Consider the following 57671-nt stretch of genomic DNA (forward strand, 5'->3'; position numbering starts at 1 on the left):
GGGACTCACCCGCCCTTCGCCGGTCCGTACCCGCCGCCGGCGGCCGTTCGTAGAAGCGCGCGAGTGCGGCACCGTCGCGGATCTCGAGATCCGCGACGGTGCCCTCCCTTGTCAGGGCAGTACACCCCTGTGGGGACTCGAACACCCGCGGATTGGGTGGCCCGGGCCGCCACCCTTCCGCCGAACCCGGCGCAAACACCTGAATATCTGAACAAATGTGCACATGTTGGGTGGCGGTGCCGCGCTCATGCGAAAAGGAGAGACTGACTGTGACCGGTCACCGACGTCGACCGCTGATCATCACCACGACGGTGGCCGCCGCCTTGGCTATCGGCGGCTGCTCAGTTCCCGGGGAATGGGTCCCGTCCGACTCGGATGCCCTGGTGTTGGCCGATGGTTACGAACTCGGGGGCTACAACCCCGCCAATGGTCACGGGGAGGCGGGAGAGTCGAAGATCTACGACGGCCTGCTTCGCCTCGTCGGAGGCGAGGGCATGCCGACTTTCGAACCGGCGCTTGCCGCGGACATGCCCACTGTCGGCGAGGACGGACTGCTCGTGACCGTCAAGATTCGTGAGGGGGTCCGTTTCACCGACGGCACCGGGCTCGACGCGTACGACGTCGCGGCGACTTACGACGCCATCTTGGATCCACGGTCCGCGTCACCGCTGCTGAGCAGCCTCGACATGATCGATGCGGTGACCGCCGTGGATCCGTCGACGGTACAGTTCCGCCTCGAGTACCCGTACGCGGCGTGGCCGACGAAGATGCTCCTGGGAATCGCTCCGGCCGAGCGACTGTCCGGCGGGCGCGCCGAAGAGTCCACCCTCAATACCGCCCCCGTCGGAACCGGCCCGTACAAGCTCATTTCCTCGAGGCCGGACCAGGCGGTGTACGAGGCCAACGCGGACTACTGGGACGGCGCACCGCAGGTGAAGAAGCTGACGGTGATCTACGCGCCGGACGACAACGCCCGGGCGCAGCGGATGGCGGCCGGGGAGCTCGACGGCACAAACGTCCCACCGTTGCTGGCCAACACCTTTCGGAACAATCCGGGGTACCAGGTAAGGGTGAACGCGTCCGCTGACTGGCGCGGGGTCACACTACCCGCCGACAACCCTGTCACCGCAGACCCCGCCATGCGAATGGCTCTGAACCTGGCGGTGGACCGGCAGGGCATGGTCGACCACATCCTCGGTGGGTATGGCCGGCCCGCCTCGACACCGATCCCCGAGGTGTACGGCGCCGCCTACGAACCGACCGCAACCTTCCCGTACGACCCGGCCCGCGCTGCCGCACTACTCGACGAGGCCGGCTGGGTGCGTGGCAGCGACGGTATCCGCGCGAAGAGCGGTGTGTGTGCGGAGTTCACGATCATGTACTTCCCCGAGGACACCCTGCGCCGGGACCTCGCTCAGGCGTTCGTCTCCGACGCGGAAAGGCTCGGTGTCCGGGTCGACGTCGAAGCCGTCGACCGTTCCGCCTTCCCGGATCAGCTGCCGAGCAAGGCTGGATTGCTCGGTGGTGGTGACCTGCCGTTCGACCCGGATCCGCAGGTGTACTCGACGCTGCACTCACGGTTCGCGGTGCCTGGTGCCGGATCCCCCTACGACAACGCCTCCGACTATGCGAACCCTGCTGTCGACCGTGCACTCGACGATGCCCGCCGGGTCCTGGACCCGCAGGCACGTGCCGCCGACTACCGGACTGCACAGACCGCATACGTCGCCGATCCGGGCTACGTGATGCTGGTGTTCCTCGACCACACCTACATCGAACGCGGAAACGTCTGGACCGGATCGACCCCCGTTCTGGAACCGCACAGTCATGGCGTGAACTGGGGGCCGTGGTGGAATCTGCGCGTCTGGACACGCCGGTGAGTGTCACCGTGAACGCCCGCACCGCGGCACCGCCCACCGGCAGCGGTGCGCCAGTTCCTGCGCCGATCAATCGGCGGGCGAAGGTCAGGCGAATGGTGCTGCGACGACTAGCCTTCGCTGTCCCGCTGCTCGGCATTGTGTCTGCCGTGCTGTTCGCGGTCGCGTCCCGGTCCCCGTTCGATCCATTGGCGAGCTACCTCGGCGACCGCTATCTGACGACCTCGAGCGCCGACCAGGCCCGGATCGCGGCCGAGCTGGGCATGAACGAACCGTGGTGGAAGGTGTACGGGCAGTGGCTGTCCGACCTGGTTACCGGTGATCTCGGTGTGTCGCGGAGCTTTTCCCAGCCGGTCGCTGGGGTGATCGGTGAACGACTGCCGTGGACACTGCTGCTTACCGGTGTCGGCCTGACCTCCGCGATCGGCGCGGCACTACTGCTCGGAGTGTGTGCTGGTGCCCGCCCTGGCGGGCTGGTCGACCGGTTGATCACGGGATCGGCGACCATGGTGCAGGCGGTGCCCCCGTTCGTGCTGTCCCTCACCGCTGTTGCCGTGTTCGCACTGACTCTGGGGTGGTTACCGGTGGCGGGGCTGACCGACGCCGGTGTCGCACCGACGGTGGGACAGGTTGTTCGTCATCTCGTTCTGCCCTCAGCGGTGTTGGCGCTCTCACAGATGCCGTGGCTGCTGTTGTCGGTGCGTGAGTCCGTGCGCGCTGCCGCCGCCTCCGATGCGGTGCTCGGCGCCCGGGCCCGTGGTCTGCCGAGTGCGGTGATTTTGTGGCGGCACATCGTTCCGGTGGCGCTCGCCCCGTTCGCCACCGTGATCGGCTTGCGCTTGCCGGAACTGATCGTCGGCGCCGTGATCATCGAGGAGGTTTTCTCCTGGCCTGGGCTGGCCGGAGCCGTCGTCACGTCCGCCCGTGAGCTGGATTTCCCGCTTCTGGCGGCACTGACGCTGGGAACGACACTGGTCGTACTGGTCGGGTCACTGCTCGCCGACATCGCGTACACCCTTTTGGATCCGAGGGTGAACCCTGATGCCTGATCGACCCTTCCTCCGATCAGGGGGACTGACACTGTGGCTGGGGGTGGCGTTCCTGGCGGTGATCGGCGGGTATGCGCTGCTGGTCCCATGGCTCGCCGGGGTGGACGACCGGCTCACCGACTTCTCCGCGGCCAGGCAGGCTCCGTCCTGGTCGCACCCGTTCGGCACCGACATCGCGGGCCGGGACCTCTTCGTCCGCGTCGCCGCCGGCCTGCGGATCTCGCTCCTGATCGCCGCTGTCTGCGCCCTTGCCTCCGCGGCACTCGGGGCTACGGTCGGGGTCGTGGCCGCCGCTGTGGGAGGGTGGGCGGATCGCCTCGCCATGCGTACGGTCGACGGGATCAACGCCATGCCGCACCTGCTCCTCGGAATCGTCATCGTCGCCCTCTACCCCGGCAACCTGGCCGCGATCATCGCGTCGATCGCGCTCACCCACTGGACCCAGGTCGCCCGCATCGCTCGCGCCGAGGTCCTCACCGTTCGCGGCAGCGCCTTCGTCGACGCCGCGTACCTCGCCGGCGCCACCCGCGCGCAGGTCATGCGAGCCCACCTCATGCCGGCCGCCGCAGGTCAAACCGTGATCGCGGTGGTATTACTCCTGCCGCACGCGATCTGGCACGAGAGCACACTGTCGTTCCTCGGCCTCGGACTGTCACCGGACCGCCCCTCACTCGGCACGCTGCTGCAGGAGGCCCGGTCCTCACTGCTCCTCGGCGGCTGGTGGACCCTCACCTTCCCGGCTCTGCTTCTCCTCCTCACCACCCTCGCCGTAGCCGGGATCGGGGCCGCGGTGCGCGACCGTGTCAACCCACCCATCATGGAAAGGAGTCCACGATGACGACCGCGCTTGTCGAGGCACGCGGGCTGACCGTACGGATCCCCACCCGCGCCGGAACTGTTCACGCTGTCAGCGATATCGACCTCCGCCTCGATGCCGGACAGGTACACGCCCTGGTGGGCGAATCCGGATGCGGCAAGTCGATCATCGCTGCGACGCTGTGCGGCTTGCTCCCGGCCACCGCGACGGCCACCGGAACCGTCACCCTCTCCGGCGGCGACGGGGCACCCACCGAACTCGTCGGTACCCGGGAGAAGCAGTGGCGGCGGCTTCGCGGCCGCCGCATCGCGCTGGTCCCGCAATCGGCCGCAACATTTCTCACTCCGGTGCGCACGGTCGGCGATCAACTCACCGAAACCCTCCATCACCTCCACTCCCGACACACCGTGACATCGCTGCTGATCCGGGTGGGCCTACCCGACGCCGTGGCGGCGTTGTACCCGCACCAGCTGTCCGGGGGGATGGCCCAACGCGCCGCGATCGCCTTCGCGCTCGCCGGGGACCCAGCGGTCATCGTCGCCGACGAGCCCACCTCGAACCTCGACCCCCAACTGACCTCACACGTCCTCGACCTCCTCGACGACTGCGCACACACCGGAGCCGCTGTCCTGCTCATCACCCACGACCTAGCGGCGCTGCCCACGCACGCCGACCGCCTGTCGGTGATGCACTCCGGCCGGATCGTCGAAACCGGCTCCACCACAGCAGTGCTCGACGATCCCGGGCACCCCTACACCCGCGCCCTGTTCGCCGCGTTGCCCGAGCACGGACTCACCCCGCCACCCGAGATGCCGCCAGAACTTACGAATCTCCCGCACTACCGTGTCACTCACCCGCACTACCCGGTTTCGTTATTGTCCGGTGCACCGACCTCCCTCGATTACCACGGCGACCATGCGATCCGCCGCCTGATCGGAGCCCCCCGGTGAGCCTGCGCGCCCACAACATCACCGTCGGCCACACCCCGGGAGATTCCCTGCTGACCGACATCGACCTGACGATCCCGGCCGGCAGCGTCGTCGGCCTGACCGGACCATCCGGGTCCGGCAAAACGACACTCGCCCGTGTCCTCGCAGGCCTGCACCCGCCCTCCGCGGGGACAGTCACCGTCGACGGACTTCCCCTTACCCCACCCAGTCGATGGCGTAGCAGGGGCCAGAGGAGCATCGCGATGCTGTTCCCATCACCTCGGCAGGCGACCTCACCGCGGTGGACACTCGAACGCATCATCGCAGAACCGCTTGCTGTCACGGGCACCCCGGCAGGCCAGCGGGCACGCACGGTTCATACCACGGCGCTGCGGGTTGGTCTCACGGCCGATCTACTGCAACGCCAACCCCATCAGGTCTCCGACGGACAACTGCAGCGAGCCTGCCTCGCCCGTGCCCTCATCCAACGACCCCGATACCTGATCTGCGACGAGATGACCGCCATGCTCGACCCCGCTACCACCGCCACGCTTGTCCACGTCCTCACAGAAGAAGCTGATGCGACTCTCGGGATCCTCGCCGTCAGCCACGACCACCGACTTCTCCACGCCTGGGCCGACACCGTCATCGATCTCCCCGAACTGGTATCGCAGGCACACAGCCGTAGTCGTGACGAACACCGCGCGCTCGCCACCGGGGCTACCCGCGCTGTCCCGGCTCGGCGATAACGCATGACACCCGGTGCAGGTTCCGGCACGATGTCGCACCAGATTCGACTCGCCGCTTTGTCACGACTCGGCTCTGGAATGCGACCGGAGAAGAGGCCGGCGCCGGTACACAGTCACCGACTGCGGACGGGCGCCGGCGTCGTGCCGTTCGTGCTCCCCGGGTCGCGGTGCTGCCGTTGACATCGACGATCAGCGACTCTCGGGCACCCCCACTTACCGAACCGGTGTGACACGTAAGTTCTTGCCTTACAAAGCCATGGTGGGTTGTGCCGAATCCGGGCTGTCCTGCTTCCCCGAGTTCTGTGGACGCGGACGTCGCGTGAAGAGTTGGAACAGCACTCCCAGCAACGCGCACGCCGACATGACGAAGAAGCAGACGGTGTACCCAGCGTGTGCGCTCCAACCACCGCTGAGAGAGATGAGCTTGCCCATGAGCAGCGGAGCGATCCCGCCGCCGATGAAGGTGGCGGTGGTGATGATGCCGTTCGCGGTGGAAACAGCACCCTCGGGTGCAGCGTCGGAGGCCGCCGCGTAATAGATGGGCCACACAGCGTTGGCGACCAACCCGAACGCCAGCTGGACGACAACGACCAGGAGGGAGGAGGTCGCGAGATAGAAACAGGCCACACTGACAGCCATCCAGATCCCGCAGATCACAATCGTGGTGCGGCGTCCGATGACGTCGGACAGAGTCGGCCACAGCACTTGCCCGAGGGTGCCGGTCAGGGCGAAGACGACGCTGAGTCCGGCTGATTCGGCGAGCGAGAGTCCGACGATGTTGTAGAGATACGCCGGAAGTACCACATTGATGCCCATGTAGACGATCTGGGTGAGCAGAGTGGTCAGCGCGGTCAGATTGATATTCCGCTCCCGAAAGCATGCTGCGATCGGCCCGCGATCGCCGTCGGCGCGTACGTGCACGTGGTCGCGATCAGGCGGGGTGAGTCCCTGCGCTCCGATGTGGTCATAGAGGGTATCCATCTTGTCTTTGGTGGAATACCTGCCCCAGAAGATCATCAGAGGTACCGCAATCAGCAGCCCCAGAAACAGTGTGTACGACCAGTTGTCCGGGCCGAACATGGAAAGTACCGCCGCTGCGGAGAAGCCGCTGAGAAGGGAACCTATGGGGTATCCGGTGTGGTGCACACCGAGGGCGAAACCTCGGCGTTCCTTGGGCCACCATTCGGCTGTGTTGCTGACACCGACAGGTTCGCCCCAGCCCGCGCCCAGGTTGACGCCGACGCGCAGGGCGATGAAGGCGACCAGGTGCGAGCTCGCGGCTTTGAATCCGGAGACGAACGAGAGCGCCGTGTACCCGATCACGAGTGGCACCTGGAACCGGGCGCGTTTCCAGCCGCCGCCGTACTTGTCGCTCAGCGTCGATCCGGGAATGGCGAGGATGGCGAGTGCGAGCATGATCAGCGAAGCGATCGCACCCCACGCTTCCGGGCTGAGACCGAACTGCTCGGAGATCGTGGGTCCCAGGCGGAGGATGATCTCGCGGTCGTACGCGTTGAGGACCCAGATCAGCCAGCACACGGCCAGTGATATCCAGGAGTACTTGTGGGTGCTGCGCAGCGATCCGCGCCGTGACGTGCGTGCCATGATGCTTCCTTGGTGGGGGTGCCGGGCGTTCAAGCGCCGAAACGATATTCGGGGACGCCGCGTACGCCGAGTCCGTGGATGGCGAACAGGGATCCGCGCAGTTGCCCGTCGTCGGGGAAGCGGGGAAGCGGCGGTTTGGCCATCGAGGTGACGAACAGGGTGTCGAGGTTCGGTCCGCCGAACATGACGCTGGTCGGCTTGAGCACCGGGAAGTCGATGATGCGATCGACCGTTCCGTCCGGTGCGTATCGGATGATCTTGCCGCCGTAGACCAGGGCTTGCCACAAGTAACCGTCCGCGTCGACGGTGGCCCCGTCCGCGGCACCTCCATCGCTCGTGTCGACCTGCGCGAAGGTGCGACGATTGGCGACCTTGCCGGTGTCGAGGTCGTAATCGTAGGCCCAGATTTCGCCGGACCAGGTGTCGGAGAAGTACAGCGTCCTGCCGTCCGGGCTCCAGCAGGGACCGTTGGAGACGGTGATGCCCTCATCCAGGACGGCGAGCGAGCCGTCGGGGCTGTAACTGTAGAGCTTGCCAGTGGGCGAATCCTCGAGGGGGTCCATCGACCCGAAAACGAAACGGCCGACCTGGTCGACCTTTCCGTCATTGAGCCGGTTGTTCGGAAGGTCTGGTTCGGGATCGACGAGGGCGGTGAGATGTCCCGTCGTCAGATCGAGGTTCCAGAGTCCGTTTTCGAGGGCGACGATCGCGCCGGCACCGTCACGCGTGAGTGCCATGGAGCCGATCTTCTGCCCCACTTCCCAGGCCCGGATGCCGGCTCCCTCTGCCGTCGAACGAAAGATTCGGCCCTCTGCGCTGTCGATCCAGTAGAGCAGTTGCTGCTCGCTATCCCATAGCGGTCCCTCCCCGAGGTTGGTCTTCACGTCCACAACGACGTCAATTGTGTAGTCGGAGCTCATGCTGGCACTCTTAGGTTTTGACGAAACTCTGGCCGAACTGATGTCGAGCATGGGTACTCCATTTCGCGGTCGGTGAAGGATCGAGGCGACGGAGGTCGCCGTCGCGATATCGGCAGAAACGCTAGAACCGCCCGGACACGATCAGCAACATTAAGTTGTGGCGCACATCATTTGCTCTCGCCGAAGTGGCTGCCATCACTGCGAATGGTGGACGGCCGTCCTGCTGGCGACCGGCCCGAACGGGCCACTTAACGTTGCTTAATGATCTGGCTCACACCTACCGTCGATGCATCAGATCGACGCTCGAGGAGGTGCACGGTGAGGACGGCCATCGCGCGGCGGTGGCAGTGGGTACGAGCGGGCAACGCCGCGCGGACGGGTCGGTGCCGGGTCGGCTTCGCCTCCCACGTAGCGCTGGGGGGGCTGCGATGCGCGTCGCCGGCAGAACTCGAATCCTCGAGGATTGACTAGCTGTTCGGGTGCCCCTTCCACGCAGCCGCAAGCGGCATCCATCTGGATCGCCGCGGTCAATAGTCGTTGGGCCGCTGGGGAACTTGTCGTCGTCGGATCTGCCCCCGGCGAACCTGATGCCATCACCGAGGTGGAGGCCGCAACGGTGGATAGTTCTCGACCCCGCAGCCGCCCGCATTCCGAGCTCGACGAAGCCCGCACCACCGCACACGTGGGATGACCGTGATCACGACGCCGCATACCGGGCCGCGATGGCGCCATCCAGGTCCTGCCTGCCAGCACGCCCACCAGACCGAGTCCCATAAAGGAGTAAAGACCATGAACGACAAAGCCATCATCGCCGTGCAGTCAGTGGCGTTCTGAGGCAACGATGACCCAGGCACAATCGAAGACCGAAGGTGAACTCGTGATTAGTCCGCCAGTACACAACAGCACCGGCCACATGGTGATCGCCCCGGACAAGTTCAAGGGGTCGGCATCTGCGTCGGACGCTGCGGCCGCCCTCGCACGCGGTGCGCGTTCCGCTGCACCACATCTGAAGGTGATCGAGTTCCCGGTCGCCGACGGTGGGGAGGGCACGGTCGAGATGATGATCCGACAAGGCTATGCACCGGTCACCTGCTCGGTCACCGGCCCACTGCAGCAGACGGTGACCGCCACCTACGCGCTGCGTGGCAACACCGCAGTCATCGAGATGGCCTCTGCCGCAGGGCTGGCCCACCTCGGCTCCGGCGGCCCGACGCGCACCACAGCGCGCACAGCATCCACCCGCGGTGTCGGGCAGTTGATGGTCGACGCCCTCGACCGCGGCGCACATCGGATTGTGCTCGGAGTCGGAGGCAGTGCGACCACCGATGGTGGTGCCGGGGCGTTGGCCGCGCTCGGGGCGCGTATCTTCAACGCCGACGGGGACCCCATCTACCCCTGCGCACAGGACCTGTCCGAGGCGCACGTCCTGTGCGTCGACGCACTCGATCCTCGTCTACGCGATGTCGAGTTGATCGTTGCGTGTGATGTCGACAATCCGCTCACGGGGCGGCACGGCGCGGCGTTCGTGTATGCGCCGCAGAAGGGCGCCAGTCTCCACACGGTGGCCCACCTCGATCACGCCCTCAGTCGCTGGGCGGACGTGGTCGCTACGGCAGTCGGCCGGGACATACGAGACTCACCCGGTGTCGGGGCGGCAGGCGGTTTGGCCTTCGGAATGGCCGCGGTACTCGGGGCGCGGCTGACCTCAGGCATCGAACTACTCCTCGAACTCACCTCCTTCTCGGACGTCGTGCGGGACGCGGCACTTGTCGTCGTCGGTGAGGGCTCCCTCGACGAGCAGAGTCTGCGCGGTAAGGGGCCAGTCGGCGTCGCTCGGGCCGCCCGGCAGGTCGGGGTACCCACCGTTGCCGTGGCAGGTCGCTCCCTCGTCACCGCCGACGACGCGCACGCGGTAGGACTCGGCGCCGTCTACACCCTCACCGATCTCGAACCCGATGAACGCAACAGCATGGCCAACGCGGAAAGCCTCCTCGAACAGATCGGTTCAGGCATTGCCCGTGACTACCTCTCGGTCCACGCACACCGCTGACTCGACAACGTGGCTGGATGCAATGCCATTTCGAAGGAGATCAATGGATACCACCCTCGACCCGACCATCGCGACAGATAACTCCGCGACCGACCTTGATGCGCCGGCCTCGACAGCCCTTCGCCGCGCGAAGATTGTCTGCACACTCGGGCCCGCGACCGCAACCGATGACCGCATCCGCGAGCTCGTCGACAGCGGGATGGATGTCGCCCGGCTCAATTTCAGTCACGGGGACCACTCCGATCACGAGGCGAACTACCGTCGAGTGCGGTCGGCATCCCGGGACTCCGGCAAGGCAGTCGGCATTCTCGCGGACCTGCAGGGCCCGAAGATTCGGCTCGGCCGCTTCGCCGACGGCGCGACACTATGGGCGCCAGGCGAAGAGGTCCGTATCACCGTCGAAGAGTGCGTGGGCTCTCATGACCGGGTATCGACGACCTACACACAACTCGCCCAAGACGCACGCCCCGGAGATCGACTCCTCGTCGATGACGGCAAAGTGTCGCTGACCGTCACCGCAGTCGACCGCAATGACGTGGTGTGCAGAGTCGTCGAGGGCGGCCCGGTCTCGAACAACAAGGGCGTGTCCTTGCCCGGGATGAACGTGTCAGTCCCCGCCCTGTCGGACAAGGACATCGACGACCTCGAGTTCGCACTTCGACTGGGGGTGGACATGATCGCACTCTCGTTCGTGCGATCGCCCGCCGACATCGACCGGGTCCACGAGGTGATGGACCGCGTCGGACGCCGGATTCCGGTCATCGCGAAGATCGAAAAGCCGGAAGCGGTAGACGCTCTCGAAAAGATTGTGATCGCATTCGACGCGATTATGGTCGCCCGAGGAGATCTCGGGGTCGAACTTCCCCTCGAACAAGTACCGCTCGTGCAAAAGCGTGCCGTGCAGATCGCCCGGGAGAACGCCCGCCCGGTCATCGTCGCCACGCAGATGCTCGAATCGATGATCGACAATGCCCGACCGACCCGAGCGGAAGCCTCGGACGTCGCGAACGCCGTGCTCGACGGTGCTGACGCGGTGATGCTCTCCGGAGAAACCTCCGTGGGCAGACATGCGATCGAGACGGTCCGCACGATGGCCCGGATACTCGACGCCGTCGAACGGCAGTCCACCCACGTCCCACCCCTGACCCACGTCCCCCGAACCCACGGCGGAGTGATCTCCTTCGCCGCCCGAGACATCGGCGAACGACTGCACGCGAAAGCACTCGTCGCATTCACACAGTCCGGCGACACCGTTCGGCGGCTGGCCCGCCTCCACACACACCTACCGTTGCTGGCGTTCACTCCTACGCCGCAGGTCCGCAATCAGTTGGCGCTGACATGGGGCACCGAAACCTTCGTCGTCGACCCAGTCGACTCCACCGACGAAATGGTCCGCCAAGTCGACCGCGCACTCCTCGCCCTGGACCGATACCAACCAGGCGACCTCGTCGTCATCGTCGCCGGATCACCGCCCCATACCGTCGGTTCCACCAATCTCGTCCACGTTCACCGGATCGGTGAGGACGACTTCACCACAGCCCGCCGGCCCACCGACAGACACCGGCTCGAGCCAGTAAGGACAACACCGTGAGAATTTCTCTGACCGCAGGCGATCAAAACATCGCGAAAGATGTGTGGATCGCACCGAATGCCACCGTCGTCGGGACTGTGCGCATCAGACCACAAGTGAGCATCTGGTATGGCGCAGTGGTCCGCGGCGATGCGGAAAGCATCGAGATCGGGGAGCGGACAAACATCCAAGACGGTTGCGTTCTTCACGCCGATCCTGGATTTCCGCTTGTCATCGGTACAGGGGTATCCGTGGGCCACAACGCGATCCTGCACGGCTGCACAGTCGGAAATGACGTTCTGGTCGGAATGGGCGCCACCGTTATGAACGGGGCACGCGTGGGGGCCGGAAGCTTGATCGCAGCCAATGCCCTGATCCCCGAAGGTGCGGACATCCCACCCGGATCGCTTGTCGCCGGCATACCCGGAAAAGTCCGCCGCACTCTTACCGCCCACGAGGAGACCGCAATCCGCACGAACGCGGACATCTACGACCACGCTCGTGTGCGGCACGCGGCAGCCACAGAAGTTACAGACCTGGTTTGATCGGGACACCGCGAGACCACGGTCAGGTCGGTGCGGGGCAGTCGGGTCAGCAGCACGATCCGGTAGACGGTGCCGTCGTCGCCAAGCTTGCCAGTGCGCCGAGGGCAGCGGTGACCGGCGCCCAGGCCGCGTCGATGGTCTGGGAGTGTGCCTGCGCCGACTGCTGCCCACTCCAGGACACGGCGGTAGCCCGGGAAGGAGCTGTAGGTTCCAACGTCCGGTGTCAGTCGTTCATGTCGGCGACCTGCTTTCCACCCATTTAGTCGGAACGGGCATCCCGGAATTTCGTCGGATTCCTCGGCGCCTGGGCAATAGCAGATCGGTCAGCCATCTCGTGACCTGTGGAAACGTGTCTTGTTAGTGACGGCGCTCGCTGAAAATGCTCAGTTCTGCTTACCGAAAGTGCTCACCCGTGTGGCTCCGCCGATGAGGGCGGGTCTCCCTCGATGCTGGTGGTCTCTGACCACACACCAGCGATTCGAAGGAGACCCGCAATCTCATGCTGACATGGGAGGAAGACGTGGAAGTACACGCACTGCACAAACAGGGTTGGACGATCTCGGCGATCGCCCGCCACACCGGCCGCAACCGCCGCACCATCCGCAACTACATCAACGGTGTCACCACCCCCGGTATCCGCAAACCCGCACGTGAGGACCCCTTCGAACCGTTCGTCGAGTACGTCACCTGCCGGCTGCGGGAGGACCCGCACCTGTGGGCCCGCACCCTGTGCGACGAGCTCGAGGATCTCGGCTACCGGTTGTCGTATCCGACGCTGACCCGACAGATCCGCGACCGCAAACTCCGCCCGGTGTGCGAGGCCTGCGCGAACGCCACCGACCGGGCGAACGCGATGATCGACCATCCGCCCGGCGAGGAAACTCAGTGGGACTGGGTCGATCTGCCGAATCCACCCGCCTCCTGGGGCTGGGGCGGGATGGCGCACCTGCTGGTCGGCTCCCTGGCGCATTCGGGGCGCTGGCGCGGGATCCTGGCACCGGCGATGACCCAACCGCACCTCGTCGACGGCCTCGACCGGGTCAGCCGCAAGCTCGACGGCGTGACGAGGGTGTGGCGGTTCGATCGGATGGCCACCGTCTGCCATCCCGAGTCGGGCCGGGTGACCGCGAGCTTCGCCGGCGTCGCGAAGCACTACGGCGTCTCGGTGGCGATCTGCCCACCCAAATCCGGGAACCGCAAAGGTGTGGTCGAGAAGGCCAATCATACTGCCGCGCAACGATGGTGGCGCACCCTTCCGGACGACGTCACCGTCGAACAGGCCCAACAACGCGTGGACGAATTCTGCCGGCTGCGGGGCGACACCCGGATGCGGGCCACCGCCAATGGCAAGGCATCGGTGGCGACGGTGGCGGCCGCCGAACCGTTGACCGTGCTGCCGGCCACGCCGTATCCGGCGATCCTCACCGAACCCCGGACCGCATCGCGGCAGGCGCTGGTGTCCTACCGCGGCAACCGGTACTCGGTGCCCCCGGAGCTGGCGTCGGCGCAGGTCACCGTCACCCAAGTCCTCGGATCGGAGGTGATCGACATCGTCACCACCGCGCAGATCACCATCGCCCGCCACCGCCTCGCCCCGGACGGCGCCGGGGTGATCGTCCGCGACCACGGCCATGTCTACGCGCTCGAGCAAGTGGCCATGGCCGCCGCCGGGTCCGCCGGGCGCCCGCACCGCCGGAAAGAACGGATCCCACCCGGACCCGCCGCGATCGAGGCCGCGGACGTGTTGCGCCGCACCACCACCACAACATCGAGTGCGGTCGAACCCTCGGCTGCAACGGCCTCGACGGTCATCGACCTGTCCACCTACGAGCGGGCCGCCCGCGGAAGGAACACCCTCGCATGACCACCACCCCGATCCCCGATGCGGTGCCGGCGCCGAACACCGCCGAGGCGGCCAGCCTCTACCAACGCCTGCGCGGCCATCTGGCGGTACTCAAACTCCACGACGCCGCCGAAGCCCTGCCCGCGGTCCTCGACCGCGCGCAACAAACCAACCTGTCGATGACCGCCACCCTGGAGGAGTTGCTCTCGATCGAGGTCGACGCTACCGAGGCCCGCCGACTCGCCGGACGATTGCGGTTTGCGTGCCTGCCGACACCAGCGTCGCTCGAGGACTTCGACTTCGACGCCGCCGCGGGCCTCGACCGGAAGCTGATCGCCGAGCTCGGGACCTGCCGCTACCTCGAAACCGCGACGAACCTCCTGCTCATCGGCCCGCCGGGGGTCGGCAAGACACACCTCGCGGTCGGGCTGGCGCGGGCCGCGGTGCACGCCGGCTACCGCACCTACTTCACCACCGCCGCGGACCTCGCCGCCCGCTGCCACCGGGCCGCGATCGAGGGCCGGTGGGCGACGACGATGCGGTTCTTCGCCGGCCCCACCCTGCTGGTCGTCGATGAACTGGGCTATCTCCCGTTGCCCGGCGAGGCGGCGTCGGCGCTGTTTCAGGTTGTCACGCAACGGTATTTGAAGACCTCGATCATCATGACGACAAACCGCAGTGTCGGCGAGTGGGGTCAGGTCCTCGGTGACACCACCGTCGCCGCGGCCATGCTCGACCGGCTCCTGCACCGGTCCGTGGTGCTCAACCTGGACGGGGACTCCTACCGCCTTCGGGATCATCACGCCCGCTCCGAAAACCTCCGCAAAGCCACCACCACACCCCGCCAACCGCTACAGTAATCACCGCTCACAGGTGGGCACATTCACCGAGCAAGTCTGAGCACTTTCGCCGAGCGTCGTCATTAGGGCTTCCTACCGACACGAAACTTGGACAACCGACACGCCACCGACACGAAATCTGGAAGACCGACACCGAAACGTGTGGAACCAACAGCAGGCTCTCCTTACCGCTGTTTCTGCGCCGCCCCGTGTCACTCATGGTTTGCGCGCACTCGACGACGATAGTTTCAGTTATACGCAGTTATCCCCCCGAAACTGCGTCGTCAGCGCGTTTTTGCTCTGCAACGTGTCGGTACGGCCAGTTACCCTGCGCCGGTGACCCTCGAACAGGTGATCGTCCTCCGGCGTAACAGCCGATCTCGACAACCTGGCCGGCGGGCCCCCGCAGATCGGAGAACGTGGCAGCTCAGATCGCCGCGACGGTGCAGCGGTCCCGCGGACTAACGACGCGCCTATTCCATCCCCAAAGTCCGCGCCTGGACCCGCGACCGCGGCGTCGACGCCCGCACCCGCGGATGCTGCGCTTCCACATCTGTGCGGAGTTGTCAGCGAGTCGCACCGACCTACTCCCGGCACGTACTGCCCGCGCACGCACTTGCCCGCGCGGGTCGGTGAAGCTGCCCCTACGCTCCCCTGTCGCTTCACCCCCGGAGGGTGCTTCAGTGGTGCCTTTTCGAGGTGGTTCGGCCCTGCGGCGTCGCAGTCACCGGATCAGGTGATGCCGGTACCATCACGGCCGTGATGCGGATGATACGAACCAGGACCGGCGTTCATGGCTGACCTGCACGAGGCGCAGCCGGGTGCTGAGGCCCCGCCGGAGACGACGCTTGCCGAGTTGATCGCCCGCAGCGGAGATCTGAAGAGTGAGTTGGTGGACTTCGTCCAGCACGCCCGTTTCGACCGGCAGTTGACTGCTCTGCTCCGGGAGGCGGCCGGCACCGGCCCGCTCGACGAGGCCGTCCTCGTCCGCACCATTGATCACTTCGCCCTCGAGTACCGCCTTCGAGACGGCGGCACCGTGGTGGAACAGTTCGTAGCACAACGCCGCCCACCGCTGACCGACGACGAGCGCGCGATGCTGCTGGGGTGGCGTGAGGTCGTCGAGGGCTACTTCGAGGTGCACCCGGCAGCCGACGACGACCTCGGCACCGTCGTCCTCCACAACCTCGTCGACGACCTGTATTACCCGGTGCACTCCAACACCGGCCCGGACGTGGTCGCCGCACTGCAGCCCGGGATGTTCGTCTACTGCCGCATCGTGCCCGTCCACCCCGTCACCGGACACTGGCTGATCAGCGGCCACCTGCTCCCCTTCCCCTCTTCCTCCGGCCCGGTCCTCGCGCAGGCCGCGCAGGAAGTGCTCACCGCCGATCCGAGTCTGCTGCGCCGCAACCGCGACCTGTACCAGCGGGCCTGGCAGCTGCAGGCCGACGCCCGTGCCTCATTCCTCGACTTCTTCGGAACCGATCTGGTGATCCTGCCGCCCGCCGCGGCCCAGGCGCGGCTGATCGAGTACTACCGGCACCACCTCGCCCGGGCCGATGCCGCCACAACGGCCCACGACCCACCCAGCAGCCCGGCGGCGCCGCACGCGCTGACCGCCGAGCAGATGGGCCGACTGCCCGAGGACTACCTCGACGCGGACAGCGTCGGTTTGATCTACGACGAGACCGAGGGCCTCAACTATTACCAGGATTTCGGCCGTCTGGACGCGATGTTCGCTGATCCCGCGCTGGCCGGCGACCACACCCACATCGCCCTTCTGCGCGCCTACCTCGACGACGACACAGTCTCCGCCCTGCCGCTCCGCAGACTGGCGCAACGCCATCCCGACGGCGTCGACCCCGTTTTCCGGACCCTGCTGCGAAGGCCCCGCTTCTGTTGGCACCGCGACGGTGAAGACCTCCTGCGCACCCGCAAGAAGGAATTCTTCCAAACAGAGACAGCGCCCAGCTTCACCGTCACCGGTCGACGCCTCGCCGAACTTCTCTACCCCCACGGCAATGAGGACGGCATCGTCATCGCTGGGTGTTGACGGCGAAGGCCCGCCGGATCTCGTGCCCGGCTTGCGGAGCGCTCACGCTTCACCGCCTGTTCGCCACCGACGGGAAGTAACCCATCCGCGACTACCGGATCCGGACGAATCCAGGACCGCCGGAGCGACCCTGGGCGAGACGTTCCGGCGCAATCTTTGAGTGCGCCAAATCTCGACGAGCCGCCGTAGCGAAAACGGTGAACCACCAACTTAAACACGTGCCGCCCGTGGGCTGATCAGGTGCCCAGCCAGAGTCGTCGACGGGCGACCGTGGTCATTCGCTCGACCGGCACCGGCCGCAGCGGGGCCGGCGCAGCGACGTCGAGATACGCGACCAGTGTCCGGAAGAACGCCGCGGTGTCCATCCCGAAATCCGCCCTGATGACCGCGGCCGGGCCGCCGCCGTGGGCGCACCACCGCAATGCGAAGGCCACCATCCGGCTCAGCTCGGTCACCTCCGTGGTGTCCGCGGTCACCGCCGCCCCTCGTGGTTCTGTGCACAGGTTGCCGCACAACAGGTCCGGACCCCGGGCTGGCGCGAACTCGGTTGCCCGGTGCCATCGTCACCATCGGCATCATCGGCACCGTCGGTGACGGCCACCGGGTCGAGGTGGGCCCTCCGGTGGGGCGGGCGGGGCTCGAACCCGCGACCAATGGATTATGAGTCCACGGCTCTCACCGACTGAGCTACCGCCCCATCACCGCACGCCCCCGCTCTGCGGGCGTAGCGATGGTATCTCCACACTGCTGCCCCGTCCCGCTCGCGGAGGGGTGTGCTCATACGCGGCCGAAGAGCTGCCGCACCCCACCGTCCTCATCGACCGCATACAACGCCATCCCCAACAGATCGAGAATCCGTTGCGGTGCCCGCACCGCAGCGTCCACCGATCGCGGCTCGTCCCGCACGACCAGCGCGAACGACACCGACTGATCCGGTTCGCTCGGCATCCGCCTCACCAGCTGCCCTATGGCGGTATCGACATCCAACCCCGGCGCGGTGGACGCACCCTTGACCTCGGCGTAGAGCAGGTGGCCGTCCTTCTCGGCAACGATGTCGACGAAATCCGTATCGGTACGGACCGTCCAGCCCTGAGACGACAACCACCCGCGAAGTCCCGGGCCCCCGATTACGACGCACCACGAATCACCGAATCCGACGAGACGGACACGTCCCTCGAATAGCTGACCGCCAGCCGGAAAGACGCCCAGTCCCCCGCCGTGGAGGTCGAGGACGCCGACACCGCCCGAATCCTTCGAACTGCCCGGCGGCGACCTGTCCGGTGAAGAATTCACCGTCCGCGTCGTCCCCAAGCAGGCCGACGAATTCACCTGCACCAGTTGCTTCCTGGTCCACCATCGCAGTCGCCTCGCCGAACCTCAGCAGCTGATCTGCCGGGACTGCACCTGAGAACGTCAATCAATCGGAGTGCCTCGCTTCCCCGGGATCCCGGCTTCCCGGATACGGTCGACCTCGTCCTCGCTGAGTAGCCTCTCACGTCGCCCTGGGCTGCTGCCGAGGCGTTGCGGATTCAGATTCTGGCGGGTGACACGTGGCATGGACGGAAAGGGTCAGGGCTCGGGTCGGTCGGCCGGAACCTGCGGGTAGACCACGACACCGTTCTCCTTCACCCACGTCTCGTCTCCACCGTCGGCGTGCTCAAGCAGGTTCAGGCGCTGCAATGGCCGAACACACCCCGCAGGTTCAGTCCGGGTCAAGAACAGCTCCATCCCGATGAAGAACCACGCCACCGACGCCGGCCAGGGGACGATGACGGACGCGATTCTGGACGCATCGAGCATCGACGGATCGAACCTGATCGGTGTTCACTCGAATCACAACAAGCAATGCGAAGGCTCGACCCCGGCGGGTCGACACCATGGCGGCAACCCTCGTCGACGCAGGGAAAGGACGACCGGGATGAAACCGGAAACAGCGGTAGCCCGCATGTTGCTGTCGGCGATCGAACATGCCCAGAACATGGTCGCACTCGCCGACTACGACACCGGACGCCTGCGCTACCTCAACCCCGCCGGAATGCAGCTGATGGGACTGACCGACGAGGCCGCCGTCGCCGCCCGCTGGGCACCGGAATTCTTCACCGACGTCGGATTCATCCAGGCCCCCGACATGGAATCAGCCCTGCTCGAACAGGGCCGGTGGGAGGGCCGGTCGGAGTTTCGGCATTTCCTGACCGGTGAACCGATCCCGGTGACCCTGTCGACCTACGTGATCGAGCACACGCAGGACCAGCGCCCTGCGGTGATCGCCTGCATCGCCCAGGACCTGCGCACCGCCCGGGAGCACGAACAGCGCCTGCACACCGCATTGGAGGCGGCCGCGTACCGGGTCCGCGAACAACGCGCCCTCGCCGACCTGAGTCAGCTCGCCGTCGACGGCGACCTCGATCACGTCCTCGTCGCCGCGGCGGACGCCGCCGCCGCGTTGGTCGGAGTCAACTGCGCCTCGGTAGCCCGGGCCGAGGAGCCGGGCGGGATGTTGCGGGTGCTCGCCTATCGTGGTCAACCGCCCGTTCCGGAAACCTTCGCCCCCGGTACCGATTCGCAGCCCGGATACGCGGCCGCCACCGATCAGATCATCATCTGCCCCGACCGGTACGGCGAGCACCGGTTCTCCACCGACGCCATGAATTCCCGGGGGCTACGGAGCGGGGTCTGCGTTCCCATCGGCGCCGACACGGTATGGGGAGTGCTCACCGCGCACAGCGCCCGCCCCCGCGACTACTCCGACCGGGAGGTGATGTTCCTGCGCTCGGTGGCCGCCGTACTGGCCGCGGCGATCCGGCGCATCGAGGCAGAAGACGCGCTGCGGCATCTGAGCCTGCACGATTCATTGACCGGGCTACCCAACCGGGCCCTGGCCCATCAGCAGATCGACACCGCCCTGGACGCCGCACGCGGCAGCGGGTTGCGCACGGTTGCGGCGTTGCTGATCGACCTCGACGAGTTCAAAACCCTCAACGACCGGCTCGGCCACGCCGTCGGCGACGACGCCCTCATCCGGCTGGCCGAACAACTGCAATCGGTCATACGCCCCACCGACACCGTGGCCCGGATCGGCGGCGACGAATTCCTCATCGTCTGCCCCGACACCACCACCACCGAGGCCATCACCCTCGCCACCCGCATCACCGAACTACACATCGGACCCGACACGGCCGGACGCGAACTTCGCTACACCGCCAGCGTCGGCATCGCCCTCGCCCGACCGGAAGACACCCGAGTAACGCTCATCCGACGCGCCGACGCCGCCATGTATGAAGCCAAAACCACCGGAAGCGGACACACCCTCGCCCCCTGACACGAACCCCACACGCCCGCACCCCAGCACACCGCCACCGACATTCATTGTGCCGCAAAATCTTCCTACCGAAGCACCAAACAGGCCAGCCGAGCGTCGCCGAACCTGACCTGCCCCCACCAGGCTCCGCGGAGCGGATGCTTGCGACCGGGGCTCGATCGGCACGAACACCTACGGTGCATCACCCCAGACGCGAACTCGCCCACAGGCCCACACCAGACCCCACCGCACCACATCGGCTCAGCGACGACGAATACACCCGCGCCCACTCTGCCGCCCGCACCGCCGGCCAGAACCTCGAAACCTCCGGTTCACGACCTCATCACCGCCGCCCTCGACACCGAACAACCCGAACAGCAGGTTCAGTCGGGGGTGAAGAACAGCTCCATCGACATGAAGAACCACGCCACCAACGCCGCCATCGGCCGCGGCGATGCGGCCCGTGACGGCGACGACCTACGGGGTCATCTGTTCCCCGGTGACGAGGAAAATCACCCGGCGCCCGACCACCACGGCATGGTCCCCGAAGCGCTCGTAGAAACGCCCCAACAAGGTGACATCGACCGCGGCCGGGATGGTGCCGGTCCAGGCCGGATCCTCGATCAGGGTGAGCAGCCGGCGATGCAGATCGTCGAGCTCGTCATCGCGGCTGCCGATCTCGGCGGCCAGTTCCGGATCATGCGTGCGCAGAACCCGCTCGGCGAGGCCGGCCAACTCGGCCGCCACCCGCCCCATATCGGAGAGCAACTCCTCCGCCTCACCCGAGGCGACGTGCTCGGGATGACGCCGGCGGACGCTTTCGGCCACATGCTGCACCAGCCCGCCCATCCGGCTCAGATCCGCCACCAGGTGCACACCGGTGACCACCTGACGCAGATCACGCGCCACCGGGCCCTGCAACGCCAACAGCGCCATCGCCAGGTCCTCGCACGGACCGCGCAACTCCTCGATCTGTTCGTTGAGGTCGAACACCCGCTCCGCCAGAGGCAGGTCAGCGAGCACCAGGGCCTCGGTCGCCGCCTGGACCGCATCCCCGGCCAGCCGGCACATCGACGCCAGACGGTCCGTCAGCTCGTCGAGCTGCTCGTGAAACTTCATCCGCATACCCATCATCCTCGTGCACCAGTCGAAGACCCCACCGGGACGTGTCATCTTTCCTGGTCAGAAGGCTCTCCCAGGCCGCGGTTCTTGCCGTCCATCCACGCGATCACATCAAACACACGGAGCGCGGAGATCTCCTCGGGAAGGCCGGCCTCCTCCCGGATCGACAGCAACCGGTGATGCAACGCTGCGTCGTCGGCGCGGAGGGCCTCCCGGACCGGGTTCAGATGTGCCCGCTCGGTGCCCAGGACCTGACTGACCACCGAATCCCAGATCGGGTACAGCCGGGGGCGTTTGCGGGCGATCAGCTTCGTTGCCTTCGTCTGGGCGATGCCCGGCAACGCCCACAGGGCCGTTTCCAGGTCCCAGGCGGGCCACCCCGGGGCGAGCGGTTCCGGTTCGCCGACCAGGTCCCGATCCGGGCCTATCGCCGTCAGAAGGGCATTCAGCGCCTCGGACTGGGTGTCGAGGATCGTCCGCGCCGCTTTCGGGGGGACCTGCACGGACAGGAACGTCACCGCGACCAGGTCGTCCGCGGTGAACCGGTCCGCCTCCCCCGCCCGATTACCGGTGCTGGACCAGGAGTCGAAGTGCGCGCCGACGTAGGCGTCGTCGCCCAGGTACGGGCGGCCGTAATACTTCGTCAGCGCCGCGTTCGCCGCAGCGTCCGAGTCAGTGGCGAGGGTGGTCGGCAGCCGCAATGTCATACCCCGCACCCTCTCACCCTCAGGTGCCGGCAGCCGGGAACCGAGCCGGGGTGGTCGCTACGCGCCGGGCCCGGAATCAGGGGCGGTGTCGGCCGCGGCGCGGCCGCCGGCGGTCTCGGGCAGAAGCGTGCGCGCCTTCTCCGCCAGGTCCGGCAGGCCGAGCGCCTCGAGCCAATCACCGTAGGACCGCGCCAGGGCGGTCCGGGCGAGTTCCTCGTCCACCAGCACCACCGGGCCGGTGGGGTACGCGACCCGGGCCACGAACCGGGTGATCTCGTCGGCGGTCAGGATCTTCCCGAGCGGCGGCGTGGTTGCTGCATCGGTCATGGCGTCTCCCCCATTGTCTGAGCTGACTGGACGTGGTGTGGACAGTATCGCGTTGTGGGCGTGGCCCTTCGGCCGTCACAGGGACGTGTCATCTGCCCAGTTCAGTGATAGGAATGCGCGGTGATCACTGCGCACAAAGGATGGCCTGAAGGCGAGTGCACCACCACTCGCTTCTTCGACCATTATGACGTCATCGAGCGTGACGGTGATGAGTGCCGCCGCGAATACTGCGGCGAGGAGCATCGTCAGTGCCAGGGCATCCCACCAGCGAGCCTGGTGCGGGCGCCTGAAGCAATCAAAGCGTGGTGGCCGGATCCGAACCAGGAATGGCCAACCTCGACTTCAACCTCGGCGTCAACGCGCCGCCGCCGTGCACCACGGGCTTCCTCCCGCCCGGCGAACGGCGCGCACCAACCGATTCCGAACCGACCCCGCAGCAAGTACCCGCATACTGCGCGGTCCCACAGGACGATCCAACCGTGGTCCGCGGTGCCGCAACCTGCCCTGCATGCAAACCCCGGGTAGTCGCGCACCCACCGTCGAGCAGTGCAAGGACCCCGCCGGCTACGCCCCGCTCGGCGAGAACACCCCCTCGAGACGGGAGAAAAGACGATGTCCGTCTTGGGGATGTCGACGGCGCCGTCGAGGAACATCGTGGCGACGACGGAATCGCCGTCGACGCGCAGGTTGTCGACGACACCGACCTGTATGCCGCGATAGGTGACATTCGATTTCGCGCACAGCCTGCCTTTGCGGTTACCGGCGCATACAGGCGTGGTCGGGTCAGGTGCCGAGCGCAGTCAGCATGAGGGGCAGAGTCGCGAGCGCAAGGATCGTCTGCACAGCGGTGATCGAACCCATCAGTTGAGCATTGCCGCCCATCCGTGTAGCGAGGATGTACGCGGACGGCGAGGTGGGTACCGCGCAGATGATGATGATGCTGTCGAGCGCGACGCCGCGGACACCGAGCAGAGCAGCGATGCCGACCGCAGCGAGCGGGAGGGTCCCGAGCTTGAGGATCGACGCGAGTGCTACGTGCGGGAGGTCCGTGCGTCGCAGGCCAGCCATTACGGACGCGCCAGCAACCAAGGTTCCGCAGGCCAGGGCCGGTGCCGCAAGCGTCGAGATCGTCGATGCAGCGTACCCGGGAAGTCTCATAGCGAGCAGATTGAGCAGCAATCCCGCGAGGCATCCCAAGACCAGAGGGTTGGTGCACAATGCCCGTACCAGAGGGACACGGCTCGCTTGACGGTCCTGGTCACCGAAGACCGACAGCGCGGTCACACACACGATGTTGACCGTCGGCACCATCACCGCGGCGGCGAGTGCGAATGTCGCCACCCCGTCCTGGCCGTGCAGCGCGAACACGAGACTCAAGCCGATATAGGTGTTGAGGCGTGTGCTTCCCTGGATCATCGACGTCAGTGCCGGGCCGTCGAGGCGAAGCGGGCGCCGGCACACGATCAGGATACCGGTCATGACTGTGACCGGAACGATTACCGCGGCGGCGATCGGCAGGACCGGCACCGTGCTGAGGTCGACGTCGGCGAGCGAGTGCACGAATAGTGCCGGTGTGAACACGAAGTAGGTCAGGGACTCGAGTCCGCGCCAGAACGCCGCGTCGGTCAACACGTGCCGTCGCAGGGCGAGACCGAGTACGAGAAGCAGGACTATCGGGACGATGGCGGTACTGACTGCTGACACATCTACACCCTCCTGACGGGCGGGACGTACAGACCGTCCGACCAGGTGATGAGATCGTCGAATGTTTGCGCGGCCAGTAGCTTTCTGCTCGCATCTCCTCGATTGACACCGATGTCCTCAGGGGCTGCGATAAGACCGTCCCGCCGCATCTGCTCATCTCGCGACCGATCTCGGGACAACGCAAGCGGCGTCCCTCCAGCTGCCCAGGACACGGCAGCTTTCCGCTCTTCGAGATCTCTGGCCTTGTGCAGGTAGGCGACACCCTGTTCAGTGACAATATGAGTGATGTCGTCACCGTAAATCATTACCGGTGCAGCATCGAACCCTGCCTCGCGACCTACCTGTACGGCGTCTAGTGACTCGACGAAATGTGGAACGCCTTTGCTGCTTTGGGTCTGCACTATCTGGACAACTAACTTGCGGCCGCGGCCGTCGTTTGATTCGGCCATGCTAGCCCATGCTGGTGAGCTGTGCCGTCGACCTCCAGGGTTGTTCCCGAGGTTCGGGGCTCCGCCGAATCCCGTAATCCGGCCGGCGCTGACAGTCGAGGAGTTCCCAAGGGAGTCTATTTGCAGCGTCGAACCGATGAACATGTCAGTGCCGTAGAGTCCTACCGTTTGAGCGGCCATTCGATTCGAACGCAGTGTGCCGTCCGCTCCAACGGGAAAGACCGTGGGCCGGGCATTGACGTAGTCGTTCATTCCGACCTCCCCTCCGAACGGCATCACGGATCTCACCCAACCGGTCTCGATCGCCGGAATGAGTGTGGGGTGGGGATTGACGGCCCAGTCGAGACAGATTTTGCCTCTCAGCCCTAACGACTCACCGTATGTCGGAAGAAGTAATTCGATCGCCGCCGTGTTGTATCCGATGCCATGGTTCAAAGACGTCACCGAATGGCGCTCATACACTCCCCGGATGGCGGTCATCGCCATCAATACCTGCATGTCGGTGATCTTCGCAGGGTCCCGGGTGAACAGCGCCTCGAGGTGATAGGGGCGGTCGGCCTCGACTACGACATCTACCCACGAGCCGGGTATATCGACGCGGGGCAGGTCCGCGGTACTGACAATTTCGTTGACTTGCGCGATCACTACACCTCCGCGAAACGCTGCGGCCTCCACGATTACCGGCGTTTCTTCCGTGTTGGCGCCCGTGTAGAGATTGCCATCAGTGTCGGCCATTTCCGCGGCCACCAACGCCACCTGGGGGGCCAGATCCAGGTACATCCGTGCATACAGCTCGAGGTAAGTATGGATTGCGCTCGTCTGAAGCGTTTTCTCAGTAATCGCTCGTGCAACCTGTTGTGACAACGGTCCACAGTATGCAAAATCCGCGCGGCGTGCGAGCCCCGACTCGAACAGATCAAGATGTTCCTGGCGAGTGAGACACGGCATCACCATGTGAAGATCGTGGACTCGACGGGGACTTACCTGTGCGAGTGAACGAGACAGGTAATCTGCTTGCTTCTGGTTGTTACCTTCGAGAGCGACCCGGTCTCCTGGTTCGAGCACTCGCTGCAGAGCGTCCGCGGTGGAGGCAGGGTCGAGCACTTTCCCTTGCATCATTTGGGTTATTGAGCGAAGGCGTTCGTTCTTGGTCCGTGGCATGGGTCGGCTCCGAGATTGGGTAGATGCGCGAATGACGCCGTTTGGTTCACTTTGCTTGGGGTACGTTGTGGTGGCTCCCGGCAGGCGGCGTCGCCGTTGGGATTTCGGATCCCTTCTCGCGGCAGCCTTCAAGGCGCCTCAGGCGTAATTGCCAACCTTGCAACGTGATTGGGAACGCACCCACAATGCCCTTCCTCGGCTTCTATGATGGGAGTGCCCGAGGAAGGTCGAGAAGGTGGCCCATGCGGTCTCGCTTTGTGCGCAGGTAGGCCAGATTGTCCGGGGTCACGGCCGGGGGCAGCTCGACCCGTTCGGTGACTTGTATTCCGCCGGACCGTACTGCCTCCACCTTGTTCGGGTTATTGGTGATCAGCCGGATCTTGTCGACTCCGAGGTCCTGAAGTATCGCTGCGGCCACACTGAAATCGCGGCTGTCTACGGGAAGACCCAACCGTAGGTTGGCTTCAACGGTGTCGCATCCAGCCTCCTGTAGAGCATATGCAGACAGCTTGCGACCGAGTCCGATGCCACGTCCTTCATGCCCCCGCATGTAGATCAGCACACCGACCTCTTCCGCGACGATGGCCTGGAGCGCTGCGTCGAGCTGGTGGCCACAATCGCATCGGCGGGATCGAATGAGATCGCCGGTCAAACACTCACTGTGGATCCGCGTCAACAGACCGCTGGACCCTAATGCGACCTCCTTAGTATCACCGTGAGTGAGGACCAGGTGCTCGACGCCGTCTGCGGTTGACAGGTAGGAACGTACCTCGAAGTGGCCGTAATCGGTTGGGAGATTAGCTGAGCCACCGAATCTGACGGTCGTCTCTGTGTTCCGGCGATGCTCGATGAGGTCAGCGATCGTGATCATGGGGATGTTGTGTTCGACCGCGAATGCGGCAAGCGTCTGCCCGGACATGGGGACACCGTTGTCGGCAACAAGCTCGGTTATCACCGCAACCTCACGGCAACCGGCCATCCGCACCAGGTCGACGGACGCCTCGGTATGCCCATCGCGTTCGAGGACACCCCCCGGCCGAGCGCGTAACGGGAACACGTGGCCGGGACGCCGCAGATCTTCGGGACGGGTGTCTGGTGAGGCAAGAGAGTGGACTGTTCTAGTACGGTCTCTCGCCGAGATGCCCGTTCCCGCTCCGATAGCATCGACCGTGACCGTGAAAGCGGTGCCGTGGTTGTCAGTATTGACTTGCACCATGAAGTCCAACTTGAGGCGATCTGCGATCTCGTTCGACATCGGTGTGCATACGATTCCGCTGCCATGGCGAAGGAGGAATGTCATGTCGTCGGTATCGAGGTGTTCGGCCGCCATCACGAGGTCTCCCTCATTCTCCCTGTCCTCATCGTCGGCGACCAAGACCATTCGGCCTTCCGCTATTGCCTGCACAGCCACGCTGATTGCGACGCGTGATTTCATCTCATACTCCGATACTGTGTTTGGGGACAATGGACCAATGACGCCCGAGCCGTGCCGTGGGTGGGATCGTTTGAGAAGGAACGCCGAGTGCCGTTGTCGCGTTTGGTTACCGCCTCTACTGTTGATGGGCTAATCCACCGGCCCGGGGAGAACGAGGTGGATCTAGGCATCGACGCGCAGACGAGTCGGGACCGCAAAGCGGTCGATATGGGCGGTCCAACATCGCAACGACATGCGAGTGCCCTTTCCTCTAACGTCATCGTTGCCCTCCTCGGTCCACCGCCACGCTCTGCCGCACGGTTGATGCTGCTGACTGCTGTCTGTCCGGTGTGGAGTGTCTGCGTCGCCGTGTCATCGTGATTCGGACACTCCACATCGGCTCGGTATGTCGGCTCAGGTCGATCAACTGCCGCGAAGGCTCCCCGTTGCGAGGAATGAACTCTTACCCACGAGCACCGTCCAAGTAGTGAGCAAGCCGTCTGCGCAGACCTGGCCTGGTCAGCGAATTCACTAGCGTCGCCATGTCGGCAGCGTCGTCGGCGTCCGACGCGATCGAAGTCCGGTTGAGCACTATGGCTACCGATGGCGAGTCGAGACCATCTGCCGCAGCGACGATTTTGTCGACCTCGGCTCGTTGGTTCTCGCGCGGGACGATGGCGGTGGCAAGTCCTAGTCGCAACGCTTCCGTGGCGTCCACTTCGCGAGACTCGAGAAGTATGTCGCGGGCGGTACGCGGACCGACGATCGTGGCGAGGTGTCGAGTGCCGAGTGCTACCCCAAACCTGAATCCTGGAAATTTCATTGACGTTTCCGGATCCAGCAGTCGGTGACCGCAGGCGGCAACGATATCTGCTCCTGCCCCGACAGCTTTCCCGGACACACAGGCGACCGTCAGAAATGGTGCCCGGCGCAGCTGCTGGAGTAGTTGTTCGATTCGGACGAAGCGAAGCAACAAATCTCCGTCAGTGCTGTCCGGAACGGCCGCCATGTCGAAGCCGGCGCAGAAATGGCGGCCCTCGCCTCGTAGTACGAGAGCCCGGGTTTCCTCGGTGCTTGCGGTGTCGAGCACTTTCAGGAGTTGTTCCACCGTGAGCGCGTCGAGCGCGTTCGCCCGCCGTGGCCTGTCGATCGTTACGGTGACGACGTCGCCGGATCGTTCGACACTTACAACGCCAGTTCTCGCCCGATCGTCGGTCGCGACGCTCATCGTGCCAGCCACTCCTTCATCACCTCGTCGTTGTGTTCTCCCAGCATGGGAGGGGTCCGCAGCTCTGTTTCGTGACCTGTGATGGGCACCGGGAAGGTGATGGTGTCGGTCATGACCCCGTTGGGCAGACTGAGCGGCTTGACCAGTCCCATTGCCGCGACATGCGGATCAGCGAGAATTTCGGAGAAGGTGTTGATCGGTGCGCAAGGCACACCGGCTTCCTCAAAGGCGGCCAACCACACTGTTGCATCTTTCTCCAAGAACCGGTTGGAGAGGACCTGGGCGAGGGTGTCCTGGTGGCGGGCCCGCAACTCCTGAGTTTGGAACCGTTCGTCATTCACAAGTTCGGGCAGGCCAACGACATCGCAGAATCGCTTCCACAAGTCGTGAGTTCCCGCTGCCACCACGAAGCTCTTGTCCGAGGCCTGGAAGGCCCTGTAGGGCGCGTTACGGGGATGGGCCGAGCCGAGGCGGCGCGGGTCATTACCTGTGCCAAAATACTCGCTTGTCTGTAGCGCCGAGATCCCGAGGAGCGTGCCGAGCATGGAGCAGTCAATCCGCCCGCCTTTCCCGGTGCGTGTCGCTCGATGCACGGTGGCTGCGATCGTGTATGCGGCGTAGAGGCCGGCAACGAAGTCGCCAACGGGTACTCCACATTTGGCCGGCTCACCGTGTTCATCGCCGGTGACGCTCATTAACCCGGAGATGGCTTGTACGGTGACGTCGAATGCGCCTCGCCGGGAATAGGGTCCGATCTGGCCGTACCCGGAGATCGAGCAGTAGACAATCTTCGGGTTGGTGTCGGCGAGCACGTCGTAGCCTAGGCCGAGACGATCGAGTGTTCCAGCACGAAAATTCTCGACGACGACATCGGCCGTGCGGGCAAGTTCGAGGACCGAGGCTTTGTCATCGGGCGATTTCAGATCGAATGCGACGCTGCGCTTGTTGCGGTTGATGGATGCGAAGTTGCCGCTGTAGCGGGACGGTCCATCGGGTGCATCCATCAACGGGGGCCACTGGCGCATGCCATCGCCATCACCGGCGCGCTCGATTTTGACGACGTCCGCTCCCAAATCGGCGAGCAGAGATCCGGTGAACGGGCCGGCAGCTATCTGCCCGAATTCGAGCACGCGCAGCCCTGCCAAGGGGGCTTCGGCCGGGTTGGTCTGCATCAGGCACCTGCCTTCCGCAATCCGGCCTCGACCATCAGGGGCATGACCTTCTCACCAAAGATCTTCAGATCAGGCAGATAGTCGTAGAAGTTGACCTGCATGCCATCGCAACCAGCGTCGTTCAGTTTCACGAACCACTCAACGATCTGTTCGGGAGTACCAACCAGGTGGACGTTGCCTCCGACGACCCACTGTGCGCGACTGTGTCCACGCCAGGACGTGTTGTCCCCGCCCGTGAACCCGGCGACGAAATTGTCCGCGGCGATGGTGTCCTCGTTCTCGAGGATGGCGTGATACGCCGCCCACGCTTCCTTCTCGGTCTCGCGGCAAATGACGTGCGGGTTGATTACAGTGCGAACGTCGCGACCGTGTGCCCGGGCAAGGTCCTTGATCTTCTTGTTGTGTGCGGGCAGAGTCTCGACGGCCCGGTTAGGATCCGCACCACCAGGGCTGGTAATGAAGATCAGATCTGAGTATTGCGCTGCGTATTCGAGACCAGCCGGTGACGACGCGGCATTGACCATGACCGGACGCCCGTGGACGGGCTTGGGCAAAATGTGCGCGTCCTGCATGGACCAGTGTTTGCCCTGCATCGTCACGTTGTCATCGCTCGCCCAGAGCGTTTCCATCATGTCGGTGAATTCGGCCGCCATGGAGTAGCGCAGATCGTGCTCGATCGGGTCGAGCCCGAACATCCGGTACTCGCTGGGCTTGTAGCCAGTCACGACGTTCAGGCCCCAACGACCGCCGGAGATGTGGTCGATGCATGCGCCATACTTCGCGAGATGGACCGGATGCCAACCGTAGAGAACATGCACGGTGCTGATCAGCATCAGCTTTGAGGTTTGGGCGGCGAGTGCGGCCGAGCTGATGAGCGGATCGAGTTCGTGCTCACGGAAGTTCGTGTCGCCGCCGTAGCCGCCTTTGCCGAGCCACTGTCCAAGGCCGAAGGCGAGGTCGAAGCCGTACTTCTCCGCTTCAATCGCGCATTTGGCGTTGTACTCGTAGGTCCAGGTGGTGTCACGGGGCGCGGACGACGGGCTCCATGCGCCCTCCTGCAACGGCAGGAAGAGACCCAGGATCAGCTTGTTTTCCATCGCTGCGGTCAGCGGCGAACTCGGCGCCAGCGCGGTTGCCGGGGTGAGTGACGTAGACATAGGTAAACCTCTTCTTCATATGGTCGTTAGGAGGCGGTCTGCCGGTCAGGTGCCGGTACCGGCGTGATCTCGTCGTTAGGGTGGTCGACGCTCGGCATGAAAAACAGTGCCAGGAAAGCGATCAGGCACATTCCCATCAGATACAGAGCGATAGGCAGCGTGGAATTGAAAGTGGCAATAAGGGCCGTGGCGATCAGTGCAGCTGGGCCTCCTGACGTGATCGAGGACAGCTGGTAGCTGAGCGAGGCGCCACTGTAGCGAACTTCGGCAGGGAAGCTTTCAGCGATGAAGGAGCTCTGCGGTCCATACTGCATGTCGTGGACGACAAGCGAGAGTACGATCCCCGCAACCATCAGAGCCGTGACTCCTGAATTGAGCAACCCGAAGTAGGGCAACGCGAAGAGGAACATCACGATGATGCCGATTTGCAGCATCCTCTTGCGACCGATTCGGTCGGACATCGATCCCCAGAACAATGTACTTCCCATCGAGACCGCGGCGGCGAGCATCACCGCGAGCAGCATCGAGGAGTGTGGCTGTCCTAGCGAGGTGACGCCATAGCTAAGAACGAAGGTTGTGAAGATGTAGAACGACGCGTGCTGACCCGCTCGCATCAGCGTCGCCTGCAGGACTCTGCGCCAGTGGTGGCGCAGCAGGTAAGCGACCGGTGCCTGCCGAATCGCGCCGTCTCGTTTCGCCTCCTCGAACGAGGCCGTTTCCTTTACCCTCAACCGCAGGAACAGCGCGAGACCGGTCAGCAGGAAACTGAACAGGAACGGAATACGCCATCCGAACGATTCATATGACTCCTGGGGAATCATGCGGTTGGCGGCTTGGGTGACAATGGTTGCGGTGATCAGTCCGAGCGGACTGCCGAATTGCGGGAGACTTCCCACGAACCCCCGCTTGCCTTTGGCGGAGTTCCATTCGGTGGCCATCAGGACCGAGCCACCCCAATCACCACCGACACCGATGCCCTGGACCACGCGCAGGACCACCAGGATCACAGCGCCCCAGATCCCCACCATGTCGTAGGTTGGGGCCAATCCGACGAAAAACGTACCGAATCCCATGAGCAATGTTGTGACGATCAAGACTCCGCGGCGGCCGATGCTGTCACCGAAGTGCCCGAAGATCATCGCGCCCACGGGCCGGGCAACGAATCCGGCGAAGAACGTCCCGAGCGCTAACAGCGTCCCGGCGTAGGGGCTGCTAGAGGGAAAGAAAAGGTGGTTGAAGACCAAGGCTGCGGACAGCCCGTAGACGTAGAAGTCGTACCACTCGATGGCACTGCCCGTGGTGGACGCGATCAGTGCGCGGCGAGCCATCTTTGAATCAGATTGGCTCTTGTTCTCATCGGTACTCGGCATCCGAGTTCTCCTGTTTGTGGACATTGATGGTGGGTGGTCAAGCCGCAAGCCGGCGGTGGCGACCGCGGAAGAACACCAGCGGCTCTCCCGGCGCGTGCTTGGCATCGAGGACGCGACCGATGAAAAGGGTGTGGTCACCCGCGACCTGGACGGTTTCGACGGCGCACTCAAGCCAGCCCAGAGCACCGTTCAGGATCGGCGTGTCAGCCTTGCCCCGACGGTAGGAGATCTGATCGAACTTGTCCTCAGAGCGGCTGGCGAAGAGCGAGGACATGTCACTCCCCTCGGCGCTGTCCGGCAAGATATTGATCGCAAATGAGCCGGCTTGTTCGATGGCCGTTCGGGTGCGAGAAGTGTGTGCCAGGGAAATCAGCATGAGTGCCGGATCGAGGCTGACGCTCAGAACCGCATTGGCAGCGCACCCGTGCGCTTTCCCGTCGGTGGAACAGGTGATGATGGTGATGCCTGTAGCGAACGTGCCCGCGACTGCACGCAGCACGCTCTGCTCGATCGTGTCAGCCAATACCGTCGTCTTGCTGGCATCCTGGTGGAGCGACATTTGACTCCTCCTGTTCGGTTCGGATTAAGTTTGTGCCGGTCCGCACTAGGCGGAGAGGCCTTCAGGCGTGATCGTGATTACATAAGTTTCCCGCCGCGCCACCTCGGCGTCATCGGAGACATCACACCCTCGGGAGGGCGGTACTTGTGACAAAGTCACAACCCGATGCAGAAGACTTCGACCGCGTTGGTCGGTACGTCACGGAAACGATCTGTGCGGCGAATCCCGACTACGCCAACCTTCCCCCAGCAGTGATTGCTGATGTCGTGGAAACGAACGTCCAAAATGCGCGCATATACCTCCACGCCGTAGTCCACCAAAGCCGGCCGTCGAGCGAAGAGCTCGCCGCGTTGGCCGACGCCGCCCGTAGGAGGGTTCACCAAGGTGTGCCACTCGAGGGAATGCTTCGCGCCTACCGAATTGGCGCCCGCGCTATGTGGGAACAATTCAGCGCGAGCAGGTCGGATCTAGACCCTCATGCGCTCACCGACTACACACTTCGCTACATCGATTGGGTCAGCAGCGAGGCCGAGCACGCCTATCTGACCGAACGCGACAATCTGCTCGACTCGAGGGTTGAAGCAACGCGCCTGCTGCTCTCGCGCATTGTGGCGGACGACTTCGATACCACCGACGAGCGCCAAGCCGCAGTCCGTTCTGTCGGGTTAGATCCCGAACAGCCGCATGTCGCAGTAGTAATTGGGCCGACTCGCCGAGCTAGCAGCACCCTGGACGAAATTCTTCTTGAGCTTCTCCAGGCGTTCCGCCGCCTCATCCCGGGCGCTACCTCGGCACTACTGCGCCGCGGCGTGATCATTCTTGTTCCAACCGCAGCAACCAGCGGAATCGAAGCACTGGTAAATCAGGCACTCCGTCAATCGAAGGCTGGTTCAGACGACGTCAGCGCCGGGCTGAGTCGGCCCGCGCCCACAGCCGAAGGCCTAGCCGGGGCCGTCCGCGAAGCGGAGCGTGCCCGCGCTCTCGGCGAGATCCTCTTTCCCAAGGGCCAAGTGCATACGTACGAGGCGACGGGCTTCTTCGACCTATTCCGGCAAGGCCCACCAGTCGACACCTTCGTCGCGACCGTCCTCGGCGACCTCACCGGGACCGAGCGGACCAGCAAGATCGATCTGGTCCACACACTGTATGTGTACTTCACTCTCGGAATGAACAGGAGAGCAGCCGCAACCCAGCTCGGCATCCACCCGAACACTCTTGATTACCGGCTACGCCAAGCCGCCAAAACCTCAGGGATGGATCTGACTTCGCCGGAACGCTCTTTCCGCTTTCAACTCGCCGTTCGCCTGTTGCCGCTGTGCACGCAAACAGAGGAACTCGAGGTCAAAAGCGAGGTAACACAGTTTCTCTTTGAATAGGTAACTGCCGTAAGACTTCTCCCGCTCGCTCGGTCTGTGTCAATGCCCCACCGTGGTCGAGAGGCGCCAGGCGTCAGAGAAGCCCGGTCGGCCGTTGGAGTTCCGTTAGAGGCAATACCGTTCAGTTAGTGAACAAGGATGGTGCATTTCGGCGGCTGGGTGGGTTGTGGATGGTGTTGGTGGTGCGCGCGTTTGGCTGCCCATTTGAGGACCTTGCGTTTGACGACCCGGGGGTTGGCGCGGTGGCGGCGTACCGGGTTGATACGGCGCAGTAGTTTGGCGATGCCCTGATTCCACAACCGGGTGGCTGCGTTGCGGCTATGAGGGGGAAAAAGAGCTGTGGGACAGCGATCGTCGGGTGATCCGCAAGGCGGCGACGAAGGACATCCGGTCCGGGTCGTGACTGCCGGCGGTCGCGGCATCGAGCATCAGGGTGCGGATGGCGTAATGGCAGCACAAGTGCCCCCAGATTTCCTGCCGAACCAACGGCGGGGATTTCGACCGCAGCACGGCGCGGGGGCCGCGCTGGTGGGTCTTGAGTTCGTCGAAGGTGTTCTCGATTTCCCAGCGCTGGGCGTACGCGAGGGCCAACTCTTCTGCAGGTGCATCGGAGGGGTCGAGGATCGTGGTCAGCAGCCGGTACTGCTCGGGGTTCTCCCGCCCGTCGTCGAGGGTGTAGTCGATCACCCGCACCGTGAGCGGTGTTCGCTGCTTCCGATTCTTTCCGGAGGTGGGGATGATCTGTGCCAGCCAGGATCCGTCGTCGAGGGTCTTGAGGTGTCGAGGTGAGAGGGTCGATGTGACCCTCCACAGCAGGTCGGCGCCGGTGGCGGCGGCTCGGGTCCACATGTCGAATCCGTAGAGGCCGCGGTCGGCGAGCAGCAGCATCCCGGGTTCGAGGGTGTCCATCAGATCGTGCGCCAGCTCCCGCTCGGAGGTGCGGCACGGTCCGATCGCGGCGTCGAATACCGCGTGGGTGCCGCATTCGGCGACCGCCACCAACCGTGCCTGCGGGAACGCGGACTTCTCGCCGCGGCTCGATGCCGGCCGCCCGAAATGCTCGGCGTTGGCCGGTGTGTCGGGCAGGTCGAGACAGGTCCCGTCGAGGGCCACCAACCGGCGCCCCGCGAGCCAGGATCCGGGTGTATCCGTGTCGGCGAGAGGTCGGGCGACACGGCGGAACAGTTCCCGCACCGGTTCGTATCCCAGACGTGAACGGGCCTGGAAGATGGCCGATTTCGTCGGCGGCGACCAGGACTGCGACCATCCCGACGACCACGACAAACCGTCGGTGAGCTGCTCGAAGACCTCCTCGTAGGAGGCTTCCGAATTCAATGCCATGCCGATCGAGAAATACGCAGTCACGCGAGCGGTCAACGTGCGACTTCGCTGCTCCCTGCGACCGCATGCCGCGATCACCTCATCGACCAACGACGCGGGAAACACCCTGGTCAGCAACCCCACCGACACCACATCCGACAACCGCCGATCCGAGACCGGCTTCACCCATCCACTCCGAGGCACACCTCATCGTAACGCAACCCGCACTAACTGAACGGTATTGCCGTTAGAGGGGTGCCACCTATTTCACGCTGCGACGCCCGTTCACAATCTGGGAACCACAACTAGACAGCGCCGCAGACCATGGCGTAACCGTCTTGGCGAATCGCTTAGCCAGATAGCAGTGAGGCGCGTGCTAGCGGACATGCCAACCTCCCTGTAGGCGGACACGTTCGTCCCTGCTGACGGACAGCTGATCTCCCTGTCGATGAACATGGGGGGCCGGCGGTGTGTCGGTCCTGAAACAGACGCCCCTCCGGGGTTTTGCTCGAGGTCTTCGCCCACCTGCGAGCGAACTCCACCGGAGGGACGCATGAAGAAGTCTGACAGGAACATCATGGAAATTCTCGAGGCATACGATGCCACCGGCAGCGCGCACTCCGCGGCGCAGTTGGCCGGGGTGGACCCGAAAACGGTCCGCCGCTACGTCGCCGCCCGTGACGCCGGTATGTCGGTGACCGGCCCCTCGCGGCGACCGCGGATCATCGACGAATACCTACCCAAGATCGAGGAATGGGTCGAGCGCAGCAAAGGCAAGGTCCGCGCCGACATCGTCCACGAACGACTCCTCGAGCTCGGGTTCGACGGGACCGGACGCACCACCCTACGCGCTGTCGCCCAGGTCAAGGCGGCGTGGCAGGCCGGGCACCGGCGCACCTACCGACCTGGGGGTACCTCCCACGTAGTGGGGCAGGATCACCGAACCCGGATTGTGGATGCAATTCGACCGGGGCAACGGCCCGAAAGTGCCCGGACCGGGCGGGATCGTGCGCTCGACCCTGCTGTTTTGCGCTTGGCTGGCGTGGTCACGGTTCCGTGTGGTGATCCCCGTGTGGGATCAGACGTTGCCGACGCTGATCGCGTGCCTCGATGCCACGGTGCGTCGCTTCGGTGGGGTGCCGACCTACGCGCTGACCGACAATCCCCGCACCGTGAGCATCGACCACGTCGCCGGGATACCGGTACGCCATCCGCAGCGCGTCGAAACCGCCCGCCACTACGGCATGGCCGTGCACACCTGCGTGCCGTTCGACCCCGAAACCAAGGGCGGCAGCGAGGCGACGGTGCGTATCGCCAAGGCCGATCTGGTGCCCACGGATGCGAATCTGCTGCCGGAGTACACCTCGTTCGCCGATCTGGAGGCGGCCTGTGAGCGGTTCTGCCGCACCGTCAACGGCCGTCGACACCGCGAGAGCGCCCGCATCCCCGCCGAAGCGCTGGCCGACGAACGCGCCCGGATGCACACCCCGCCGACCTCCCCACACACCCTGGCGTTGGGAACGACCCGCAGCGTCGGCACCGATCAGACGATCCGGTTCGGGACGTACTGGCCGAGGAGTTGCGCGAGCAGGCGCGGAATCATCTCCCGAACAAGCACATCCACGTCGTCGTCTTGGACATTGGCCGGCCGGCCTGAGCGCGCCAGCCGCGACCATGCTTCGCCACGACGTCAGCGATGCGCGCCCACTACATCAACCGCCGTCCCGAAGCGGACACAATAGAGCGTGTCTGCGTGCGAGTCAGGGCCATTCGTTCATGACGGTGATGCAGAATTACCAGGCAGCGAAGGGCGAACTTCTCTTTGCAGGTCGCGACACCGCAATGATTGAGCCCGTGATGCCCGCTCGACGGTGCTGCGCCGTCGACTAATGAACCGAATCGAAGACTGGCGTCAACCGTGGCGGCAGCCGCGATTGCGGCGATGGCCGGTGCTCAAGCTGACACCGACAGGTCAGACGGTCACGGGACCAGTGGTCGCTCGACCAGGGTAATCGCGCTGTTCGACGAAGTCGTACTCGCGCCAGGCAGCGTCGAGGATTGGGTTGTGGCCCAGGTCGCGCAGCTCGCCGAGGGCCTGGTGGAGGGCCCATGTGCGGCGTTCCGGGTCGTTGAGGATCCCCAGGAGTGTGTCCACAGCTTCTGCTGCGGGCATGCAGACCCAATACTCGAGGTCGCGAAGGGAGACGGCGAGCGATGGGATTGTCGAGGCCGATCCGTACTCGTCGAGCGTCGAGTTTCCCAGGTAGAAGGGCTCGCTCGTGACCGCAATGCCGACGATCGGCCGGTCGACGGGGAACTGGTCGAAGGGATGTGTACGGGCGTTGATGAGAGCTGCGGTGCGGTCAAGTTGGTGCCGGGCGTGTGTGAGGTACCGCTTGGTGAGCGATGGTAGGGATGCATCGCCGGCTCGCGCCCCGAGCGTGAGCCGGGCGGATTTGCACTCGACGAGGATCACCGCTTTCGGTGTCACCCAGATCCAGTCGACACTCTTCTCACCCGCCTGCCGCCACCCCTGTGCCCACTCCCTCAATCCAGCCACCCGCGAATGTGATTCGCCCTCCCGCGCCCACCCCGCCTCCGGCACCGCAGCCGCGGGTCCAGCTCAGCAAGATCACCCTCACCAAGGCAGCCCCCACCGTGTCCCTCGCCAAGGGCGGCGACACCGGAACGATGCGGATCAACCTCAACTGGACCCGCGGCCGGCGCGGATTCCTCGGCAACGGCGCGATCGACCTCGATCTCGCCTGCCTCTACCAGCTCAACAACGGGTCCAAAGGCGTCGTCCAGGCGCTCGGCAAGGCGTTCGGCGACCTGAACTACCCGCCCTACATCGCCCTCGACGGCGACGACCGCTCCGGCACCAACGCCGGCGGCGAGAACCTGCACATCAACCTCGCCCACCTCGCCGACTTCAAACGCATCCTCATCTTCGCCTACATCTACGACGGCACCCCGAACTGGTCCGCCGCCGACGGCGTGGTCACCTTGTACCCACCCCACGGCCCGAAGTAGAAGTACGCCTCGACTCCGCCGACAACCGCGCCCGCTCCTGCGCCATCGCCCTACTGAAAAACGAAAAGAACGAACTCACCGTCACACGAGAAGTGCGATACATCAACGGAACCCAATCCGAAATCTCCAAAGCCTACCGCTGGGGCATGAAATGGACCGCCGGCCGGAAATGACCATGGGCCGATCGAGTGATCACCGTCTGAAACAACATCCCAAGTCGTCGGTTAGCATCCGACATCGGGCGGGATCCGCGTCAGATCGACTCTCGCCGCACGAGGCTCTCCCGTACTCTCGACGGGAACGTTGGACTATCTGGATTGGTCCTACGGCTACGTAAATTGCCTTCCGGCACACGGGTTGATCCCAGAAACGTTGTCAGGAGCCGAAACTGCGCCCGATCACCTCCCAGAAGGTTGGTTCGACAGGGGCGGGACCAACGCACGTCATCGAACCTTGGCTCTGATCTCTCGTACGCCTCGGTTTCACTGAGCGCGCAGAACGAAAGGACGTTGTACACCCCCGGCGCTAGCCCTTCGTGGGTCACCTCGAAGGTTTCTCCACCGGCAGGCCACGCTGCGTCGTGGTCTTCACCGAAGATATGAACCGAACCGTCAACCCCGATACCCGCATAGCAGTACCCGCGGTCGTTGGGGTAGTGGATGATCGCTTTGAGCGAGTCATTCCCCGCAACGAAGGTGACCTCCGGGGGCTGCCAGTCGTACGGCTCTGCCGAAGCAACGCCGGGAGTTGCAACCGCGCACGCCGCGGTAAACAGCACGATCAGGGGCTTACCTCGCAGCTTCATACCTGAGATCTCTACCAGAGGGCCCGCTGTTCATTCACGTGGAGGACAGACCAAGCGAGACCCGACGACGGCCCCACGGCGACGTCCGGAGCGTTCCGCGTCTGATTGTCATTCATCTGAATGACATTTGGCGCGTGAAATTCTCATCATCAACGACACGGCCGCCCCGGATCGCCAGGGATGCGCGGCGGTGATCGAAGTTTGAACTACAGTCTGGCTGTCCAGACCTTGAAATGAGAGGAACTGGCCGTGGTGGAATTCGACGAAACGGAGCTCGGTGTCGAGGTGGCGGAGCGCACCAACGTATGCGCGATCGTCGGACTGTTCTGCGCCCTGACAGGGCTATTCATTCCGGCGCTTGCCTTCGGTGCGATCGGTTACGTCGAGACCGGCGGGCGCGAACACGAAACCGGTTCCGGCCTCGCCGTTGCCGCCCTGATCCTGGGTGCAATCGAACTACTTGTCGCCGTGCTGACAGCCGTCGTAGTTCTCGTGTCCTTTCGCTAAATTGAACTCCCCGCGCCGTTCGGCATGAAGCAGAGGACCTGACGGTGTGTCCGAACGTCACCTGCCACTGCGCGGTCCGATGGGGCGACCACCGGCTGAGCACCTATCTTCCATTCTCGCCACATCCGGCATCTTCCCGTGGCGTCGCAACCCCCGACCGTTCCCGGAAACTCCTCGCACGAGGAACTCCAGACAAGATCTCAGATAGGCCACACCGACATGCGACACCGCCACACCCTGTCCCTCGCCACATGGGTCAGCGCGGCCACGTTGATCCTCGCCGCCTGCAGCGACGACTCAGCCACCACAGCACGCAACGCCTTGTCGACATCAGCAACCAGTTCTACGACCGAACCCGACTCCACCGTCAAGCGGATCACCGCCCCACCCACGACCAGCGCGATCGCCGAGACCACCAGTGAGGATCTGCACGGGGCTGCGCTCTACCTTCAGACGTGCCACGACGCGCTGGATTATTTTGACGCGTTCCGCGAACTCTCCGACATGGGACGAGATCCCGAAGACCGACCGCACCGAAATCGAACGCGCCATCTACGCCGCCGCAAACGACGACTGCTGACTCCAGCGAGCACGGACAGTTCCCCAACCGGGGCCTGCTGCGGTGTGGTCGCTCACGATTCCGATTCTGTCCTGCAAGGACCACCGGGGCGATCCTGGCACCGACCCGCATACCCGGCGAAGGATCCCCCTTGACGACGACGGTCGCTGCCGCTCGATGATGCGGTTTGCATCCGTCTCGCCCCGCTCCTCCCGTCTACCGAACGCCGTCGCATCATTTACGCAGCAGCTTGCTGCGTAAATGCCCGCTCCCGTGTTTTCACCTGTCGGAGCGGCGCCGATCAGCCCGGTGCTCCTGAAGATGATGCGAGAGCGGACGGGGCGGCGCCCGCCCGGCTTCGCCATCTGTCGGCCGGATGGGAGAAGATGGCGACGATGAGTCGAGCAGAAGGAATCGAGCCCGCCGGGTACGGCGCCTTGCTCGAGGACATCAAGTCCCAGGTCCGCACCGCCCGCGTCCACGCCGCCCGCAAGGTCAACACCGAACTGATCCTCCTGTATTGGAAGATCGGGAAGCTGATTCGCGCTCGGCAGAGCGAGGAAGGGTGGGGTACCAGGGTCATTGCCCGGCTCGCCGACGACCTGCGCACCGAGTTCCCCGGCATGCGCGGACTGTCCCAGCGCAACCTCATCTACATGCGGACCCTTGCCACCGAATACCCCGACCCCATTGCGCAGCACCCTGCTGCGCAATTGCCGTGGGGACACATCCTCGTCCTCCTCGACCGTCTCCCCGACCCCCATGTCCGCGACTGGTACGCCAGCCAGGCCGCCCATCACGGCTGGTCCCGCGCCACACTCGTCCATCACATCACCTCGGATCGGCACCTGCGTGTCGGTGCCGCACCGAACAATTTCCCCACCACGCTGCCGGCGCACGAATCCGACCTCGCCCACGAGATCCTCCAGGATCCGTACAACCTCGACTTCCTCGGCCTCGACGCCGGTTACAGCGAACGCGACCTCGAAGATGCCCTCATCGGCCGACTCACCCATTTCCTCACCGAGCTCGGTGGTGGCTTTTCCTTCGTCGGACGCCAGTACAAGCTCACCGTCGGCAACTCCGACTTCTACCTCGATCTGCTGTTCTTCCACCTGGGCCTGCGCCGCTTCGTCGTCTTCGAGCTCAAGATCGGCCACGCCGAGCCCGAACACATCGGCAAGCTCAACTTCTACGTCAACGCCGTCGATGACCTGCTCCGCAAGCCCGAGCACGGCGACGGCACCACCATCGGAATTCTCCTCGCCGCCGACCGCGACGACATCGTCGTCGAATACGCACTCCGCGGCCTGGACTCCCCGCTCGCCGTCAGCACCTACACCACACACCGGTCCCTGCCCGCCGACGTCCGGCCCGCCCTTCCGACAGCGGCCGACCTCGCCGACGCCATCCGGGACGTTCGACACCCCCACGACTCCCAGACCCCTCTCCCCGGGCCGGCAACCGACAGCTGAGCTCGCCCACGCGATAACCACTGCCCACGCGATATCGACCTGCACCACATTCCGAGGCACCCTTGAGGATTCACCCGTCCGGGGTCGGCGTCAACGACGCGGGGTCAGGAAACGGGCGACAACGAATGGGCGACGCACCCGGGCGATATTCTAGCCGTGCGGTCGGGCGTATCGGTTGAGGCGGTCGGTGATACTGGCCCGCACCGCCTGCGGGGACCGCGACACCGGGCTCACCGGTCTGCCGCCTTCGCCGACCGGACCGACCCGGCCGTCCGGTCGGATCCGGTCGTGCTGGTGCCGTCCGCCGACTGGGAGGCGGGTGCGGTCTCCCCGGTGCCGGTGCCGGTGCTGGTGCTGGTGTCGCTGGCGGTGGACTGCCCGAGGGCGGCGGCGAGCGACCGCATCAGCGCGTCCCGCGCCTGCGGCGACTCGGTCACCGCCTTCATCAGGGCGGCGACATCCAGCTGCCCAGCATCCGCCACGGACGCAGTAGCGGCGGTGGCACCAGCGGCTGTGGTCGTGTTCTTGCGAGCGAAGTCCGCGACCGCCAGCATGGTGGCCGGCACTCCCGCCTGAGCGATCAGCACCTCGAGGAAACCCTGCCCGTCCAGAGCCCGGTGACCATAGTCGAAGGCATGCGGGGACAGCACCGCCACCACCTCCTCCACCGTGGCCAGGCCCCGGGTGAGGGCGTCGCGGACCACCGACGCCAGATGCCCCGCATCGGTGCCGGCGGCGGCCAGATCAGCGATGGTGCGGACCGGGGTGGTCACCGGCAGCCCGTCGACGAGCTGCCAATCCTCCCGCGACAGCACACCCCGGTGCACGATCACCTCTGGCAGCGACAGCCGGATCCGCCGGGTCGCGGTCAGCTCCACCACATCGGCGTCCAGATCCCCCAGCCCCAGCAGGCCGGCGGCGGTGCGATGCGAAAGCACCCCGGTCGGGACCGGCTGATCCAGCCGCTCCCACACCACCGCATCCGGGTCCAGCGCCAGCCACGCCACCCGCTCCTCCAGGTGCACATCCTCCGGCATCCGTGCCAGCCGGTACAGCCCATGATGCAGCCGCTCGAGCACCCCCGAATCGACCATCCGCTTGAGCTGCTGCACCGACACCGACGTCACCGCCCGCGCCTGCCGGCTGGTCACCACACCCCCCTGCTCAGCGGCCAGCGTCACCACCTGCGCAGCACGACTATCCGATCTCATGCCACAAAACTACACATATTCCCTTATATTTTCGGCAGCGTATGTAACTATTGTGCCCGGCTCGGTCGAGGTCGGTGACGGTGCCGACGCACGCCGGACTGCGCGTCAGAGCGGGCGCAGCATCGAGTGCGCGGGCACTTATCCGGTGGGAGGCAGGTCGGCATTTCGCACCCGACCCGTCAGGACTGGGATGAGCTGAGGTGCCTACCTGTGCCGCGGGTCCCGGTTATCAAGCCGCCGCCCGTCCCGACGCCGACAGCGCGGATTTCCCTGCTAGCAACCGGGAAACTCAGCGGCCGAGACAGCCGCAAGCCCACGACTCAGCGTCCGGGTTTCGGTGCAGTGTGGCCGCCATGACGGGAGTGGGCCCTCTACTCGGCCTTGGTTCGCTCGTCCTGATCGATCAGGAGCACGACACCTCGGCGAGAAGAACTCTCCGTCACCGCACGCATCGCAGCGTCGATCTCGTCGAGGCGGAACTCGTGGGGTTCCGGCACGGGCAGAGCACCGGCATCCACCAGTGCCAACAGCCGGACCAGTGCTGCCTGAACCCTGTCGGGACACCGGGACCAGTAGTCGGTCGATTGGAGGCCCGACACCGAGATGTTCTTTACGAGCAGGTGCCCGGGCTTGATGGGCGACGGGGTGCCTGCGGCGAAGCCGACGATCACAAGCCGGCCCTCCCATGCCGTGGCCCGAACCAGCTGACCGAGGAGTGGACCACCGACGACGTCGACCACCACGTCTGCGCCGCGCCCGTCCGTTCTGCTCTTGATCGCCTGGGCTATGCGGTCGGGGTCCGCGTCGACCACCTCGTCGATGTGCTCGCGCAGTTCCGAGCGCACCCCCTCGAGGTCGCGGGAGGCCACCAGGACGGTCGCGCCCTCTGCCTTGGCGAGCTGCGCCGCAGCACGCCCTACGCCGCCGAGCGCACCGGTGACCAGGACTGTCTCACCTGCGCGTAAGCCTGCTCGAAAATGCAACGCTGCGTACGCGGTGAAGTAAGCGATTCCGAACGTCGCGGCTGCGGAGTAGGTCATCGAAGCCGGGATCCTGGCGACCTGCGCCCCCGGTACCACCGCGGCACCGGCAATCGCTCCGTGGGTCATCAGTGCGAGGACCCTGTCTCCGAGGGCGAGGTGGGTGACCTGGTCGCCTACCTCGATCACCAGTCCGGCCGCTTCCATTCCCGGGACGAAGGGAAGTTCGGGCCGAACCTGGTATTCGCCCTTCATCATCAGCAGGTCAGCGACATGGAGGGCCGCAGCTCGGGGGGCCATCACTACATCGTGGGGGCCACATGTCGGAGGGGGAATCGCCTCCACTGTGATTATCGGGGTTTCGTGGTAGCGGTGGACCTGCAGGGCCGTAATGTCCGATCGTCTCGACGTGGTCATGCGTACTCCGTCCTTCGGTGACGATGCGTGGGCAGCTCGGTCCGGCTGCCCCGCATGAGCTGGGTGATGGTGTCTACCGGACGGCTGGATTGCAGGATCGTGGACACTGTCGTGTGGCCGAATATGCCTCTGTGGTCGTACATTTCGGCCGTACCTACCGAAATAGCGCCCGCTCCGACTCGACCGGTCGCCGATACGCCCAGGGCCTGTCCGTCGGGGAACCTGGCCAGGGTGAGCGTGACGTCGGCGTTGATGTAGCGGACGCCGTCGGTACCCCAGTGAGTGACGAGATTGGTCAGGTCCGCGACGGTGGCGGCGGCTTGGAACGGCGATACGGTCTCGTTCTCCACGACCGGGATGGACTGGCACCAGAGCTGTTTTCGCGCGGAGTTTCGATGAGCGGCCGCGTCGGAGTTCCATCCCTCGTCCTCACTGAAGAACAGGCGTCCCTCGTCGGTGGCCGGCCGCAGGTCGGCCGGAGGCATGCTTGGGGACCGGCCCGGCGACCAGGGCGGATCGGCGACCTCCCGCTGTGCCGCCGGCAGGAACAGCGTGCGAGCGCGCGCCATGGTGTGGCCGTTCTGGAGGAATTCGCTGTCCACGAGCAACAGACGACGGCCCTCGCGGACGACGGTCGACCTCGTCGACACGGGCGCCATCGTCGCCGCCCTCTGAAGATCGGCAGTGAACCTGACCGGACGGAGGTCCGGTCGCGCCCCGCCGGCGTCTTCCGCCGATCGAGCCAGGGCGCCGGTGACGGCACTGCCCCGCATGTGCTCGCTACCCCACCCGCTCAGTGCCACCGGCAAGGGCGTCAGTTCCTCGAATCCCGTACCGGGGCATCGTCGGAAGTAACCCGATACGCCCACGGTCGCCGGCACGTCGTCACGTCTCACTCGTGTCCCCCTGCGATTTGAGCACACGCTTGAGGAGCTTGCCGGAAGCGTTCTTCGGCAGTTCGTCGAGGGCGAGATACGCGCGCGGTCTCTTGTAGCCGGCCAGCTTCTCCCGGCACAGGACATCGAGTTCGTCTTTCGGGATCGGAATCTTGTCCCTGGTCACTACATACGCGGTGACGATCTCGCCCCACTTGGGGTCGGGGCGACCGATGACGGCGGCTTCGACGACGTCCGGATACTTGACGAGGACATCCTCGATCTCGGTGGGAAAGATGTTCACTCCGCCCGAGATGATCATGTCCTTGGCCCGGTCGACCACGTAGAGATAGCCCTCCTCGTCGAATCGACCGAGGTCCCCGCTCGAGATCCAGTCCCCGCGGAACTGGTCCTCGGTGGCTTCGGGGTTCTTGTAGTACCGGACTCCCAGGCCGGGTCCCCGCTTGTAGATCTGCCCGACGGTTCCCACTGGGACGTCCTCACCGCTGGGATCGAGGATCCGCAATTCGCATCCGAAATAGGGCAGGCCCGCCGAGCGCTCCTTGCGGAGCTGGTCTTCCGGCTTGAGGATGCTGAAGAAACCCGCCTCCGTCGAGCCGTAGAGCTCGTAGAGTCCCGCGGCGGGGACGTACTCCAGCAGTCGCTCCTTGGTCGCGGTGAGCAGCGGAGATCCGGCCGACATCAGCCGGCGTACCGACCCGATGTCGAACGACGCCTTATCGGGCACCTCGAGGAGCATCTCGAACATCGTCGGGACCATGGGGATGAACGACACCCGTTCACGTTCGATGGTCTGCAGGAGCTCGCGTGCGTCGAATTCCCGGAGCATCACCACGGTTCCGCCGACCATCAGCTGCTGGAGCCCCCAGGTGAAGCCGAGACCGTGATAGAAGGGACCTGCGAGGACGGTGACGTCGTTCGCGCGGTTGCCCACCTCGACGGTGATGTCGTACCACCCCTGCCGGGCGATCCGCTGCGGGATCTCACAGACCTTGGGAGCACCGCTGGTGCCGCCGGTGAATGCCAGGTGATAGACGTCCCATTCGTCCATGTCCAGGTACTCGACATCCGTCGACGAATCGGTGAGCACCGTCTCGTAGTCGAGGTAACCGGCTGACCCGTCCTCACCGGCCACGACGAGCACGTGATCGGCGGGAATGTGCGGCAGAGTCTCGTGGGCTGCGGCGAACGTGCCGGTGAGATGTCCGTCCACGATGACCACCTCGGCGTCGCTGTGGTGGACCGCGTACTCGATCTCCCCCGGCGTGAACCGATAGCTGATCGGTACGACCGCTGCGCCCAGTCCGGCAACCGCATAGACGATCTCCACGTACTGCACACGATTGGTGAGGATCACGGCAACCTTGGTTCCCTTGTGTACGCCCAATCTCGCCAACCCGTTGGCCAGTCTTGCCGTACGCTCGCTCACGTCCAACCAGGTGAGGCGGGTGTCGCCTTCGACGATCGCAGTCTTGTGGCGGAGCAGGTGCGACTGGGCGTGCAGGTGTGGGATCTGCCCGATGGTGAGTTGCTCCCCGTAGGTGACCATCGTGGTCCTTTCATCTGTGACCGGGTGCGGTCCCGGGCGGCTCAGAGCGCGCGGAATCGACGCTGACCGTCGGTCAGTACTATGCGCCCGAAGTTCAGGCCGGGGAAGTGTGCTCCGGCGACCAGGTCGCCGCTGGCGGCGAGCTCGTCGGCGAGCCGGTTACGGGTCTGCGAGGCGAGCTCGGGGTCCTCGTCGAAGATGGCCCGCCAGTCCGGTTCCTCGAGCTCGACGGTCGAATGCACGACGTCGCCCAGCAGATACCCCCGCCGGCTCTCACTCGAGACGACGAAGACGGTCGAACCGGGGGTGTGTCCGGGGCTGTGCAGGGCGTCCACGCCCGGGGCCAAGGTGATGTCCCGGTCGAACAGCTCGAGCTGGTCGGTGATGGGCGAGAGTTTGCGTACGGCGCCGGGGCTGGCATCTGGAGAGGTGACGAAGTGCTCCCAGTCGAGGCGATGCGTTCGGTAGGTGGCGCCGGGAAAGACGACCTTCCCCTTCTGGGTCGTCCAACCTACGTGATCGAAGTGGAGGTGGGTGAGCAGGACGTCCGTCACCTCTTCGGGCGCCACGCCGTGGGCGCGCAGGGAGTCGAGGAACTTACCGCCGGTGTACCGGCCGCCGTGCTCGAGCAATTTGTCATCGATGGTGCCTACTCCGGTGTCGACGACGACGACGCGATCGCCGGTTCGGATGAGGAATCCGCCGATGTCGAAGTCGAGGACTCCGTGCTCGTCGAGGGCCTCTGCCTTGGTCGACCAGGGTTCGTCGATGCCCGGCCTGGTGAGGATGTGGTTGGGGTCCTCTCGGCCGATCCCGTCGAGTACGGGCAGTACGTCAATGTCTCCGAAACGCATTTCTAATACCTTTCTTGCACAGTAGATCCGGCAACGCTCCGCGGAACGGACCGGTGTCAGGAAGCCGAGCCCGCGATGGATGCGTAGGTGTCGCGCAGTTCACGCTTGAGGATCTTTCCGGCGGGGCTCACGGGCAGTTCGTCGACGAACACGTAATGACGGGGGCACTTGTACTTGGCCAGCCGCGCGGCGACCATGTCCCGGATGGAGGACTCGAGTTCGTCCGCCGGGCCGGAGTCGCCGGCGGGGACGATGACCGCGCAGCCGACCTCCAGGTACTTGCTGTCGGGGACACCCACCACGGCGACCGCGCCCACGCCCGGATGCCGGGCGACCACTGCCTCGATCTCCGCAGGATAAATGTTCTCACCGCCGCTGCGGATCATGTCCTTGCTGCGTCCGCTGACCAGCAGGAAGCCGTCCTCGGTGATCTGCCCGAGGTCACCGGTACGGCACCAGCCGTCCACGAATGTCTCGTTCGTGGCGTCCGGGCGATTCCAGTACACCCCGGAAATGGCAGGCGATCTGACCCAGATCTCCCCCATGTGGCCGGGAGCGACGTCCGTACCGTCGAGAGCCACCACCCGGATCTCGGTGAGGGGCAGCGGGCGTCCGACGGTATGGGCGTGGCTTCGGTTGAACTCCTGCACGAGGACTGCGGACTGTCCGCCGCCCTCGGTGAGGCCGAAACCCTTGTTGAGGACCACGTGCGGCAGGTGTTCGCTCAGTGCGTCGATCGCCCACGCCTGCAACGGATCACCGCCGGACATGATGAGCTTCAAGGTGTCGAGCTTGCGGAGTTCCTCGGCTCCCAGCGCGAGCAGGTCGTAGATGAGGAACGGATAGAGCAGCGCGTCGGTGACCTGGGCCGTTTCGATCGTGCCCGCGATCCGCTCGGCGGACATCCCTCCGCTGGACATGATCACCGCCTTCCCGTAGACCATGAGCGCCGGAAGGGTGAAGCACTCGAAGGCGCCGGCGTGATAGAGCGGCCCGGTCGTCATTGTCACGGTCTCGGAGGTGAAGCCCCACTGCATGGCCTGGATGGTGGCGAACCACATGACATTGTCATGTGTCCACACCGAACCCTTCGGTCTGCCGGTCGTTCCGGAGGTGTACATGATCATGACCGGATCACTTCCGGACGGTCGCGGAAGATCGTCGACACCGTGATCGGGGGAGGTGAGGTCGGGCTCGGTTGCCCAGTCGGGTACCGGAGTGTCGTCGTCCGCGAGGCAGAACCAGGTCCGGACCGAGAGATCACCGCGAACCGGATCCAGCTGGTCACTGCGGCTGGAGTGAAAGAAGACCACCTTGCTTCCCGAGTCCTCGATGAGGAAGGACAGTTCCGCGGGAGCGAGCCGGAAATTCAGGCGGACCGCGATCGCGCCGATGCGGGCGATCGCGAAGTACAGGGCGACGTAGTCGAGGGAGTTCAGCAGGATCATTCCGACCCGGTCGCCCTTGACGACCCCGGCTTCCCTGAGCACGGTCACGTAGCAATCGCGGCGGGCGCGGAGATCGGTGTAGGTCCACCATTGGGTTCCGTCGATCGACACCGCGGGGGCGCTCTTGTCGCCCCGCGGCAATGCCCGGAACGGTGAATCCACGATGTGGTTGACATCCATGGGAACTCCTACGGTCCTACGTTACCGGCGGTCATCACGACGGCGGGGGTCGATCGAGGGGAATTGGAGCGATCGGGTTGTGCGATCCGGACAACAGCATCGACCGCGAACACACCCTGTCCTTCGGCACAGACCATCACCGGGTTCGCTTCGAGTTCGACCACGCCGGATTCGACGAGTCCGGCAGCGCGGGAGACTGCGACCACGGCGTCACGCAGCGCTACCAGGTCGCCCTTGGGGAGGCCGCGGAACCCGGCGAGGGCACGGAACGCGGTCACCTCGTCGATCATCTCCTGGGCCGTGGCCGGATCGACGGGAGCGAGACGGACGCTGCGGTCCTTGTGGAGTTCGGCCAGCACTCCCCCGGCGGCGAGGAGCACGATCGGGCCGACATCCGGGTCGACCCGGAATCCGATGAGGGCCTCGCCGAGTCCTCGGACCATCTGCTGCACGAGAATCTGGTCGGTCGGCACGGTGGGGTCGGTCCGCCGCACCGACGAGACGATGGTGTCGACGGCGGACTTCAACCCGGCGGTGTCCTCGACTCCGAGAACGACGCCACCCAGGTCCGATTTGTGAGCCAGTCCCGCCGCATGAATCTTCACCGCGGCCGGTGTGGTCACCGGGATCTCGTCGAAGGGTCCTGCCGTGCCGAGAACCGCGAACGGGGCGTGTGGGATTCCCAAGTCGGCGAACACCCCGTATGAGGACTGCTCATCGAGGACGCTGGTCGTCGTAGGTACCGGAAGGGGCGAGAATGCCTCCAGCCGGGGTGCCCTGGAAGCGAATACCGAGACGATCGCGTCGGCACAGGCTTCCGGGGACCGGAAGGCGCTGATCCCGCTGCCGCGAAGCATTCGAAGCGCATCCGGCGCGGAGGGTACGACGAACGCCACGAGGGCTTTGTCGCCTCCTGCAGCGTCGACGATCGGCTTGACGGCATGCTCCGGAAGGAAGCGGGCAGACGAACCCGGGACCGCCACGACGGCATCGAACTCGGGGGCTGCGAGCAGGATGTCGAGCGCGGACTTCATCACCTCGTACCGAGTTCCCGCCAGTGTGAGGTCGACGAGGGTGCCGCCACCTGCATCGATGCCGGCGTCGGCGAGCCGGGCTCGGGTCTTCTCGCTCGGCGGGGTCGGTTCGGCGCCGGCCATCGCCAGGCAGTCGACCATCATCGCCCCGCCGCCGCCCGTGGTGGACACGACGGCCACCCGCGGAGCCGAGCGCGCAGCTCCGAGGGTCCGGGCGCGGCGAGCCAGGGGGTGTGCCTCGAGGAGCGCGTCGAAAGTGTGGACGCGGGTGATGCCGAGATCGCGGAGCGCCGCATCGGCAATCGCATCGTCTCCCGCGAGGGCGCCGGTGTGGGAGACAGCCAGTTCGGCAGCCGCGTCCGAGCGCCCGAGCTTGTATGCCAGCACCGGCTTCCCGCGGTCGGCGGCTGCCCGCGCGAACGCTGCGAGATCGCCCGCATGGCTGAGGTTCTCGAGGAAGAGGATGTAGCTCGTCACCTCGGGGTCGTCGACCGAGGCGAGGCAGACTTCGCCCAACGACAGGTCGATTTCGGAGCCCGTGGAGACCATGGAGTGGAAGGCTATTCCCGCGTCCTTGCCGCGTGAGGCCAACGCACCGATGGCACTACCCGACTGGGACGCCACGAAGATGCCTCCACCCATCGGCAACGGCTCGGAGAAGGCGGCATTCGCGGTCAGGACGAGGCGCTGGGAGGTGCTGACCACTCCGAGACTGCTGGGGCCCAGGACGCGGGTCCGCCCGGCCGCAGCGACCTCCTCGAGCGACGTCATCCGCCGGCGGGCATCCGCCGAACCACCCACGAAACCGTCGGCCATGATCGTCACCACCGGAACGCCGATCCGGGAGCACTCACGCGCGGCCTCGATCGCCGGATCCGCGCCGGTGAGAACGAAGACGTGGTCCGGGACGGTGGGCAGATCGGCCAGGCTGTCGTACGCCATGCGGCCCCCGACGGTGTCGCGGTTCGGGTTGACGACGTACACGGTTCCTGGCCAGTTGTTGTCGGCGAGATTGCGGAGGGGGCGCGAGGTGGTCTTGGCCGGATCGTCCGAGGCTCCGACGATCGCGACGGTCTGTGGCCGCATCAGTGCGTGGTAGAGGCGTTCGCCGGCATCGGGGTTCATCGCTTGCTCGCCCTCTGGCTGAACCGGCGGTCGAAGACGGTCTCGGCGATGCGGTTTTTGAGGATCTCGGTGGAACCGCCGGCGATCTTCCAGCCACGGGTACGCCGGAAGCAGTACTCGACCAGCGATTCTTCGCTGAACCCGATACCACCCATTGCCTGAACGGCGAGGTCTGCGGCACCGAATCCGGCCTCGTTGGCCGCGTACTTCGCGACAGCGGTGTCGTAGGCAGTCGGAAGTTCACCGTCGCCGACGGCGGCAGCACGGTGCAGGAGCAGTTGGGCGGACTCGAGCGCGACAGCGCGCTCGGCGAACATCCACTGCAGCCCCTGAAACTCTGCGAGCCGGCGGCCGAACTGTTCGCGTTCGGTGACATGCCGCACGGCGGCATCGAAGGCATAGCGTCCGACAGCCAGCGATCGGGAGGCGTTCCCGAGCCGCTCGACGTTGAATCCTGTGATCTGTCGTTTGAAGCCGCCCTCGCCGAGAAGGACCTGAGAGTCCGGCACGAAGCAGTCCTCGAAGTACAGCTGGCACCAGTGCTCACCGTTCATGAACATGGACGGCTCTCCCACCGTGAGACCGGGAGTGCCGGCGTCGATGAGCACTGAGCCGATTCCGCCGACGCCCGGGCCGAATCGCACGTACACCAGGTACACCGAGGCGTCCGCACTGTGGGTTCCGAACACCTTGGTGCCGTTGATGACGAACCCGTTGTCCTTACGGACTGCGGTTGTCTGCAGGTCCGTCACCGCGGAGCCTGCCTCGGGCTCGGTCATGCTCAGTCCGATGACCGACTTTCCGGCCAGCAGATTCGGCAGGTACTTCTTACGCTGCTCGGGGGACGCGTACTCGGCGAAGGTCCTGATCGCTCCGAAGTTGCCGGCCTGGATGACGTCCGCCGATCGCGGGCAGTGCGCTGCGACAGCTTGGATGGCGACGACAGCGGCGAGCAGCGAAGCGCCCTGTCCGCCTTTGTCCTCGGGGATCGTCAGTCCGAGCAGCCCTTGCTGTCCCATCTGTTCGGCCACCTCCCAGGGAAATTCGGGAGCGTGCGCCCTGGTGAGTGCACCCGGCGCGAGCGTCTTGGCTGCAAACGCCGAGACGGAGGCGCGGAAGTCCTCGATGTCATCGGGAAGGCGGAAGTCCACGGCGAAATCTCCTGTGTTGTTCGTAAGTCAGTGATGTGCGAGTGCGGGGCGGGGTGCGGGCTGTCGGTGCAGGGCGACCATCCCGTCGGGAAGATCGCCGGATACCGCGCCGAACCGTTCCATGACGGCAGGGTCGTGGCCCGGCACCACATGATCTGGTCCGTCGGCGAGTTGCAGGACGGTGTCGAAGGCGTCGAGCATCGCAGGGACGTCCACGATCGCCGGGAAGGGGTTTCTCAGGTCGAGGTTGGCGTAGTAGTGGAGCGCGTCGGAGGCGAGCACGACCCACCCGCGTTCGGTGCGCACCCTGACCACCTGCAGGCCGGGGGTGTGTCCGCCGACCGGGTGCAGTTCGACTCCGTCGGCCAGCACGTGGCGGCCGTCGATCTGGCGGACTCGGCCGTCGAAGGTGCGGCGCACGATGTCGCATACGTCGTCCACGTCGAAGAAGTGCGATAGTTGCTTGTGCCGCATGCTGTTGCCGGTCGCGTATCCGACCTCGGCACTTTGGATCCAGACGCGCGCGTCGGGGAAGTCTCCGAGATTGCCGGCGTGGTCGTAGTGTAGGTGCGTGACGACGATGTCGGTGACCTCGTCAGGTTCGATTCCCAACTCGCGCAGAGCGTCCGCCGGGCGACGCTCCAACACCCGGCCGCGGCGTTCACCGGCTTGCGGGCTGAACCCGGTGTCCACCACGATGATCCGATCGCGGTTTCGGACGACCCAGATGTCGAAGTCGAGCCGCATCGCGCCCGAGAGGTGCGGGTCGCTGAGGAAGTTGTCCCGGGCGACCCGGTCGACATGCCCGAGCCGGATCGCGACGACGTCGAAGGTCGCGCTCATTTCCTCGTGCCACCTTCGATGAGCTTGACCATCACGGGGTAGTACTCGTCGCTGTAGCCGGCGTCGCGGGTGGCCTCCAACAGCGTCATGGTCTGATCCGCCGACGCGGTGGGGACGCCCTCGTCGCGGGCGAGCTGGAGCGCCAGATTCAGGTCCTTGATGGCGTACACGGTCGGGAACGTCTTGACCGGGAATTCGTCGACGGCGAGCGTTGCAAGTGCCGACTTGCGCAGAACGAAGCTGTCCGCGGATCCGAGGGTGAGCGTCTCGAACAGCAACTTCGGGTCCACACCTGCCGCGGTGCCGATGGCGCGGGCCTCCGCCAGCGCGTTGACGGTCTGGAAGACCACCATGTTGTTGAGGATCTTGATGACCTGCCCGCTGCCGAGTGCGCCGGCGTGGACGATGTCGGATCCCATGCAGGACAACAGCGGTTGCAGGTCGGTGAACCGTTCCGGTGTGGCGCCGACGGTGATGAGCAGGGTGCCGTCCTTGGCGGCCTGCCGCAACCGGGCCACCGGCGCGTCGACCAGTTCGACGCCGTCCTTGTCCAGAAGCGCCCCGAGCGCACGCGTCCGGGTCACATCGCTGGTGCTCATGTCGACGATGATCTTCGGCGGGTTGGTCGCGGACAAGAGCTCTTCCGCGACCGCCTCCACCTGGACGATGCTGGGGAGCGAGAGGAAGACGACGTCGGCCTGCTCGGCGACGTCGACCACGCTCGCACCCCGCTTGGCGCCGGCGTCGACGACACGGTCCAGCGACTCGGTGCTCAGATCGAAGGCGATCATCTCGTGGCCTGATCGGGTCACCAAGTTGATGCTCATCGGGCCGCCCATGACGCCGAGTCCGACGAAACCGAGAGTGCGCTTGCTGCTCATGTGGGTTTTCCTTCCTACGATCTTTTCATCGCGTCTCGCCGCTCAATCGAGCGCGACGATCACGCTCTTGACCTGCGTGTAACCGAGCAGCGCCTCGATGCCCTTCTCCCGGCCGATGCCGCTGGCTTTGTATCCGCCGAACGGGATTTCGACGCCCGCCCCGGCATAGCGGTTGATCTGCACCTGGCCGGCCTGCAGTTCCCGGGCCACTCGATGTGCCCGGCCGATGTCGGAAGTGAAGACACCCGCCGACAGGCCGTACGGTGTGTCGTTCGCCTGCGCGATCGCCTCGTCGAGATCGTCGAACGCGATGACGGACTGCACCGGACCGAACACTTCCTGCCGGGCGATGGCCATGTCGTTGGTCACGGACGCGACGAGGGTCGGCATCACGAAGAATCCCGTGTCCCGGCCCGTGGGTCCGTGGCCGCCGACGATGATCTCTGCACCGTCCGCACGGGCCTGTTCGACGATCCCGATAACCCGGTCGCGCTGTGCGGCGGACACGAGCGGTCCGAGGTCCGGGTCGTCGGCGCCGCGGCCGACGGACAACCCGTGCATCTCGGCGGCGACCCGTTCGACGAACTCGTCGTGGACCGTGCGATGGACGAACAACCGGGTGGTGGCGAAACAGGATTGGCCCGAGTTCCGGATGACGGCAAGGGCCCCGGCCTTCGCGGCACGTCCGAGGTCGGCGTCGGCGCAGACGATCGTCGGCGATTTTCCACCGAGTTCGAGGTGAGCGCCGACGATTCGTTCGGCCGCCACACGTCCCACGCTCTGCCCCGATGCCACCGATCCGGTGAACGCGATGTGCCGGACCAGTTCGTGTCCGACCAGGGCGCCGCCGACGGTGGGGCCGTCGCCGAGGACGATGTTGCACACCCCGGCCGGAAGACCCGCCGCGACCATGAGGATCGCGACGAGACTGGTCGTCAGCGGTGTCAGCTCGGACGGCTTGACGACCACCGTGTTTCCGGCGGCCAGGCACGGTGCGACACCGCGCATCATCTGACTGAGCGGGGCGTTCCAGGGGGTGATGTGCGCGACGACGCCGTACGGCTCGCGGACGGTGTAGGCGAAGGTGTCCGTCGCCTGCGGGATGGTCTCGCCGCCGAATTTGTCACAGGCGCCGGCGTAGTACTCGAGGTAGCGCGCGGTGACGGCGATGTCGCCGCGCGCCTGGGAGATGGGCTTCCCGGTGTCGGCGGACTCGAGGGTGGCCAGATGGTCCGCGTGAGCGCGGACGGTTTCGGCGAGGCGAGCGAGCACACGTCCACGTTCGACGGGCGCGGTCGCGGCCCAGTCTCGCCACGCGTCGTGGGCGTTGCGGACGGCCTCGTCGACCTGATCCGCCGTGGTCTGCGCGAACCGGGCGATGACCTGTTCGGTGGCCGGGTCGTGCACGTCGTGGATCGTCGCGTCGGCTGCCGCCGCCGTCCACTTTCCGCCGACGACGGCGGTCAGGACGTCGGGCAACACCGTGGCCGCCTCAGGCGAGTTCATGGGATGCATTCGGGGTGAAGTTCGGCGCACGGCGTTCGCGGTGGGAGGCAACGCCTTCGGCGACGTCGGGGCCGTTGAAGGCGAGGAACTCGAGGCCGAGGGAGGCGTCGAAGATCGGCCCGGCCTGGCGGTACCAGCCGTTGATCGCCTGTTTGGTCCATCGGATGGCGTCCTGCGCACCGTCCGCGAGGTCGGTCGCGATGGCCGTGGCGGTGTCGAGCAGCTCCTCTTTGTCGACGGTGAGGGAGACCAGTCCCGCGCGTTCGGCGTCTTCTCCGGAAACTTCCCGGCAGGTCATGAGGAGGTACTTCGATTTCGCGATGCCGCACAGAAGCGGCCAGACGGCGGCGGCGTGGTCACCGGCGGCGACACCGAGTCGGGTGTGGCCGTCGATGATGCGGGCGTCTTTGGCGGCGACCGAGATGTCGGCCATCAGCGCTACCACGAGACCGGCTCCGACGGCGGGTCCGTGGATGGCCGAGACGATGGGCTTCGAGCAGCCGACGATGTTGTAGTAGAGGTCTCGGGCCTCCTGCATGACGCGCATGTTGACCCGGTGGTCGGCGATCTGGGCCTCGACCATGTCGAAGCTGCCGCCGGCGGAGAACGCCTTGCCGACGCCGCGGACGAGGACCACCCGGACGGCCGGGTCCCGGTCGATGACCTGCCAGATGAGCGCCAGTTCGCGGTGCTGGTCTTCGGTCACGGCGTTGAGATTGGGCCCGTCGAAGACGAGCTCGAGTACGCCGGGGTGGTTGGTCTCGAACTTCAGACTGGTGAACTGCTCATAGGTGGACACTGTGGGTTCGTCCCTTCGGGGGTGTCAGTGGATCGAGTGGACTCGGACGTAGCCCGCAGCCCAGTCGGCGATGACGTCGCCGATGTCCGCGCCTTCCCGAGCCGACGGCCCGGGGTGGCGTGCGGGAGTGCGGTGCAGACGCGGGGACGGTGCCGGGTGCAGGACGCCGTCGACGTCGACGAACACGGCGCGTTCGGCGTTGTGCGGGTCGCGTGCCGCCTCGGGGAAGTTCAGTACCGGCGTGACACAGGCATCGGTGCCGGCGAAGGTCTCGGCCCACTCGGTCATCGGCTTGGTACCGATCCGGTCCGCGATCAGGGTCCGCAGCGTCGGCCAGTTCGCTTCGTCGTCCCGGTCCGGCCACGCGTCGGTGTCCTCCCCGAGCCCGTCGAGGAAGGACCGGTAGAAGTCCTCTTCGAGGGCGCCCACCGCCACGAACCGGCCGTCGGCGCAGCGGTAGGTGTCGTAGAACGGTGCCCCGTTGTCGACGTGGTTGGTTCCGGGCTCGTCGGAGAACAGCCCGGCCGCGCGCAGGCCCTGCATTCGTGCGGTGAGCACGGCCGCACCGTCGACCATGGACACGTCGACGACCTGCCCGCGGCCCGACCGAACGGATTCGTACAGGGCACAGACGATTCCGTAGGCTCCCAAAGCCCCTCCGCCGGCGTAGTCGCCGAGGTAGTTCACCGCCGGACGCGGGCGCTGCCCGGGATGCCCGAGGGTGTGCAGGACTCCGGACTGGGCGACGTAGTTGATGTCGTGTCCGACAGCCTTCGCCAGGCTGCCCGTCTGGCCGTAGCCGGTGATCCGTGCGAACACGATCGCCGGATTACGGTCGAGGACGACGTCCGGGCCGAGACCGAGCCGCTCGACGACGCCGGGACGGTAGCCCTCCACGAAGATGTCCGCCGAGTCGATCAGTGCGAGCACGGACTCGACCCCCGCGGGGCTCTTGAGATCGGCCTCCACCGAGGTGGTCCCCCGGTTGACCACGTCCCGGTCCGGGGCGAGCCCCTTGGTCTGTCCGATCTCGCGCGCGGAGCGGTGCCGCGGGCGCGCGACGCGGACGACGTCGGCTCCCATGTCGGAGAGCAGCATCGAGATGAACGGGGTGGGCCCGAGTCCCTCCAGAACGACAACTCGTGTTCCGGAGAGGGCACCGCTCCGCGCGGACATCAGTACGACCTCGGCATCTTGAGGACGTT

The 57671-nt window shown here is 65.4% G+C and carries 50 protein-coding genes, 1 tRNA gene and 3 pseudogenes (2 of these 54 cut by a window edge); 19 read left to right on the plus strand and 35 right to left on the minus strand.

The genetic code is table 11. The features are described 5' to 3' along the window. The 6 genes from CJ177_RS41710 to CJ177_RS41735 all read left to right on the plus strand — a co-directional run. Positions 1–53: the 3' portion of a 3-hydroxyacyl-CoA dehydrogenase family protein gene (locus tag CJ177_RS41710; protein WP_095866372.1), read on the plus strand. The gene continues 943 nt to the left of window position 1, outside the view; the window shows 53 of its 996 coding nt (coding positions 944–996); its start codon lies off the left edge, out of view; the stop codon is at positions 51–53. A 216-nt stretch (positions 54–269) separates the two neighbouring features. Beyond that, positions 270–1880, plus strand: a complete 1611-nt coding sequence (locus CJ177_RS41715) for an ABC transporter substrate-binding protein (protein ID WP_095870501.1) — start codon at positions 270–272, stop codon at positions 1878–1880. A 92-nt stretch (positions 1881–1972) separates the two neighbouring features. Further along, positions 1973–2926: an ABC transporter permease gene (locus CJ177_RS41720; RefSeq protein WP_095870693.1), complete on the plus strand. Its 954-nt coding sequence runs from the start codon at positions 1973–1975 to the stop codon at positions 2924–2926. Continuing rightward, positions 2919–3764, plus strand: a complete 846-nt coding sequence (locus tag CJ177_RS41725) for an ABC transporter permease (RefSeq protein WP_095870502.1) — start codon at positions 2919–2921, stop codon at positions 3762–3764. The genes CJ177_RS41720 and CJ177_RS41725 overlap by 8 nt, the downstream gene beginning before the upstream one ends. Further along, positions 3761–4693 carry an ABC transporter ATP-binding protein gene (locus CJ177_RS41730; RefSeq protein ID WP_095870503.1) on the plus strand — a complete coding sequence of 311 codons (933 nt, stop codon included), beginning with the start codon at positions 3761–3763 and terminating at the stop codon, positions 4691–4693. The genes CJ177_RS41725 and CJ177_RS41730 overlap by 4 nt, the downstream gene beginning before the upstream one ends. Next, positions 4690–5421, plus strand: coding sequence for an ABC transporter ATP-binding protein (locus CJ177_RS41735; protein ID WP_095870504.1), 732 nt, complete (start codon positions 4690–4692; stop codon positions 5419–5421). Before CJ177_RS41730 ends, CJ177_RS41735 begins: the two co-directional genes overlap by 4 nt. 246 nt (positions 5422–5667) lie before the next feature. Here the strand turns inward: CJ177_RS41735 and CJ177_RS41740 are convergent, their stop codons facing one another. Further along, positions 5668–7026, minus strand: coding sequence for an MFS transporter (locus CJ177_RS41740; RefSeq protein WP_095870505.1), 1359 nt, complete (start codon positions 7024–7026; stop codon positions 5668–5670). 29 nt (positions 7027–7055) lie between these two features. Next, the gene (locus CJ177_RS41745; RefSeq protein WP_179443413.1) at positions 7056–7946 is read right to left on the minus strand and encodes an SMP-30/gluconolactonase/LRE family protein; all 891 of its coding nucleotides are present in this window, start codon (positions 7944–7946) and stop codon (positions 7056–7058) included. 877 nt (positions 7947–8823) lie between these two features. Between CJ177_RS41745 and CJ177_RS41750 the strand changes: the two genes are divergently transcribed. From CJ177_RS41750 to CJ177_RS41775, 6 genes are all read left to right on the plus strand, one after another. Beyond that, on the plus strand, positions 8824–9996 hold the full coding sequence (locus tag CJ177_RS41750; protein ID WP_257014948.1) for a glycerate kinase: 1173 nt from the start codon (positions 8824–8826) through the stop codon (positions 9994–9996). A 43-nt stretch (positions 9997–10039) separates the two neighbouring features. Further along, the gene (gene pyk / locus CJ177_RS41755) at positions 10040–11587 is read left to right on the plus strand and encodes a pyruvate kinase (RefSeq protein WP_179443414.1); all 1548 of its coding nucleotides are present in this window, start codon (positions 10040–10042) and stop codon (positions 11585–11587) included. Beyond that, the gene (locus tag CJ177_RS41760) at positions 11584–12111 is read left to right on the plus strand and encodes a gamma carbonic anhydrase family protein (protein WP_257014949.1); all 528 of its coding nucleotides are present in this window, start codon (positions 11584–11586) and stop codon (positions 12109–12111) included. Before pyk ends, CJ177_RS41760 begins: the two co-directional genes overlap by 4 nt. Positions 12112–12610: 499 nt before the next feature. After that, on the plus strand, positions 12611–13975 hold the full coding sequence (locus CJ177_RS41765; RefSeq protein ID WP_005245521.1) for a DDE-type integrase/transposase/recombinase: 1365 nt from the start codon (positions 12611–12613) through the stop codon (positions 13973–13975). Continuing rightward, the gene (gene istB / locus CJ177_RS41770) at positions 13972–14814 is read left to right on the plus strand and encodes an IS21-like element helper ATPase IstB (protein WP_005245523.1); all 843 of its coding nucleotides are present in this window, start codon (positions 13972–13974) and stop codon (positions 14812–14814) included. Before CJ177_RS41765 ends, istB begins: the two co-directional genes overlap by 4 nt. 772 nt (positions 14815–15586) lie before the next feature. Next, positions 15587–16849, plus strand: coding sequence for a hypothetical protein (locus tag CJ177_RS41775; RefSeq protein ID WP_095870507.1), 1263 nt, complete (start codon positions 15587–15589; stop codon positions 16847–16849). A 236-nt stretch (positions 16850–17085) separates the two neighbouring features. Here CJ177_RS41775 and CJ177_RS41780 read toward each other — a convergent pair whose 3' ends face one another. From CJ177_RS41780 to CJ177_RS41790, 3 genes are all read right to left on the minus strand, one after another. After that, complete coding sequence (locus tag CJ177_RS41780) at positions 17086–17325, minus strand: DUF3263 domain-containing protein (protein ID WP_095870508.1); 240 nt, start codon at positions 17323–17325, stop codon at positions 17086–17088. A gap of 147 nt (positions 17326–17472) precedes the next feature. Continuing rightward, a tRNA-Ile gene (locus tag CJ177_RS41785) sits at positions 17473–17546 on the minus strand. A gap of 80 nt (positions 17547–17626) precedes the next feature. After that, the gene (locus tag CJ177_RS41790) at positions 17627–17977 is read right to left on the minus strand and encodes a hypothetical protein (RefSeq protein WP_095870696.1); all 351 of its coding nucleotides are present in this window, start codon (positions 17975–17977) and stop codon (positions 17627–17629) included. On the opposite strand from CJ177_RS41790, the pseudogene CJ177_RS41795 reads away from it, so the two are divergent. Beyond that, positions 17939–18257, plus strand: a pseudogene (locus tag CJ177_RS41795) (DUF4193 domain-containing protein). The gene CJ177_RS41790 and the pseudogene CJ177_RS41795 sit on opposite strands and share 39 nt — an antisense overlap. Positions 18258–18418: 161 nt before the next feature. On the opposite strand, the gene CJ177_RS47755 reads toward CJ177_RS41795, so the two are convergent. Continuing rightward, positions 18419–18649: a hypothetical protein gene (locus CJ177_RS47755; protein WP_095870509.1), complete on the minus strand. Its 231-nt coding sequence runs from the start codon at positions 18647–18649 to the stop codon at positions 18419–18421. Positions 18650–18767: 118 nt separating this feature from the next. On the opposite strand from CJ177_RS47755, the gene CJ177_RS41805 reads away from it, so the two are divergent. Next, positions 18768–20168, plus strand: coding sequence for a sensor domain-containing diguanylate cyclase (locus tag CJ177_RS41805; protein ID WP_095870510.1), 1401 nt, complete (start codon positions 18768–18770; stop codon positions 20166–20168). Positions 20169–20624: 456 nt separating this feature from the next. On the opposite strand, the gene phoU is transcribed toward CJ177_RS41805, so the two are convergent. The 12 genes from phoU to CJ177_RS41865 form a co-directional block, all read right to left on the minus strand. Next, positions 20625–21272 carry a phosphate signaling complex protein PhoU gene (phoU, locus tag CJ177_RS41815; protein ID WP_095870511.1) on the minus strand — a complete coding sequence of 216 codons (648 nt, stop codon included), beginning with the start codon at positions 21270–21272 and terminating at the stop codon, positions 20625–20627. Between the two features lie 44 nt (positions 21273–21316). Beyond that, positions 21317–21976 (minus strand): DUF6308 family protein, encoded by a 660-nt coding sequence (locus CJ177_RS41820; protein ID WP_095870512.1) that lies wholly within the window; start codon positions 21974–21976, stop codon positions 21317–21319. 57 nt (positions 21977–22033) lie between these two features. Further along, positions 22034–22303, minus strand: coding sequence for a hypothetical protein (locus CJ177_RS41825; protein ID WP_095870513.1), 270 nt, complete (start codon positions 22301–22303; stop codon positions 22034–22036). A gap of 245 nt (positions 22304–22548) precedes the next feature. Continuing rightward, entirely contained in the window at positions 22549–23103 is a 555-nt protein-coding gene (locus CJ177_RS49625) for an MlaD family protein (protein ID WP_373560082.1), read from the minus strand. After that, complete coding sequence (locus CJ177_RS41830) at positions 23087–24007, minus strand: AEC family transporter (protein WP_095870514.1); 921 nt, start codon at positions 24005–24007, stop codon at positions 23087–23089. The genes CJ177_RS49625 and CJ177_RS41830 overlap by 17 nt, the downstream gene beginning before the upstream one ends. Positions 24008–24009: 2 nt before the next feature. After that, positions 24010–25617 (minus strand): malonate decarboxylase subunit alpha, encoded by a 1608-nt coding sequence (mdcA, locus tag CJ177_RS41835; RefSeq protein ID WP_095870515.1) that lies wholly within the window; start codon positions 25615–25617, stop codon positions 24010–24012. Between the two features lie 202 nt (positions 25618–25819). Continuing rightward, positions 25820–27052, minus strand: a complete 1233-nt coding sequence (gene ribA, locus CJ177_RS41840) for a GTP cyclohydrolase II (protein ID WP_095870516.1) — start codon at positions 27050–27052, stop codon at positions 25820–25822. Positions 27053–27494: 442 nt separating this feature from the next. Beyond that, positions 27495–28259, minus strand: coding sequence for an enoyl-CoA hydratase/isomerase family protein (locus CJ177_RS41845; protein WP_095870517.1), 765 nt, complete (start codon positions 28257–28259; stop codon positions 27495–27497). Beyond that, positions 28256–29431 (minus strand): CaiB/BaiF CoA-transferase family protein, encoded by a 1176-nt coding sequence (locus CJ177_RS41850; RefSeq protein WP_095870518.1) that lies wholly within the window; start codon positions 29429–29431, stop codon positions 28256–28258. Before CJ177_RS41850 ends, CJ177_RS41845 begins: the two co-directional genes overlap by 4 nt. Beyond that, a complete protein-coding gene (locus CJ177_RS41855) occupies positions 29431–30588 on the minus strand; it encodes an LLM class flavin-dependent oxidoreductase (protein WP_095870519.1) in 1158 nt (385 codons plus the stop codon). The genes CJ177_RS41850 and CJ177_RS41855 overlap by 1 nt, the downstream gene beginning before the upstream one ends. Before the next feature lie 26 nt (positions 30589–30614). Beyond that, on the minus strand, positions 30615–31958 hold the full coding sequence (locus tag CJ177_RS41860) for an MFS transporter (RefSeq protein WP_218835184.1): 1344 nt from the start codon (positions 31956–31958) through the stop codon (positions 30615–30617). Positions 31959–31995: 37 nt separating this feature from the next. Continuing rightward, entirely contained in the window at positions 31996–32517 is a 522-nt protein-coding gene (locus CJ177_RS41865) for a flavin reductase family protein (RefSeq protein ID WP_095870520.1), read from the minus strand. Positions 32518–32663: 146 nt separating this feature from the next. On the opposite strand from CJ177_RS41865, the gene CJ177_RS41870 reads away from it, so the two are divergent. Then, a complete protein-coding gene (locus CJ177_RS41870; protein WP_143548798.1) occupies positions 32664–33893 on the plus strand; it encodes a CdaR family transcriptional regulator in 1230 nt (409 codons plus the stop codon). Positions 33894–34211: 318 nt separating this feature from the next. Here the strand turns inward: CJ177_RS41870 and CJ177_RS41875 are convergent, their stop codons facing one another. Then, on the minus strand, positions 34212–35417 hold the full coding sequence (locus CJ177_RS41875; RefSeq protein WP_095870522.1) for an IS4 family transposase: 1206 nt from the start codon (positions 35415–35417) through the stop codon (positions 34212–34214). 349 nt (positions 35418–35766) lie between these two features. Between CJ177_RS41875 and istA the strand changes: the two are divergent. Further along, positions 35767–36766 (plus strand): annotated as a pseudogene (istA, locus tag CJ177_RS41880) (IS21 family transposase); the annotation flags it as partial. 419 nt (positions 36767–37185) lie between these two features. Here the strand turns inward: istA and CJ177_RS41885 are convergent. Next, entirely contained in the window at positions 37186–37704 is a 519-nt protein-coding gene (locus CJ177_RS41885) for a hypothetical protein (protein ID WP_218835185.1), read from the minus strand. 167 nt (positions 37705–37871) lie between these two features. On the opposite strand from CJ177_RS41885, the pseudogene CJ177_RS41890 reads away from it, so the two are divergent. Further along, positions 37872–38419, plus strand: a pseudogene (locus tag CJ177_RS41890) (Tellurium resistance). Positions 38420–39300: 881 nt separating this feature from the next. Beyond that, positions 39301–39558 (plus strand): DUF4190 domain-containing protein, encoded by a 258-nt coding sequence (locus CJ177_RS41895; RefSeq protein WP_095870524.1) that lies wholly within the window; start codon positions 39301–39303, stop codon positions 39556–39558. Between the two features lie 200 nt (positions 39559–39758). Here CJ177_RS41895 and CJ177_RS41900 read toward each other — a convergent pair whose 3' ends face one another. Then, positions 39759–39974: a hypothetical protein gene (locus CJ177_RS41900; protein ID WP_095870525.1), complete on the minus strand. Its 216-nt coding sequence runs from the start codon at positions 39972–39974 to the stop codon at positions 39759–39761. A 538-nt stretch (positions 39975–40512) separates the two neighbouring features. Between CJ177_RS41900 and CJ177_RS41905 the strand changes: the two genes are divergently transcribed. Beyond that, entirely contained in the window at positions 40513–41592 is a 1080-nt protein-coding gene (locus CJ177_RS41905; protein ID WP_257014950.1) for a YhcG family protein, read from the plus strand. A gap of 230 nt (positions 41593–41822) precedes the next feature. On the opposite strand, the gene CJ177_RS41910 is transcribed toward CJ177_RS41905, so the two are convergent. The 14 genes from CJ177_RS41910 to CJ177_RS41975 form a co-directional block, all read right to left on the minus strand. Next, on the minus strand, positions 41823–42803 hold the full coding sequence (locus CJ177_RS41910) for a type IV toxin-antitoxin system AbiEi family antitoxin domain-containing protein (RefSeq protein ID WP_095870527.1): 981 nt from the start codon (positions 42801–42803) through the stop codon (positions 41823–41825). Positions 42804–43174: 371 nt separating this feature from the next. Next, positions 43175–44200 (minus strand): NADPH:quinone oxidoreductase family protein, encoded by a 1026-nt coding sequence (locus CJ177_RS41915; RefSeq protein ID WP_095870528.1) that lies wholly within the window; start codon positions 44198–44200, stop codon positions 43175–43177. Then, positions 44197–45096, minus strand: coding sequence for an acyl-CoA thioesterase domain-containing protein (locus CJ177_RS41920; protein ID WP_218835186.1), 900 nt, complete (start codon positions 45094–45096; stop codon positions 44197–44199). The genes CJ177_RS41915 and CJ177_RS41920 overlap by 4 nt, the downstream gene beginning before the upstream one ends. Then, positions 45086–46645, minus strand: coding sequence for a class I adenylate-forming enzyme family protein (locus CJ177_RS41925; RefSeq protein ID WP_095870530.1), 1560 nt, complete (start codon positions 46643–46645; stop codon positions 45086–45088). Before CJ177_RS41925 ends, CJ177_RS41920 begins: the two co-directional genes overlap by 11 nt. A 41-nt stretch (positions 46646–46686) precedes the next feature. Further along, positions 46687–47499, minus strand: a complete 813-nt coding sequence (locus CJ177_RS41930; protein ID WP_095870531.1) for an MBL fold metallo-hydrolase — start codon at positions 47497–47499, stop codon at positions 46687–46689. 56 nt (positions 47500–47555) lie between these two features. Continuing rightward, positions 47556–49127 (minus strand): class I adenylate-forming enzyme family protein, encoded by a 1572-nt coding sequence (locus CJ177_RS41935; protein ID WP_095870532.1) that lies wholly within the window; start codon positions 49125–49127, stop codon positions 47556–47558. Positions 49128–49135: 8 nt separating this feature from the next. Then, positions 49136–51286: an acetate--CoA ligase family protein gene (locus CJ177_RS41940; protein WP_095870533.1), complete on the minus strand. Its 2151-nt coding sequence runs from the start codon at positions 51284–51286 to the stop codon at positions 49136–49138. Next, on the minus strand, positions 51283–52437 hold the full coding sequence (locus tag CJ177_RS41945; RefSeq protein WP_095870534.1) for an acyl-CoA dehydrogenase family protein: 1155 nt from the start codon (positions 52435–52437) through the stop codon (positions 51283–51285). Before CJ177_RS41945 ends, CJ177_RS41940 begins: the two co-directional genes overlap by 4 nt. Positions 52438–52464: 27 nt before the next feature. After that, on the minus strand, positions 52465–53280 hold the full coding sequence (locus CJ177_RS41950; protein WP_095870535.1) for an N-acyl homoserine lactonase family protein: 816 nt from the start codon (positions 53278–53280) through the stop codon (positions 52465–52467). After that, positions 53277–54161: an NAD(P)-dependent oxidoreductase gene (locus CJ177_RS41955; protein ID WP_095870536.1), complete on the minus strand. Its 885-nt coding sequence runs from the start codon at positions 54159–54161 to the stop codon at positions 53277–53279. Before CJ177_RS41955 ends, CJ177_RS41950 begins: the two co-directional genes overlap by 4 nt. 42 nt (positions 54162–54203) lie before the next feature. Then, a complete protein-coding gene (locus tag CJ177_RS41960) occupies positions 54204–55667 on the minus strand; it encodes an aldehyde dehydrogenase (RefSeq protein ID WP_095870537.1) in 1464 nt (487 codons plus the stop codon). Next, positions 55654–56466, minus strand: coding sequence for an enoyl-CoA hydratase/isomerase family protein (locus CJ177_RS41965; RefSeq protein ID WP_095870538.1), 813 nt, complete (start codon positions 56464–56466; stop codon positions 55654–55656). Before CJ177_RS41965 ends, CJ177_RS41960 begins: the two co-directional genes overlap by 14 nt. Positions 56467–56490: 24 nt before the next feature. Further along, positions 56491–57642 (minus strand): CaiB/BaiF CoA-transferase family protein, encoded by a 1152-nt coding sequence (locus CJ177_RS41970; protein WP_095870539.1) that lies wholly within the window; start codon positions 57640–57642, stop codon positions 56491–56493. Further along, positions 57642–57671 carry the final stretch of an acyl-CoA dehydrogenase family protein gene (locus CJ177_RS41975; RefSeq protein ID WP_095870540.1) on the minus strand. Its footprint extends 1137 nt past the window's final position, so the window shows 30 of its 1167 coding nt (coding positions 1138–1167); its start codon lies off the right edge, out of view; the stop codon is at positions 57642–57644. The genes CJ177_RS41970 and CJ177_RS41975 overlap by 1 nt, the downstream gene beginning before the upstream one ends.

The sequence above is a fragment of the Rhodococcus sp. ACPA1 genome (genome assembly GCF_002300195.1).
In the GTDB taxonomy this organism is placed as follows: Bacteria; Actinomycetota; Actinomycetes; order Mycobacteriales; family Mycobacteriaceae; genus Rhodococcus_F; species Rhodococcus_F opacus.

Coding starts and splice junctions, on each gene's coding strand:
- CJ177_RS41720 (WP_095870693.1), top strand. CDS start 1,973: ATGGTGCTGCGACGACTAGCCTTCGCTGTCCCGCTGCTCGGCATTGTG.
- CJ177_RS41725 (WP_095870502.1), top strand. CDS start 2,919: ATGCCTGATCGACCCTTCCTCCGATCAGGGGGACTGACACTGTGGCTG.
- CJ177_RS41730 (WP_095870503.1), top strand. CDS start 3,761: ATGACGACCGCGCTTGTCGAGGCACGCGGGCTGACCGTACGGATCCCC.
- CJ177_RS41740 (WP_095870505.1), bottom strand. CDS start 7,026: ATGGCACGCACGTCACGGCGCGGATCGCTGCGCAGCACCCACAAGTAC.
- CJ177_RS41745 (WP_179443413.1), bottom strand. CDS start 7,946: ATGAGCTCCGACTACACAATTGACGTCGTTGTGGACGTGAAGACCAAC.
- pyk (WP_179443414.1), top strand. CDS start 10,040: ATGGATACCACCCTCGACCCGACCATCGCGACAGATAACTCCGCGACC.
- CJ177_RS41765 (WP_005245521.1), top strand. CDS start 12,611: ATGCTGACATGGGAGGAAGACGTGGAAGTACACGCACTGCACAAACAG.
- istB (WP_005245523.1), top strand. CDS start 13,972: ATGACCACCACCCCGATCCCCGATGCGGTGCCGGCGCCGAACACCGCC.
- CJ177_RS41775 (WP_095870507.1), top strand. CDS start 15,587: ATGGCTGACCTGCACGAGGCGCAGCCGGGTGCTGAGGCCCCGCCGGAG.
- CJ177_RS47755 (WP_095870509.1), bottom strand. CDS start 18,649: ATGCTCGATGCGTCCAGAATCGCGTCCGTCATCGTCCCCTGGCCGGCG.
- CJ177_RS41805 (WP_095870510.1), top strand. CDS start 18,768: ATGAAACCGGAAACAGCGGTAGCCCGCATGTTGCTGTCGGCGATCGAA.
- phoU (WP_095870511.1), bottom strand. CDS start 21,272: ATGCGGATGAAGTTTCACGAGCAGCTCGACGAGCTGACGGACCGTCTG.
- CJ177_RS41820 (WP_095870512.1), bottom strand. CDS start 21,976: ATGACATTGCGGCTGCCGACCACCCTCGCCACTGACTCGGACGCTGCG.
- CJ177_RS41825 (WP_095870513.1), bottom strand. CDS start 22,303: ATGACCGATGCAGCAACCACGCCGCCGCTCGGGAAGATCCTGACCGCC.
- mdcA (WP_095870515.1), bottom strand. CDS start 25,617: ATGCCACGGACCAAGAACGAACGCCTTCGCTCAATAACCCAAATGATG.
- ribA (WP_095870516.1), bottom strand. CDS start 27,052: ATGAAATCACGCGTCGCAATCAGCGTGGCTGTGCAGGCAATAGCGGAA.
- CJ177_RS41845 (WP_095870517.1), bottom strand. CDS start 28,259: ATGAGCGTCGCGACCGACGATCGGGCGAGAACTGGCGTTGTAAGTGTC.
- CJ177_RS41850 (WP_095870518.1), bottom strand. CDS start 29,431: ATGCAGACCAACCCGGCCGAAGCCCCCTTGGCAGGGCTGCGCGTGCTC.
- CJ177_RS41855 (WP_095870519.1), bottom strand. CDS start 30,588: ATGTCTACGTCACTCACCCCGGCAACCGCGCTGGCGCCGAGTTCGCCG.
- CJ177_RS41860 (WP_218835184.1), bottom strand. CDS start 31,958: ATGCCGAGTACCGATGAGAACAAGAGCCAATCTGATTCAAAGATGGCT.
- CJ177_RS41865 (WP_095870520.1), bottom strand. CDS start 32,517: ATGTCGCTCCACCAGGATGCCAGCAAGACGACGGTATTGGCTGACACG.
- CJ177_RS41905 (WP_257014950.1), top strand. CDS start 40,513: ATGAGTCGAGCAGAAGGAATCGAGCCCGCCGGGTACGGCGCCTTGCTC.
- CJ177_RS41910 (WP_095870527.1), bottom strand. CDS start 42,803: ATGAGATCGGATAGTCGTGCTGCGCAGGTGGTGACGCTGGCCGCTGAG.
- CJ177_RS41915 (WP_095870528.1), bottom strand. CDS start 44,200: ATGACCACGTCGAGACGATCGGACATTACGGCCCTGCAGGTCCACCGC.
- CJ177_RS41925 (WP_095870530.1), bottom strand. CDS start 46,645: ATGGTCACCTACGGGGAGCAACTCACCATCGGGCAGATCCCACACCTG.
- CJ177_RS41930 (WP_095870531.1), bottom strand. CDS start 47,499: ATGCGTTTCGGAGACATTGACGTACTGCCCGTACTCGACGGGATCGGC.
- CJ177_RS41935 (WP_095870532.1), bottom strand. CDS start 49,127: ATGGATGTCAACCACATCGTGGATTCACCGTTCCGGGCATTGCCGCGG.
- CJ177_RS41940 (WP_095870533.1), bottom strand. CDS start 51,286: ATGAACCCCGATGCCGGCGAACGCCTCTACCACGCACTGATGCGGCCA.
- CJ177_RS41950 (WP_095870535.1), bottom strand. CDS start 53,280: ATGAGCGCGACCTTCGACGTCGTCGCGATCCGGCTCGGGCATGTCGAC.
- CJ177_RS41955 (WP_095870536.1), bottom strand. CDS start 54,161: ATGAGCAGCAAGCGCACTCTCGGTTTCGTCGGACTCGGCGTCATGGGC.
- CJ177_RS41960 (WP_095870537.1), bottom strand. CDS start 55,667: ATGAACTCGCCTGAGGCGGCCACGGTGTTGCCCGACGTCCTGACCGCC.
- CJ177_RS41970 (WP_095870539.1), bottom strand. CDS start 57,642: ATGTCCGCGCGGAGCGGTGCCCTCTCCGGAACACGAGTTGTCGTTCTG.